Source organism: Rheinheimera pacifica (genome assembly GCF_900108485.1).
GTDB classification, from domain to species: Bacteria; Pseudomonadota; Gammaproteobacteria; order Enterobacterales; family Alteromonadaceae; genus Alishewanella; species Alishewanella pacifica.
This window is the reverse complement of record NZ_FNXF01000008.1, coordinates 10,415-68,085: the sequence shown is the minus strand read 5'-3', so window position 1 is coordinate 68,085 and position 57,671 is coordinate 10,415. Positions and strand designations below refer to the sequence as shown.

The following is a 57,671-nucleotide window of genomic DNA, read 5'->3' as shown; positions in this document are numbered from 1 at the left end:
CTATCGGCGCGGTAACCGGATAAGTGCGCAGGCTGTCATTGGATTCCACCAGCGCCAGCACCTCGTCTTTTTTCACTGTGTCGCCCACGGTAGGCCTGATCTGGGTAATCATGCCGGGAAAACGGGCTCGCACCTGTGCCTGACGGTTAGGTGGGATGACAAGCTCACCGTATAACGGAATATGGCGTTCAATGGTGCCAGCACCTGCCGTCGCCACTTCAATCCCTACCCTTTTTGCCATGTCGGCATCAATCGTTGCGGCTTCATCGTGATCATCATCATGGTCGCTGCCATGATCGTGCCCGCTATCATCATGGGCATGAGCGCTGTTTGTTTGTGCCGTTTTCGGTTTTTCATCATGGCTATGGCCCGGCCCGGCCTGAGCAGGTGCAACAGCCATACCCTGAGCGATCAGTAATGCAAGGAATAACGCGGAATATTTCATTTGGAAGATCCTGATTCAGTAGTGATAAGCTGAGTGGGTGTCTTTATCGCCAGAGGTGATGCCGCAAGCGCAACACCGGCAAGCTGTTCAATCAGTACCTGATTGCTCAGTGCGGTACTGGCAGCATTAACCAACTCAAGCTGAGCGTCCTGTAGTGCCTGACGAGCAGAAATCCACTCTGCATAGCCATAACGGCCACGGCGGTATGCGTCTTCAGTTTGTTGTAGTGCCTGCTCCAACACCGGCAGAATATCGCGCTGCATATCTTTCACAGCCATACTGCTGTAACGGTGAGTTTGCCAGGCCTGATACAAGCGGGCGCGTAAATCCAGCAAGGCAGTTTCTTTTTCAAACTGTTCCGCTTGAGACTCTGCCTGCGCCGCAGTTATCGCACCCTGATTACGCTGTTTACTAAACAAAGGCACTGACACGCCGGCAACCAAACCAAAATCCCGGCTTTCTTGTGAACGCATGGCTCCAATCTGCCAGCGTACATCACCCGCCGACTGACTTTGCGCCAGTGTCAGCTCAGCATCACGCAAGCGTTGCCGGGCTGCAAAGACCTCTACGGTGGGGGTTGCCAGCACTTGTTGATAAAGTGTTTGAAAGGAGGGGCTTTGCGCCAGCTGAAATAAATCACCACTAACCTGATTAAAATCGGCTTGTTCCGCCCCCCATAAACTGACCAGCGCCAACTTGCTGCTATCCAGCTCGGTTTGCAGTAAGCCATGCTGCAACTGTGCTTGCTTAAAAGCCACTTTCGCCCTTAGTTGCTCGGCCTCCGGTGCTGCACCACGCTGCACCCGCTGCGTCACCAGCGTTAAAGCCTGCTCAGTCATACTGACGGTTTGTGCCGCCAGCGCCGTTTTTTGCTGCAATGTCAGCACAGTTACAAAACGCTGGGTCAGCTCGCCCAGTAAATCCAGGCTCGCGGCCTGGCGCTGCGCCAGCAATAATCCCTGACTTGCACTGGACACCGCCATCCGGGCCTGGCGCTTATCGCCAAGCTCAATAACGGAAGACAACGACACCGTAACTTCGAGGCTTTTAACACCCGACATATCACCAGTGCCAAAGGCATTATCGGCCTGCACGCCGAGTTCATAGCCTGGCGTTAGCTCTGCCAATTGCTGCTGACCCGCCGCTGCTTTTAAGCGCCAATCAAATACGTGTAGCTGTGGATGTTGTTGTAACACCCGCTTTGCTGCCTGTTGCAGCGTTAACTCTGCTGTTGCAGGTTCAGCGGCATTTACTGTCAGGCTCAGCAGCACACTGCCAGCAGCCAATAAACCTAACGCTGCAAAGCGTTTGCAATTCATTTTTAAGAACATAGCAAAATCCTGTTATAGGTAATGTAAAAACCAAAAAAACAGAATCAGCTGATGGGTGGGCGGTAAATGCTTCGTTTAGGGGAAGAGGGTAGATAATTTAAGTAAGACACCAGCAATTCATTACCAATTACCGGCAAAGCCGGAGCTGGTTTAAACAAGCCAATATGTGCGGCATGGCAATGACTACAATGGTCGCAACCTGCATGAAGTGAGGCATCAGTTAATGATGATTGTTCTGCGGCTACAACCGTACTGGTGTCAGACCATGATATTTGATGATGAATATCATCAGCAGAATGTTCAACAGCGAAAGCGCTGGAAACTACGCATAACAATTGCACCACCAGCAGTAATGCCATCAACATTCTGCTTAGTGGTGTTTTAGTCAGTGCGTAGTTGCTTATCAAAATAATGACCGCCTTACTAATTTAACGAAGTTAGCTTTTAAGGTACGAGCGCAATACGCTAATAACCTGTTCTACATCCGCGTCGCGCTGTAAAGGCTCCAGGTTATCGCCTGCCAGATGATCACGAATATGGTGTTCCAGTATCTCAGTCATCAGGCCATTTATAGCACCTCGCACCGCAGCAATTTGCTGTAGTACTTTACTACAATCACCTTCGGCCAGCAGCTGTTTTTCCAGCCCTTCAACCTGACCTTTAATCCGCCGTACCCGCGTCAGTAACTTGGGTTTATTGGTAATTGAATGAGTCATACCGTACTCCGTAACTATACTCCCCTATAGTATAGTCAGTTTTAATCTTTCTCAAGTCTGTAGCTATAAAAGCTGTCTCTTATTTTATGTTGTTTGTGGCAAAAAGAGCTCTGTTACAAAACGCCCGGTTATGTCTTGTGAAAAAACTAACTTTCCGCCGTGTAAGTTAACAATTTTGCGGGTAATCGATAATCCAAGGCCAGCTCCTGCAACATCCTGATGACCATAACTCCGGAAAAAGCGCTCTCCCAATCGGGCTAGCTCAAGCGTAATATCACCATTAATTGCATTACTCACACTTATCACTACAGCGTGCTGTTCTATACGCGCCTTGATACTGACCTCACTTTGAGCAGGTGCATACTTAGCCGCATTGTCCAGTAAATTACGCAATGCAGCATGAAATAATGCAGGATCGACACGAACCTGTAGCTGCTTTGGTATATCGACCACCCAAATTACGCGATCAATTAGCGGCAAATCAACCGACGCCAAAGCATCTTCTGTTAGCCTAAGAAGCTGAATTTCCTGATATTGCAGTACAATATTATGCTCCAGTTTTTCTGTTTCCATTAACTGCTTAACCAGGTGTGCCAGACGGCGTGTACTTTTTCCAATGGCTTGTATCGCTGTACGTTGCTCTTGGCTATCGGTCGCTTTTTCCAGATTATCGGTATGCACTTGTAAAACACTAAGCGGGGTTCTTAATTCATGAGATACATCCGCAATAAACATTTTTTCTTTTTTAAGATAAGCTTTTAACTCAGCCATTAGTTTATTCACAGCGTCCTTGAATGGCTTTAACTCTCGCGGCAACGGCATCTCAATAGGTTGTAATTCAGTAGGGTTGGTTTCTGCCAGCTTTTTCGATAATTCCCGCACCGGCTTCGTGCCCCATTCCACAGCAAGCCAAACCAGTAATATTATTGGCAATATCGCTATCCCCAGCGGTAACAACTGATTCAGTGTTAAATGCCAGCTTAACTCGTCCCGAACATCTTCCCGTTGCGCAGTAAAGATCCAGGCTTTTTCATCAGGCACATATAAGCTAAAGCCAATCCACAGGTATTGATTATGCCGGATCTCGTGAAAACCTGACTGTTTGGGCAACAATGGCGTTTTGCCGACATTACCGGAACGGATTAACAGTTGACCATTTTCATGCCAGACCTGAACTGCAATTTTGCTTTCGTACTTATGCCCCTCGGAATACCGTTCTTCTGCAGAAGTACGCTCTATGCCATCGTCCAGCAAAAATGGCATTTCAATGGCGTGATCACTATCTGCAGTCAGGGGAGTATTGGGCTCTACCAGTAAATGACGAACTAACCGTGCATACTGTGCCAACTGAGCATCAAATAACTCGTCAATTTCATGATGAACATTAAACCATGTGTTCAGGCTGGTAATCAGTAACATTAACAGGATAACCGCATTAACACTGAGCAACAGCATCCGGCGAATACTGTTAATTTTCACGATGACTCACCAGCATATAACCGACTCCTCTGACCGTTTTTATCAGCGATGCTGTAGTTTTTTTACGGATATTATGAATATGCACCTCTATGGAGTTACTTTCTGTTTCGCCTGTCCAGCCCGAACTGAGTTCATCCAGATACTGTCTACTCAGAATTTTATCCGGATGTAACATAAACTCTTTCAGGATCAAAAACTCACGTGAAGTCAGTACTATATCCCGCCCCTGATAGCGGCAAAGATGCTGCTGCATATTCATTTCTACTTCCTGACAAGTCAGGATGTCCTGCTGTCGTTGCTGATAACGCCGCAGTAATACTCTTAAACGGGCTTCAATTTCTCTGCTATCGCAGGGTTTCAGCACATAATCATCAGCGCCGGCATTTAATGCCTCAACCTTGGTTTCAAGATGATCCCATGCCGTCAGCACCAGAATAGGTGTTGTAACCTTTTTAGCCCGTAAGGTTTTAATTACATGTAATGCCAACCCGTCTGGCAACCCCAGATCCAGAATAATCACATCAAACCCGCTACTGGTTGCTGCCACTATGGCTTGCGAACCGGTAATACAGTGTTCTGTCCGGTAATGCATACGTGATAATGCAGTAATTAACCCCTGCGCAAGCAGGCTATCATCTTCAACCAGTAACAATCTCATAAAGGCTTTTTCCAGCTAGCTTAGAGTAAAATACATAACCAGACGGCGGCACTGGCAACGAGCGTTATTAATACAGCTGCCGACCCAATATCTTTCGCTTTACCGCTTAGCTCGTGATATTCACTGCCAATGCGATCCACCACCACTTCAATGCCGGTATTTAATAGCTCCACGATCAGAATCAGTAATGCACTCAATAACAATAGCGCACGCTCGGCCGCAGATACATCAACCCACAAGGCTACAGGTAGCAATACCAGTAATAAGATAATTTCCTGCCGTATTGCCGCTTCTGATCTCCAGCTACTGGCCAGCCCTTGCCACGAATTGACTCCGGCCAGCATGATCCGTTTAACCCCTTTAGCCTCTGATTTCATATACCCCCCTATGATTGGAGATAACAGTATAAAAGCACAGTCTTAAGAAAGTCTTAAGCATTGTTCGTTAGCCTTGCAGCCACTCTATCTGGCAGTACGGCGAGCCTCTATGACTAAAGTTTCTGCAGTAAAATTCCCGGTATTACGACAAATAACATGCGGTCCCTACACCTACTTACTACGTATGATTCTTATCGGGTTGGTACTATTAAGTGCGGCCCGGCTTGGTCTGGTGCTATGGCTATATGACAGGGTAGCACCTACAGACCAATTGGGCATGATATTCCTGCAGGGGATTCGGGCCGACCTGATTCTACTTTGTATCTGGTCTGCAATACCCGTTCTGTTATCGCTGTGCTGGGCGCGTCCCGGATTACAGCACAGCTGGTTTCGTTTTAGCTATTGGTGGTGCCTGACGGGTTTAATCCTTATTGCATTTATCGAACTATCCACCCCTGCCTTTATTCAGCAATACGATATACGGCCAAACCGCTTGTACATTGAGTATCTGAAATACCCGAAAGAAGTTTTCTCTACCTTATGGCATGGCTTCCGATTGCCACTGGTGGCAGGAACCGTGTTAACTGTCGCAGCCGCTCTACTGCTGCACCGGGCGCTAAGGCTACCGAAGCACACATTGCAAGTATGGCCACTGCGCCAGCATTTACTACTGTGGCCCCTGGTGGTTTTTATGGTATTTGCCGGCATCCGTTCCACTACAGCACACCGCCCTGCTAACCCGGCGCTGTTTGCAATTACCTCTGATGCTATGGTGAATTCTCTCGTCATCAACTCGGGCTATTCGGTTTTATTTGCCTTGTATAACCTCAAACATGAAGCCCGTTCCAGCGAAATATACGGTAAACTGCCAGAGACACAAATGCTGAATTTAAGCCTTAACTGGCCCTGGCTGCAGCAATATGATTTTAATAATGCAGAATACCCAACCTTACACTGGCAACAAGCCGTAAAACAGCGTAATAAACCGCTGAACATAGTAATAGTGTTGATGGAAAGCCAGGGCGCCACCTTTGTTGAATCACTTGGCGGCGCACCGGTCACTCCAGAGCTGGAACAGCTGAAACAGCAAGGCATCTGGTTTGACAATCTGTATGCTACCGGTACTCGCTCAGTACGCGGTATTGAAGCGGTTGTTGCCGGCTTTATGCCGACACCGGCCCAAAGCACGGTAAAGCTGTCAAACAGTCAGCAAGGTTTTACCACTCTGGCATCCATCTTAAAAAAACAGGGCTACCACACTCAGTTTATTTATGGTGGCGAAGCACACTTTGATAATATGCGTAGCTTTTTTACCGGCAATGGTTTTCAGGAGATTGTGGATTTACCTAAAATCAGTAATCCGGTGCTGGTAGGTAGTTGGGGAGCCAGCGATGAAGACTTGTTCAGAACTGCACATCAGCAGTTATTGGCCCTGCATCAACAGCAGCAACCGTTTTTCAGCCTGATATTTTCCTCTAGCAATCATGAACCTTTCGAATTCCCGGACGGCCGGATTTCACTATACCAAGAGCCTAAAAATACGGCTTACAATGCAGTGAAATATGCAGACTGGTCAATGGGCCGCTTTTTTGAGCAAGCAATGAAAAGCCCTTATTGGCAGGATACGCTGTTTCTGGTAGTAGCAGATCATGATAACAGGGTATATGGCAGTAACCTGATCCCGGTGGAAAAGTTTCGCATTCCAGGACTAATTCTGGGCGCAGACACTCAGCCTGAAATACTCACAACCTTAAGTAGTCAGATTGATCTGGCTCCCACTCTGCTTAGCATGGCTGGGATATCGTCCTGTCACCCGATGACGGGACGTGATCTGTTGCTGGACAGTACCAGTTCTGGGCGGGCTCTGATACAGTTTGACAATCTGTTTGCCCTGATGACAGAGGATAAACTTACTATTCTGAAACCCGATGGTAAGGCGGTTAGTGCCAACTATAATCGTGAACACCAGCAATTAACGCTCTCTGAAGAAGCGGTAAGCCCCTTGCAACAACAGCAGGCTTTAGCACAGGTACAACTTCCTTCTTACCTGTATCGTGAACGTAAATACAACGATGATATCCCTTGTGAAAGCCCTTAAAGGGCTTTCTGCTATAGGTAGCAGCAATAGTTTGTTAAGGATCCACAGGAATTTAAGCATTTCTTAAGCACCGCCCCATAAGCTGCGTTGCATATCAGTAGATTATGGAAAGCTTATGTCAGACCTAACGCCCACCGCACATTTGCAAACAGTACCCCTGCCCCGGCAAACCATAGCATTTAACCATAGCTCGCCACTATGGCATCCGCTCTGGTTTGCTTTTGTCGGCGCTTTGGCAATGACCCTACTACTGAACACGCCCTTTTTCGATGCCATACAAGCCAGGGCAGCAGGCCAGTATTCATTACAACTCAGCCTTGTATCATTATTATTTTTACTGAATTTTCTGTTACTCACCTTGTTCAGCTTCCGGCCTGTACAAAAGCCGGTATTTTTATTGCTCTTTCTGCTGGGCTCAACCGCACTGTATTTTAATACCAGTTACGGTGTCGTCATTGATAAAAGTATGCTGCAAAATGCACTGGAAACCGATCCGGCTGAAGCACAAGGGTTGTTGTCTGGCGGGATGTTGTGGCAATTGACCAAGCTGATGCTGTTTCCATTGCTGGCGGTTACCGTTATCCGAACCAAAATGGTGCGCAGCAAACGCTTTTTACTGCACTGGCTGGCGGCAATACTGCTGATTATACTAACGCTGCTCAGTATTGTTACAATCAATTACTCACAGTTAGCGCCTTTTTTTCGCAACTTCCGCGAAGTACGTTATCTGGCACTGCCCGTCAGCACCCTGTCAGCCACAGTATCGTTGGCCAATAACATCCGTAAAACGGCATTTCCGGTCAGTTTTAATCAGCTTGGTCTCGATGCCAAACAGCTACCTGCGGCAACGTCCTCGACAAAACCCAAGCTGATTGTTTTGGTGGTCGGAGAAACAGCCAGGGCCGATCACTTTGGGCTAAATGGTTATGTCAGAAATACCACCCCGCTGCTCAGTGCACTGCCTGTATATAGCTTTAAACAAGCGTCATCATGCGGTACGGCTACGGCTCACTCTTTACCTTGTATGTTTTCGGCTCTGTCGCGTACCGACTATATAGAAAGCACTGCCAAAAACAGCAGTAATGTTCTGGATATACTGCAACACGCCGGTGTTGAAGTGTCTTGGCTTGATAATAACTCAGGCTGCAAAGGCGTGTGCAACCGTGTACCGTCAGAGTTTTTATTTGAGCAACAAAATCACTCCAGCTGTGACAAAGGCCAGTGTCTGGACAGTGTACTCACCGAGCGGCTACCGGTTTACCTTAGCAAGGCTAATACCGCCACAAAAGACCGCCTGATCGTGCTTCATCAACTGGGCAGTCATGGCCCGGAGTATTACCGGCGCAGTGCAATAACCGACAAAGCTTTTGTGCCGGAATGTCAAAACAAGCAACTACCGTTGTGTTCACAGCAAGATGTGATCAATGCGTATGATAACAGCATTATTGCAACCGACCAGTTGCTGGCTACCGTTATCAAGCAGTTGTCAGCGGCCAAGGACTATCAAACCGCCATGCTATATGTTTCAGATCATGGGGAATCTCTGGGCGAAAATGGCATTTACCTGCATGGGCTACCGTACTGGATGGCTCCCACAGCTCAGACACATATACCACTGCTATGGTGGATGTCCGAAAACTACATCACAGGTCAAAAGGTAAACACCTCATGTATACAGCAGCAGACAGAACAGAAAGCCAGCCACGACAACCTTTTTCATACCCTGCTGGCAATATTTAACGTACAAACCACGATGCGAGAAACACAACTTGAATTGTTTAGCCAGTGCCAGAATGATCTATCAGCGTATAAATAAAATCTGCTCAGCAATTGATCCTGCTCAAAACAGCAACTACTATACTGGGGTATAGTATAAAGGTGAGATATAAGGAGCCGATATGAGCGATAAACATAAAGATCACTCTCATTCTGAGACAGAACCCCATTCACATGCCGGTTTTTTAGGCGCCAATACAGAGCTTTTGTTCGCACTTGCCAGTGGTTTTATGCTGGCGGCTGGTTTTATTATCGGTAAAGTGTCAGCAAGTACGCCTGCCTGGCTACCTTTTATCTGTTACCTTAGCGCCTATTTTTTCGGTGGCTTTTTTACCCTGCGTGAAGCCATTGAAAACCTTCGCCATAAACGTTTTGAAATTGACACCTTGATGCTGGTTGCGGCGGCTGGTGCGGCTGCTTTGGGTGCCTGGGCTGAAGGTGCCTTGTTATTGTTCTTGTTTAGTCTGGGACATGCGCTGGAACACTACGCCATGGGCAGAGCTAAACGGGCTATCGAAGCACTGGCGGAGCTGGCCCCTAAAACAGCGATGGTTCGCCGTAATGAGCAACTGCTGGAAATTCCGGTAGAAACATTGGAAGTGGGCGATATTGTGGTCGTTCGCCCCAACGAACGCCTGCCTGCAGACGGTTTTCTGATTAAAGGCACCAGCAGCATTAACCAGGCGCCGGTTACCGGGGAAAGTATTCCGGTTGATAAACACCCGGTTGATGATCCGGAGTTTGCCCGCAAGCGCCCGGATTCTATAGAAGCTGCCAGCAAAGTGTTCGCCGGAACCATAAATGGTGGCGGAGCCATTGAGATAGAAGTGACCAGCCGCTCCAGCGATTCCGCTCTGGCCCGTGCGGTCAAGATGGTGAGCGAAGCAGAGATACGCAAGTCCCCTACTCAACGCTTTACCGATAAATTCGAGCGTATTTTTGTGCCCGCCGTACTGGGACTGGTCGTGATATTGCTGTTTGCCTGGGTCGTTATTGACGAGCCTTTCCGCGATAGTTTTTACCGTGCCATGGCGGTACTGGTTGCCGCCAGCCCCTGTGCACTGGCCATTGCCACCCCCAGTGCCGTATTATCCGGTATTGCCAGAGCTGCCCGTGGCGGCGTATTAATTAAAGGCGGCGCACCATTGGAAGAGCTGGGCGCACTAACCGCCATGGCGTTTGATAAAACCGGCACGCTGACTGAAGGCCGCCCGCATATTACCGATATTGTTGTGGCACAAGGTGTATCAGAAGAAGAACTGCTGCGTGTAGCCGTTGCAGTAGAAGCACTGAGTGACCACCCGCTGGCCGCAGCAATCACCCGTGATGGCCGCAAACGGCTGGCCGGTAAAGAACCAGCCCAGGCAGAAAACCTGCAAAGCTATGCCGGTTTGGGAGTAAGTGCACAACTGGATGGAAAAACGGTCTGGATTGGCAAAGCCAAGATGTTTGGTAATGAAGAAACCGGTCAAGCTATCGCGCCACTAAACCCGCAGACAACAGAAGCCATCAATGATTTGCGCAACAGTGGCCGTACTGTTATGGCAATACGCCACGGAGAGCGCGATTTAGGCGCTATTGGCCTGATGGATACCCCCCGCCCTGCCGCTAAAGCTGCGTTAGCGACCTTACGGCAGCTGGGTATCTCAAGAATGATTATGATCTCCGGTGATAACCAGCAGGTTGCAGAAGCTGTGGCAAAAGAAGTTGGCCTGGATGAAGCCTGGGGCGATTTAATGCCACAGGATAAAGTCACTGCTATCCGTAAATTACGCGAAACAACCCAGGTTGCGATGGTGGGTGATGGTGTTAATGATGCACCGGCCATGGCGAATGCCAGTGTCGGCATTGCCATGGGCGCCGCCGGCTCTGATGTTGCACTGGAAACCGCAGATGTTGCCCTGATGGCAGACGACCTGCACAATCTGCCTTTTGCGGTAGATTTAAGCCGTCGTACCCGCCGCATTATTCTGCAGAATGTATTTGTCAGCCTTGGTGTCGTAGCATTACTGGTGCCAGCAACCATAATGGGGCTGGGCATCGGTGCTGCGGTGGCTGTACATGAAGGTTCAACACTGATTGTGGTATTTAACGCCCTGCGTCTGCTGGCTTATACTCCAGCCAAAAACATAGCGCCAGAAGCATAAATATCATCCCCAAAAAATAATTACAGGCGGCATAATAACGGTAATCATACCAAACGGGCAGTTACTGCCCGTTCTGTACAAGTTGGCACACAACAAGCAGCATTAATATTTTGCCATGGCAGCGCTATATTTTTGGGTGCCGCCATTGCGAAAATAGCAGCAGCCCCCCAAATCTGGGTTTGTATTTGTTTTATTACCCCGGAGGACAGACTATGTTTTACGATATTACCGTAGTGCAATTTAGCAAAATGCTGCAAAATTTAAGCGCCATCCTTGATAAAGGTGCCACCTTTGCTGAAAGTAAAAAAATTGATGTCGCGGTTTTACTGAATTCGCGTTTAGCGCCGGATCAATTTCATCTGATCCGCCAGGTACAAATTGCCTGTGATACTGCCAAATTAGGCGTAGCACGTATCACCGGCAAAACAGATAGCGCCCCCAAGCATGCCGATGATGAAACGACCTTAGCAGATTTACAGCAGCGTATCAGCGATACTGTGGCCTATCTGGCCAGCTTTACCGAGGCTGATTTCAGCCATGCCGCCACGCAAAAAATCACGCAGCCACGCTGGGAAGGTAAATACCTGAGCGGTTATGAGTTTTTAATCCAGCATGTAATACCCAACCTGTATTTCCATATCACTACCACCTACGCTATTTTGCGTCACAATGGTGTCGATGTGGGTAAAAAAGATTATCTGGGTGCGATGCCGTATAAAGTTTAACGCCTAGTGTAAAACGCCGGGCATTAACCCGGCGTTTTCGTCTTTGAAGCTTAGCGCTCCAGTACAATCCGATAGCGGGCTTTACCGCTTTTTAAATGTGCCAGCGCCTCATTTATTTGCTCAAACTTAAACATTTCCACTACCGGTTTAATATTGTGTTGCACGGCAAACTCCAGCATCTTAGCAATAGTTGCCGGGCTGCCTACCGGCGAGCCAGACACAGAACGCTGGGCCATAATCAGGCCAAATACGCCGATATTCAGCGGCTCCAATGTAGCGCCAACAAAGTGCAGCCGGCCTTTTGGCTTTAATGTCGACAGGTATAAATTCCAGTCCAGCGCCACATTCACGGTAGAGATAATTAAATCAAAGCGCCCTGCTGCCTGCTCTATGTCCGCATTATTGCGTGAATTAATACATTGATGCGCACCCAGCGTTTTGGCTTCCTCTGTTTTACTGTCACTGGAGGTGAAAGCTGTTACTTCACAGCCCCAGGCCCGTAAAAACTGCAGCGCGATATGCCCCAGCCCGCCAATACCAATTACGGCCACTTTATCGGTAGGTTTGATATCAAACTGCACCAATGGGTTAAATACGGTAATACCACCACAAAATAGCGGGCCGGCCGTTTTCGCATCCATGCCCTGGGGCAGAGGCACCACGCTGGCAGCATTAGCACGCACTTTATCGGCAAAACCGCCATGGCGGCCCACTATGGTGCCTTGCGCCTGGTTGCAAAGGTTATGATCGCCGCTACCGCAGCTGCTGCACACTTTGCAATAATCTGAATGCCAGCCCAGCCCCACAGCTTGCCCGGTTTTAAGATGGCTAACCGCTTCACCCACAGCACTGATGCGGCCCACTACTTCATGGCCGGCAACCAGCGGGTAAGCTGACATGCCCCATTCATTATTTAACATCGACACATCTGAATGGCAGATCCCACAATAATCCACCTCTATTTCTACATCATCGCGGCCCAGTGTACCCGGTTCATATTGCCAGGGTACCAGTGTACTGTTGGCCTCCAGTGCGGCGTAAGCGTTAATCATATTCTCTCCTGCAAGGTTGCGGTTTAGGTTAGCAATACAACTAACAGTATTAACCAGATCCGCCAAGTTGCGGTGAATTTGGTAAAAAAGACGACCAGGATGCGATACCGTAGAAAATTTAAGCTAAAAAAACCTGCTTTGTGACTATTGGTAACTAACTGTAAAAGCTCTACTTTATCCGTTTTAACCACTGATACACTAGCCGCTTCGCAGTAAGTTGGCTGGTGGTATATATGCAATCGCAGGTTTTGTTGTCTCTTATTGTACCGTTTTACAACGCTGCTGATTATTTTGCTCAGTTGTTGGCGTCGGTTGAAACACAGCTGACAGATGCGGTACAGGTAGTGTTAGTGTGTGACGGCGCAACAGACAACAGCCTGGAGTTAGCACAACAACATATTGCCACATCGGCTAAGCCCGGCAGCTATCTGCTGCTGGAGCAACCCAATAGCGGCGTGAGTGTGGCCAGAAATCTGGGTATTGCCCACAGTACGGGCTGCTATATCGGCTTTCTTGATGCTGATGATGTGATCTTACCCGGCTATATGGCTCAGTTACTGCACGTTATCACACAGCATCAGCCTGATCTGATTGAAATAGGCTATAAACGTTTTAGCGATATATCGGCCCTGCCAACTGCCAGGCCACACTACATGCGCCACAAAGCCGGCAAGCACAAGGTTAGCGCTGTTGCTACTGCTGTATTCCAGTCAAACCGCTGGTTTCCCTGGCTAAGAATATACCGTAAAGCGATAGCGCCAGATTTTAATTTCCCCTCTGGTATCGCATTTTGCGAAGACGTTATGGCAGTACCCACCTTGTACCAGCAAGCGTTTCAGCTGTTTCATTTACGTTTACCGCTTTATGGCTACCGTGAACACAGCTCAAGCGCATCATTTAATGTTAAACCAGAGCAGCAACAGCAACTGCAGCAGTTTATTACCGGCTTGCAGCAAGGCACCTTTTACCCGGCAATACCCGCACGCTGGCGCAATATTTTATTGTTAAATCTGGCTTATTTGTTTTACAGCTTACAACTCAACAACCCGGCAGTTAAAGCACTGCCAGTAGCCTTTGAGCAGCAGTTCAGAACACTGCTGAAACAACTTTGGCTAACACCGGGTTTCTCGCTGCGAAAAAAACTAACACTGGCATTTGCTTCACACTTTTTCCATAAGAATCGGTTGCGGCAGAGCTGAGCAAGCCTGCTCACAGTATTTGCCAGGTATACAAGGCCAGCGTCAATACAATCTGATGATTAAAACACCGGCATTGGTAGCGGCTACGACTATATCTGTTTGTTTTTTGCACAACCTGCTCTGTATCTTTAGCCGGATTCAGGTATAATCCGCCGACTTTTTTCCGGCTACGCCAACTTTAAGAGACACTATGACAGTACAAACCTTTGACCCGACGCAAACCACCACTTTGGATACCGCAACCAAAGCCTTAGCCGAGCAAGCTAAAGCCGGTGCCGGCAAAGGTAATACTATAGGTTTCGTTTCACTGGGCTGCCCGAAAAACCTGGTCGATTCTGAGCGCATTCTTACCCAGCTAAAAAGCGAGGGCTATAACATAGTGCCAAGCTATGACGATGCCCAGTTGGTTATCGTTAACACCTGCGGCTTTATCGACTCGGCCGTGCAGGAATCGTTAGATACCATTGGCGAAGCCTTAGCAGAAAACGGCAAAGTTATTGTTACCGGTTGCCTGGGTGCGCGCGAAGATGAAATCCGCCAGGTACACCCAAATGTACTGGGCATTACCGGCCCGCACTCGTATGAAAACGTGTTAAAGCAGGTGCATGAGTTTGTGCCTAAGCCTAAATATGACCCGTTCACCATGCTGGTGCCGGACCATGGCGTGAAATTAACGCCCAAGCATTATGCCTATTTAAAAATTTCTGAAGGCTGTAACCATCGTTGTACCTTCTGCATTATTCCATCAATGCGTGGTGATTTAGTCAGCCGTCCGGTTGGCGAAGTGCTGGATGAAGCGCAGCGGCTGAAGAATGCCGGTGTAAAAGAGCTGCTGATTATTTCACAAGACACCAGCGCTTATGGCGTAGATGTCAAACACCGCACCGGCTTCTGGAACGGCTCACCGGTTAAAACCTCGATGCAGTCACTGTGTGAAGCACTTGGTGATATGGGTATCTGGGTACGCTTGCACTATGTTTACCCCTACCCGCATGTAGATGACATTATCCCGCTGATGGCACAGGGTAAAGTACTGCCGTATTTGGATATTCCGTTTCAGCATGCCAGCCCGCGCATATTAAAACTGATGAAACGCCCCGGCCAGGCTGATCGCGTATTAGAGCGGATTAAAAAATGGCGTGAGATATGCCCTGAGCTAACCATCCGCTCCACCTTTATTGTTGGCTTCCCCGGTGAAACTGAAGAAGACTTCCAGATGCTGCTCAACTGGTTACAGGAAGCGCAGTTAGATCGCGTCGGTTGCTTTAAATACAGCCCGGTAGAGGGAGCCAAAGCCAACGACTTGCCAGATCCGGTAGCAGAAGAAGTAATGGAAGACCGTTACCACCGCTTTATGCAAACCCAGCAAGCTATCAGCAGTGCCCGCTTGCAAGCTAAGATTGGCAAAACCATTAAAGTGCTGATTGATGAAGTAGACGAAGAAGGCGCTATTGGCCGAAGCTACGCCGACGCGCCGGAAATTGACGGCGCAGTGTACTTAAACGGTTTAACCAGCGTTAAACCAGGTGATGTGATTGATGCCGTGGTTGACGAAGCCGATGAGTATGACTTATGGGCATCCTTGGCAGAATAAATCTTTTTAAGTAAATAGCTAGCAATTCAAACAGGCAGCCGGGGCTGCCTGTTTTCATTTTTACTATGCTGCATTACCATTTTTGCTGTGCTGCTACCGCACTACCCCATAAATACTGCAACTGAGTGTTAAAACTATCAATATTGCCGCTGGTATAAAATATGTCTGTGGCTTTGCCTGCACCGTTGTTTTTGGTGTTTAGTAAATCAGCCTCAGTCAACCGCCGTTGCAGCTCCTTAGCGACTGCCATTTCAGTGCGGATAATGCTGACGTCAGGCCCTGCAATTTCTGCAATGCTGTCTGCAACAAAATTATAATGCGTGCAGCCCAGCACCAGCGTATCAGCGCCTTGTGCCAGCAAGGGCTGAATATAGCTTTTTAGCAAGGCGCGAATGTTGTCGCTGTTAAAAGCCAGCGCTTCTATCAGGGGCACCAGTTGCGGGCAAGGCTGTAATATCACTTTGGCCTGGCCGGCATAACGCTGCGTTAACGTGGCAAAGGCTGGCGTTAATAAGGTGCGTGGCGTGGCCAGCACCCCCACTACGCCGCTTTTGCTGGCCAGTACTGCCGGTTTTACGCCAGGCTCTACTCCGATAATGGGCAGCGGGTATTGCGCCCTCAGTTTGGCAATAGCTGCGGTGGTAGCGGTATTGCAGGCTACCACTATAGCTTTAACCCCACTAGCCGTTAAATGTTGGGTAATATGGTCCATACGCTGGTAAATATAATCGTCGGTTTTTTCACCATAGGGCGCATGGCCGCTATCGGCGACATAAATCAGGCTTTCGTTGGGTAGAAGTTCACGTACCGCACGGGCAACAGAGAGGCCACCAATACCGGAGTCGAAAATACCTATTGCAGCAGAATTAGCCATCAAATGCCCACTTGTAATTTAAGGCAGCAAAATTAGCATATTTTCAGGCTTTTTTTTCGGGATATCGGCATAAAACTGCAATACCGACCAGAGCGGCGGCCAATACAGCGAACAACAGCCAGGCTTCAGTTGCCTGCAGTACCCATAACGTCAGGCCTGACAGCAGCAGCCAGAGCATGGGAATACAAGCGACCAGCCACAAACGCCAGCCCCGCAGCAGCATAAGCGCCAGGCCAAGCGTGCTGATAGCGGTTGGATCGGCATGTATGCCAAACACCTGAGCCTGCCACCAACCGCCGCCGCTAAGCGTTGCCATAAGCGGCAAGGCAAGCAGGCCGGTAAGCGCAATGCCAAGCCCAATCGCAACAGCTGCCGGGCGGCTGTTAGCTACAGCAGACGTATTAGCGGCAGATACCTTGCTGCGGCTAAAACCGGCTAATGCCAGCAATAACAACAATATGGCCTGGGCCAAAAAAGCGTAGCCAACATAATGACCGGCCCAGTTAAGCTGGGCATAGTACTGCATAAAAAACACCACGGCTACAAAAGCCCAAACCGGCGCGATTAGAAGCCAAACCAGCCGCTCACGTTTTTTTAATGCCAGTACCAGCGCTGTAGCACCCAGTGCCAGGCCAAGTAAATGCAGTGGCCACCATGTCTCGTTTATGCGTTCCAGCAGGCGAAAGTACACATCAGCGCTAAAGGGGATAAAATCCTGCAGCTGGTAGCTGACGTAATTATTCATAAGTCATAGTGCGCCTGTGTTAGTCATAGCGAGTCAAAAAAGCGCACCATCTGTTTGCGGTTTTCAGCAGATGGCATCGGGTTAAGGCCGGCGCGCATATTTTCCTGCAAATGCTCAAGCCGGGTAGTGGCGGGAATAGCGCAGCTAATGGCCGGGTGGCTAACAATAAACTTCAGCAAAAACTCAGCCCAGCTAGTGCAACCACACTCTGCCGCCCAGCCGGGCAAGCGCTCGCCACGGCGCTTCAGGTTATTAATCAAACTGCCGCCGTTATAAGGCCGGTTGGCAATTACCGCTATGCCCTTCTCTTTGGCCAACGGCAGCAGCCGGTTTTCTGCTTCGCGCTCGCTAATGTTGTAAGTCAGTTGCACAAAGTCGATGTTTTCAGAGGCCATAATCTGCTCAACCTCGCTGTGCCGGCGGCCATGTGAGGTAGTAATACCGATATAACCCACCTTGCCTGCGGCTTTTAGCTCACGCAGCACCGCCAGGTGTTCGCGCCAGTCACTCAGGTTATGTACCTGCAATAAATCAAACTGCGGTATCTTCCAGCGCTTTTGCAAATCAGCTACCTGCTCACGCGCCGAACCGCCGGCCGGGCTCCAGACTTTCTCGGCGGCAAATAAGCTGTCGGCCATATCTAACTGCGATAAGGCATGGCCCATTACATCGGGGGCCGAGCCATACATGGGGGAAGAGTCAATCATGCCGCCGCCCAGTTCGAAAAAGGCTTTTACCAGTTCAGTGCGTGCCGCAAGCAACCTGGCATCGTTACCCACATTAAAAGTACGCCAGGTGCCCATACCAATTACCGGCAGGGTTTTATTGCTAGCACCAATGGCTTTTTGCCAGCGCCCGCTACTAGCAGCAAAACCGGGCCATGCCGGCAATAAGCTGGCAGCCATAGCCGCCGCAAGTAATTTAATGCTGTGTCTGCGGGTTAAGCGGTTGCTACCAGTGAAACTATTGCTCATGCTAAGCGCCCCTTCAGCTTATTCTGGCCCGGCACTTGTGGTGCCCGGCAGCAAAATAAAGCATACCAGCCCAGCCCCCCAATGCCAAACCAGCACCAGCAACGGAGTATTTCCGCTAACAATTCACGCTATAACACCGGAGACATTAAGTTAGCGGCTTGCGACGCGGCTCTTTTATACCAGGGCCGGCTCTGTACCTCATCTAGTGTCATTTGCCGGGACTGCGAAAAATCGAGCAGAAACTGCTGCTGTAATTGCTGATTAAGTTCAGCATCCGCCAGCAGTGCGGTAATTTCAAAATTCAGCCGAAAAGAGCGATTGTCTAAATTTACCGTACCCACTGCAATAATCTGCTCATCCAGCACAAAACTTTTGGCATGCAAAAAGCCCTGCTGATAACGGTAAATTTTAATACCTGCATCCAGTAGCGGCCCGACAAAAGCATAGGCGGCTAAGCTAACCAACAGGTTGTCTGTACGTTCGGGGATCAATATCCGCACATCAACGCCGCGTAAAGCTGCCAGTTTTAACGCTGCCACTGTGCCTTCATCCGGCACAAAATACGGGCTGGCGATCCAAATCTGTTTAGTGGCACTATTTAACGCATGTTGCATCATCAGGCTGGCCGTTTCAAAACGATCTGCCGGGCCAGAAGGTATGATTAATACCGGAACGTCACTGCCATTTGCCGGTTGGGCCTGCCAGTTTAAATTCGGTAGTTGCTCGCTACTCCAGTACCAGTCTTCGACAAACGATAATTGCAAGCCTAATACCGCCGGGCCACTTAGCTTTAAATGGGTATCGCGCCACTGGCCAAAACGCGGGTCATCACCAAGATATTCATCGCCAACATTAAGGCCGCCCAACCAGCCATGATGGCCATCTGTGACCACAATTTTACGATGATTACGAAAATTCAGCTGAAAGCGATTACCCGGCCCTTTGGTAGAATGAAAAGGCCGTACAAATACACCGGCATCGGCTAATTCCTGGGTATAACGTTTAGGTAAACGGTAACTGCCTATTTCATCAAACAAAAAATAAACTGCCACACCGCTGCGGGCTTTTTCAATCAGCAATTGCTGTAACTGGCGGCCTATCTGGTCGTCGCGCACTATATAAAACTGCACCAGCACATACTGCTCTGCCTGGCGAATGCCGGCAAAAATGCTGTCAAAGGTTTGTTGGCCATCTATCAGCAGTTGGGCGTTATTACCGGTTAAAAATGGCATTTTCGCCAGTGTTTCAACCGCTTCAATGCTGCCACGGATCCGGTTAGACGCCATAACATAAGGCTCAACACCGGCGGTTTTTAACTGATGCTTAGCAAACAACTCATGGTCGGTTTCTTTACGCGAGATCACATATCCCTGAAACCGGCTGCGGCCAAATACCCAATAGGCAGGCACTGCGGCATAGGGGAAGGTATTTAAAGACACTATCCAGGCAATACTGCCCTGTGACGTGCGCGATGACATTAACGCATCAAGCGAGGATAAAGCACCCAGCGTATGAAATAATGCTAACAGCAGAAAAAACACCCGGCGCCGTTTACTGGTTTTTTTGGCTGGACGCCCAGCAGTCGCAGTGTGCGAAGCAAAAGCTTGTTTTAATGCCGAGCTAATTCTAAACATTGGGTGCCTATCAGGCTGTATTTATGGGCAATTTTAGCACGCCCCAACCAACTATGCAGTTGGCTATTTGGCCTGCCTCACTTTACTTTTATTAGCGCAGTTCCAGTTTCCACGCGCGCGAATTGAGCATGCCTGGCGCCTTGTTATATGCCCTTGCGCCGTTGATATGTGTACAACCCCGAGAGCGCATTGTAGAGTCCTGCGGCCATCGTAAAATCATGGCCAACAGCATCGAATTGATTTAACCTTAAGTCCAACTCAGTTGAGCGGTTTCTCATAATCATTTTTGCAAATGAGTCATACACATTTCGCAGCTCACCATTTTCGCTTCCAATATTCATGTACAAATAGCTCCCTACGCTTTCGTTTGAGACAATGTAGTTTTGAGCCGATGTTACGGTTTCTCTCGCCCCCCACCATACAGCTGGGCTAAACGCCAAATAGGCCTGGAAGAGTTTGGGCCGAGAATGAAAAGTATGGATAACAAATAAACCTGCGATGGAGTGACCTGCAATAACATTAAATTTTGTCGTTCGATATTGTTTATTGATGTGAGGAATAAGCTCTGACTCCAGAAAGTCCAAAAACTTATCTCCTCCACCGCCTTCACCAACGGGACCTCTGGGATCTTTGTTCACAGTAGGAGCAAAATCTCTCAGGCGATTACTGCTGGTGAGACCGACAATAATATGCTCGTTTGAGCCATTAGATAGATGCAACCTGTGGAGCATACCGTTTACCAGCTCACCATTAAGTTCGCCATCCAGAACAAATAAAACTGGGTAGGCTTTTGCTATATCTGATTTGTAAGATGACGGTAGTGCAACGGTTATATTCGGTGTTTCCGCGATAATTTTTGACTGCGGTATTTTAAGGCTTACGAAATTCGACGCGTTAACGCCAGTTGAAATAAAAGCAATAATTACCAAAATAACAATTTTCAAAATCGAGAACTCCTTTTCTGTGAAAAAATACTCAAAGGCTTAACTCCCCGTTAACGGGCAGACGTAGTTTGCAAGTCCGTGCCAGTACGGTTTGCGGGTACATGCTTTAAACGGCTGGTTAGACGACTAATTACAACCCATGGTGGCGTCTTATATATTTTATTTTGCCCATGTCGTTGAACTCTAAAGACATGATATTAATGGCAGTATACTCAATAGGTTTATCCATGTAACCAGGTTGCCCTTTGGCGTGTTCTTTAAATTTTACAAAGGTAACGTTGCGGCCGGTCATCATTTCCAGAATATCTATGTTGCTGAAAAATACTTTGTATTACGATCACGAGCAGGCGCAGATTATCTTTTACTATTCCGATTTCTTTTCCAACCTGCAACATGTAGTCCTGATCCAAACTTGCCCCGTATTGCTAACGCCGCCAGCACGCGCGGCTTTGTAGTGAAGGCGAAGCCGCAACGGAAAAGACGTCGCCGTGCCTGGCTTTGTTAGCCACTCAAACTCTGCGGCCAGAGTATTGATGTTGACCAACTTTCTGAATATCAAAGAACAAGTAAATCCGTTCCACATACTCCGACATTTCCACATTCAGGCAGTCCTTTCTTGCCCTAATCAATGTGGTGTCAATGTAATCCCGAACCCAGTTTAAATCTGGGAACCGCTCATCTTTATATATTTCATAGCTAAAAATTCCGTCATTGGTCGTAACATCAAGATGAACGATTTCAATTAGATCGCCAGTGTGCTCACTTGTTACTTTTTTAATGACAACGGCATGGCTAATTATTGAGCATCCATTGACTTTAAGCTTTTTCTTTCTAGGCATGATGTCTCCATATTTGGCTAACGCTTATTCGGCGGGTTGACCCGCACTTAAACACAGGTTAACCTAGATTTGTAAATTTAATATACAGAAAACTACACCGCTTCTTTAAAACTTACAATAACTTATCGGTACAGCTTATATTTGTGCTGGCGACAAATACGGGTTGCCCCGCCTAACAAAGTCCGTGTGGCCTTAGCACCGAATTGGATATAAATACAGCGATGTGAGTGCAAGGAGGTATACCAGATGGTATTTCTGCTTATGGCACATAGCTACCGCTCAAAGCGACTCACCCTGCAGGATAAAACCAAGCATTTATTATTAAGCCATTTTGCATTTCATACACCACTACTACTTCATACGGCTGTTCAGCCATGCCGTATACTCTTTCATGGTCGATAACCTTATTACCCACTACCATGCGTTGCAGCACTTCTGCTCGCAGTGCGGCTATGCTAAAGCGCTCGGTTTTATAAAACGCTTCCAGTGCAGCTCGGCCTTTTAAGGAAGGTGCTGCTGCCGGCATGCGGTAAATGGCAATGTCCTGGTGGTAACAAGCGATAAAAGCAGCGAGATCTTTAGCGTTGTAGGCATCCAACTGGCGTTGTATCGGCAGTGCCGTTTGTTCGTTATTCATAGAGTGGCTGCCTTATTCCAGCGTTTTGGTCATAAACATACTATTCGGGTCGTCCGGGTAATCGGCGAAGCGGCCGCAGTAGTTAAAACCGGCGCTTTGATACAAGGTGCGGGCTGGCAGGAAAAAGTCCATCGAGCCGGTTTCCAGGTAAAGCTGCTTAATACCGCTTTGGCTGGCCTCTGTTAGCAAAAACTGCAGTAAAGCGCGGCCTATGCCCTGCCCCCGTGCTTCGGGTGCCGTGCGCATAGATTTTATCTCAGCCATATCGCTGCTGTGCTGCTTAAGTGCTACGCAACCCAGTAACACATCGCCTCGCCAGGCGCCCCAAAAGCGGATGCCGGGTGCTTGTAATTTACTGATATCCAGCGCATGCACACTCTCTGGCGGCGAGGTGGCATACATATCGTCTAAATGGCCTTGTAATAACTGTATAACCGCTGGCGAATCCAGCCTGCCGGGAATAATTTTCATCGTTGCATTTATTGCCATTGTCATCGTCAATTCCACCGCCACTAATTATCATCTGCTATGCCATTGATAACGCAGCACAACTGTATTGCGTATCAACTTAATCTGTTTTCATTTTGCTGACAACGCTAAGTTAGCCGCTGCTGATAAATAATTCTGCACGGCGGTTAGCAAAGGTCAATTTTGTGCAATACAGCGCTGCTGTTGCCAGCGATAGTAGCGGCCCTGTTGCCTTAATGCGGAATACCCTACATGACTTTTTCACTGATCACGTCGATGGCGCTGTTTGCTTTAGCTGCTTCACTTTCTCCGGGGCCGGTTAATCTGGTTTCTGTTAGCCATGGTGCCCGATATGGAGTAGCTGCCGGGCTGGGCTTTATCAGCGGAGCCACACTGGGTTTTGTCGGGTTATTTCTGCTTATTGGCTTAGGCTTGCAGCAAATTATCGTCGCATTGCCCTGGATCACGGTGACAATACAGTGGCTGGGCGTTAGCTTTTTATTGTATCTGAGTTACCGTTTATTTATTGATAATGGCGAGCCAAACAACCAATCTGCAGCCAAAGCACCAAATTTTATTACCGGTGCCCTGATGCAATGGTTAAATCCCAAAGCCTGGCTTGCGTCTGTCGCCGGTATTGTCGCTTATATTCCTGATGCTAATGCCGAGCTGGTTTTAGTATTTGCCGCGCTGTATTTGCCGGTTTGCTGGCTGTCGTTAGCCGCTTGGCTGTGGGCTGGCATTATACTTGGGCATTACGTGCAAAACCCCGCCCGCATGCGTTGGTTAAATAAAACTCTGGCGGTATTGCTGGCACTTAGTTGTACCTTACTCTTGCTGTAGATCGTGCTGTAACTCTTGCTGCAATAGCGCGCTTCTATACTGAGCAGGCGTTGCCGCCACGCGTTGCTTAAATGCCCGCTGAAAATGAGCCTGATCGCTAAAGCCTGTATCATGTGCCACAGTCGCAATTGTCTCGCCCTGCTTCAATGCCCGCTGAGCAATTTGCACCCGCCGGTTTAACCGGTAAGCATGCGGTGTCATATTAAAATGGCGTTTAAAGGCACGTACCAGATAACCGGTGCTGAAACCGAAAGTGGCGCTAATAACATTAATAGCGGTGTCTTCTGCACAGTGCTGTGCCAGATAATGCGCAACCTGGTGCAGCTTATGCGGCACCACCGGGGTATCGACGATACCGTCGTGATTGCCCAGGCGTAAAAATAATACTTTCAGGTAAGCCCGCAAAGCGGTGTCTTTCTCTGCGACAACACAATGCGGCGACAGAAGAGCCTGTGCCATAGTAACAAAACCGGTAAATAACGCCGGGCAACTCAACATATCTGCCCGCGTATCGCACCAACTATGTTGCGCTGTTATACCTTCTGCATACAAAAAAGCGGCCAACCAGCTTTTATCCAAATGCATCATATAATACGCCCACGGCGAGTTTTGCTGCGGGTTACACGCATGCACCTCATCAGGGTTCATTATAACCAGTGCCCCGCTTTGCACATAATACAAGCGGTCGCCGCAGACAAACTCACTCTGTCCAGCCAGAATAGCGCCAACAGACCATTGTTGATGTGTGTGAGGCGCATAGCTAACCAGGCGGCCGTCCAGTACCTGGCGCAGCTCAACATACGGCATAGCCACATTACGCCAGAACAACGGCTGAGTTGAAGGGGGCATTCATTACTCCTGTAAATAAACAATACACTGTAGCGGCGCAGCAATGCCATAACCGGATAACCCAACGCTTTACCGCACCTAAGTTTATGCTGTCAGCCTGCTTTGACAGCATGGAGAAAAAATTAGCCGCCGGGCACATTTTTTTTCCTGCAAAACGTTTTGAAATCCTGTATATTACCGCACTATTTTCAAACCCTAGCTTATTGAGATTACTATGTCAGCAGATTTATCCTTATATAGAAACATTGGTATCTTCGCCCACGTTGATGCCGGCAAAACCACTACTACCGAGCGTATCCTGAAACTGACCGGTAAAATCCATAAGTTAGGTGAAGTTCACGAAGGTGAATCTACTACCGACTTTATGGAACAGGAAGCCGAGCGCGGTATTACTATCCAGTCAGCAGCAGTAAGCTGTTTCTGGAAAGGCTACCGTTTCAACGTTATCGATACACCAGGCCACGTTGACTTCACCGTTGAAGTTTACCGTTCTCTGAAAGTATTAGACGGCGGTATCGGTGTATTCTGTGGTTCAGGTGGTGTTGAGCCGCAATCAGAAACCAACTGGCGCTATGCTAACGACGCTGAAGTATCACGTCTGATCTTCGTTAACAAACTGGACCGTATCGGTGCTGACTTTATCCGCGTTACTGAGCAGGTGAAGAAAGTTCTGGGCGCAAACCCACTGATCATGGTGTTACCAATCGGCCGTGAAGACACTTTCAAAGGTGTGGTTGACCTGTTAACGCAAAAAGCGTACATCTGGGACGAAACTGGCTTACCAGAAAACTACTCGATCACTGACGTACCAGCCGATATGGCCGATGACGTGGAAATGTACCGTCAACAGCTGATCGAAACAGCATTAGAGCAAGACGACGACCTGCTGATGGCTTACATGGAAGGTGAAGAGCCTTCAATCGAAGATATCAAGCGTTGTATCCGTAAAGGTACACGTGACCTGGCATTCTTCCCCACTTACTGTGGTTCTGCCTTTAAAAACAAAGGTATGCAGTTAGTTCTGGACGCCGTTGTTGATTATCTGCCAAGCCCGACTGAAGTTGTACCACAGCCGCTGACTGACGAAGAAGGTAACGAAACCGGCCAGAGCGCTATTGTTTCTGCTGACGAGCCATTCCGCGCTTTAGCGTTCAAAATCATGGATGACCGTTTCGGCGCCCTGACTTTCGTGCGTATTTACTCTGGTGTACTGAACAAGGGTGACACCATCCTGAACTCTTTCACCGGTAAAACTGAGCGTATCGGCCGTATGGTTGAAATGCAGGCTAATGACCGTACCGATCTGACTACTGCTCAGGCCGGTGACATCATTGCTTTAGTAGGTATGAAAAATAACACCCAGACTGGCCACACTCTGTGTGATCCTAAGCACCCTTGTACACTTGAGCCAATGGTATTCCCAGAGCCGGTAATCTCTATCTCTGTTACGCCAAAAGACAAAGGTTCAGTGGAAAAAATGGGTATCGCTATCGGTAAGATGGTTGCTGAAGATCCAACTTTCCGTGTTGAAACTGATATCGACTCAGGTGAAACCATCCTTAAAGGTATGGGTGAACTGCACTTAGATATCAAAGTAGACATCTTAAAGCGTACTTACGGTGTTGAATTAGTTGTAGGCCAGCCGCAGGTTGCTTACCGCGAAACTATCACCCGTGAAGTTGAAGACAGCTACACGCACAAGAAGCAATCTGGTGGTTCTGGTCAGTACGGTAAAATCGACTACCGCATTCGTCCGGGCGAGCAAAACTCTGGCTTCACATTCAAATCAACGGTAGTTGGTGGTAGCGTACCAAAAGAGTTTATGCCTGCTATCGAGAAAGGTTTCGAGTCTATGATGTCAACCGGTACTCTGGCTGGATTCCCGGTATTAGACGTTGAAGTTGAAGTATTCGACGGTGGTTTCCACGCAGTTGACTCATCAGCTATCGCGTTCGAAATCGCTGCTAAAGGCGCTTTCCGTCAAACTATGCCGAAAGCTGGCGCGCAACTGCTTGAGCCAATCATGAAAGTTGACGTGTTTACACCAGAAGATCACGTAGGTGATGTTATCGGTGACTTAAACCGTCGTCGCGGCATGATCTCTGGTCAGGAAGCTGGTGTAACTGGCGTACGTATTAAAGCTGACGTACCACTGTCAGAAATGTTCGGTTATATCAGTACTCTGCGTACTATGACTTCTGGCCGTGGCCAGTTCTCTATGGAGTTCTCGCACTATTCACCGTGCCCGACTAACGTAGCTGACGCTGTTATCGCCAAAGAAAAAGAAAAGAAAGCTGCCGCTGCTAAAAACTAAGCAGTAAGCTGGTTGGAAAAAGCCCCGCGGTGTAAACCAGCGGGGCTTTTTTATTGGCGCTATCGCGCCGGGCTCAGAGCTTCAGCTTGGTTTTCAAAGCTTCGCTCAGAGCTTTCTCAGCCAGATATTACGAAAACTTACGTTATCACCATGGTCTTGTAATTTCAGCGGCAGGCAACCGTGGGCTTTTACCTGCGGCTGGCCTATCCATTCAGTGGTACCGCTAATTTCAGTATGGTTTTGCACTAACACACCATTGTGCAGCACGGTAACATAGCCCGGCGATACACGTTTTTCACCATCAAACCGTGGCGCGGTGTAAATAATATCGTAATGTTGCCATTCGCCTGTCGGGCGGGTGGCATTAACCAGCGGTATGCTTTGTTTATATACGGCAGCGGCCTGACCATTCGGGTAGGTTTTATTCTGGTATGAATCTAAAATCTGAATTTCATACATTTCCTGCAAAAAAATGCCGCTGTTATTGCGCAACTGGCCTTCTTTATCCATCCTGTCGTTGCCAGCCCGCCATTCCAGATGCAACTGAATATCACAGAACGATGCTTTACTGCGGATATCGCCTGTACCCGGCTTTACCGTTAATACGCCATCGGCCATAGTCCACTGCGCTTTAGCGCCGGTATTAACCGATTGCCACTGCGATAAAGTGTTGTCCAATAGTTGGATTGCATCTGACGGCGCCTGGCCTTCGGCTGCGGTAACCACCGGCGGCACCGGCGCCCAGACTTCCGTTTTAGCCGCCAAGGCATGGCGCTGTGCATCAGTCAGTTTGCTGATATCCGTATCTGCAATAGCAGCTGTGGTAAAAGACAACGCTGCGCCAATCAGTAAATAATTCATCATTAACACCTTAAAAAAGGCGGCCGCAGCCGCCTGTAAACACACCAACCCCGGCTCAGGTTGCCCAGGCACGATCGCCTTTTTTATACGGCAGATTGCCATCATAGCGGCCCGGAATAGCAACATAACGCAGCACTTCAGTCGCACCCACTTTGGAGGTGAAAAACACCATCAGCGTAAGCTGTTTAATCAGGGTAAAGTAATGCGGTAACGGGTTGTTTATACTCTGTTTTGCCTGCTGATCCAGCGTATTCAGCAACTGGTGTTTTTGCGCGGCGCTCAGTTGCATAAAGTCTTTGCCAAACTGTTGTTTTGCTAAGGCTTTTATTGTTTTTAAGCCGTCAAAAAATACCGTCTGGTATTTCAGCTCATAACAGTCGGCTACCATTACTGCCATCATAGCGCCACAGGCGGCATCTTTCGCTCCTGGCGTAGTGGTTTTTGGCAAAATGGTTTCGGCAATTTCGTCCATAAAAGCAGTATCAGAGGGTGTAAACAGCGTTGTACCGGCATCGGCTGATTTGAGCCCCGCAGCCCATAAATCGCCGCCTACCAGCGCCATACCGGTAGCTGCTGCAATCATTTTTAACAGATCACGTCTGTCCATATTACAGCTCTCCTTTTTTCAGCGCGTCTACCGCATAGGCCGCAGCACGGGCCGTTAGCGCCATATAGGTTAACGACGGATTGACACAGGAAGCTGACGTCATACAGGCGCCATCAGTGATAAACACGTTAGGCGCATCCCATACCTGGTTAAAACCATTTAATACCGAGGTTTTGGGGTCCCGCCCCATACGGGCGGTGCCCATTTCATGGATCCCTTTACCCGGATGGCATTCGCCGTTAAAGCCGCGGACGTTTTTAGCCCCGCCCGCTTCAAGAATATCGATACCATCCTGCATCATATCTTTACGCATTTTAATTTCGTTGGCTTTAAGCTCGGCGTCCATCGCTAAAACGGGTAAGCCCCATTTATCTTTAACTGTGCGGTCTAACGAAATTTTATTGCTGTGGTCCGGTAAAATTTCACCGAAGCCACTCATACCAATAGTCCAGGGGCCCGGCTCTGCCAGCGCATTTTTTAAATCGGCACCAATGCCTACCTCAGCCACGTTGCGTTGCCAGCCCTGACGGCTTGCCGCGCCCTGATAACCAAAACCACGTAAATAATCACGTTTATCGCCGCCCCAGTTACGAAAACGCGGAATATAAAAACCGGTAGGGCGACGGCCAAAATAGTATTTGTCGTCAAAGCCTTCAACTTCACCAAAGGCACCGGCGTTTAAATGGTGGTCCATCACATTGTGACCCAGCTCACCGCTGCTGCTGCCCAAACCATCCTGCCAGATATCGGTGGCGGAATTCATCAGCACCCAGGTGGAGTTAAAGGCAGAAGCGTTCAAAAACACAATTTTGCTGGTAAATTCATAAGTCTGGTTGGTTTCACTGTCCAGCACTTCAACGCCACGGGCGCGTTTTTTATCTTTGTCGTACAGCACCTGGGTAACAATAGAAAACGGCCGTACAGTTAAATTGCCGGTTTTCAGCGCCACAGGCAACGTAGCTGACTGAGTACTGAAATAAGCGCCAAAAGGACAACCCAACCAGCATTTATTGCGGTACTGGCAGTTAACCCGGTTTTGTTCGGGTTTGGGCTGCGAAATATTAGCGGTGCGGCCACAGATCAAATGCCGGCTGCCACCAAAGGCTTTTTTCAGGCGTGCGGCTACTGCCTGCTCTACCACGTTTAATTCAAAGGCTGGCAGGTACTGGCCGTCCGGTAATACATCCAGGCCGTCGCGGTTGCCGGAAATACCGGCGAAACGTTCAACGTAGTCGTACCAGGGCGCTATATCGGCGTAGCGAATTGGCCAGTCTACCGCTATACCTTCGCGTAAGTTGGCCTCAAAATCAACTTCATTTAAACGGTAACTCTGGCGCCCCCACAACAATGAACGGCCGCCCATCTGGTAACCACGGAACCAGTCAAAACGTTTTTTCTCCACATAGGGCGAATCCTGATCGCTGGCCCACATGCCATAGGTGCTTTCATTTAGCGGGTAATCCCGCTGCAGCACCGGATGCAGTGCTTTCATTTTTTCGGTTGGTCTGTCGCGGTGCGGAAAGTCCCACGCTTCTTTATGCGCATTGGTGTAACCTTTGATATGTTCAATATCGCGGCCACGTTCTAACAATAATACTTTCAGGCCTTTTTCAGTCAGCTCTTTGGCAGCCCAGCCGCCGCTGATGCCGGAACCGACCACTATGGCGTCGTAATGATTTTGCGCAACTGTCATGCTGTTGCTCCCCGTTGAAACCTTATGCCTTGCTAAACTTCAGCTGTAAGGTTCTATTTTCATTATAATTAGCAAAACGGTCTGGCCGCTTTGTCCCGGTTTAAACGTCACAAATACTAATGGCCTGCGCCAGCGACTGCACTCTGCCGGCTTTGGTTTTGGCAGTGGGTATAAATTCCTGCGCCAGATAGCCGGTAAAGCCGGTGTCACGAATGGCTTTGGCTATGGCGCCATAGTTCAGCTCCTGCGTATCATCAATTTCATGGCGGCCCGGCACGCCGGCGGTGTGATAGTGGCCGAAATACTGATGGTTATTTTTAATAGTGCGGATAATGTCACCTTCCATAATCTGCATATGGTAGATGTCGTACAACAGCTTAAAATTGTCTGAGTTCAGCCGTTTACACAGTTCAATAGCCCAGGCTGAACTATCTGCCAGATAATCAGGGTGATCAACTTTGCTGTTAAATAGCTCCATTTGCAGCACTACCCCGCGTTTTTCCGCCTGTGGCAGTATTTGTTTTAGCCCCTGTACGGCGTTTTGCAGCGCGGTTTCTCTATCCATGCCACGGGCATTGCCACTAAAACAGATCAGGTTTTTATAGCCGGCCTCTGCCACCAAATCTATATGCGTTAAGTAGCGTTGTATCAGCTGCGGATGAAACTTCGGATCCGACCAGCCATCTTCCAGATTAAGCTCAGCGCCGTTACACATCGAGCTATCAACACCATGCTGTTTTAATACCGGCCAATCTTGTGGCCCAACCAAATCTATCGCAGTAAAGCCTAAAGATTTAACCAGCAGACACAGCTCTTCGATGGCTAAATCACCGTACGTCCAGCGGCTGACAGAATGGCGGATATTACCTTTGAGCGCGCTGTTAACCGGCACAGCCTGCACTGCACTACTTAACAACAAACCTGGCCCCAACACCGAAGCGCCGAGTGCGCCGGTAGCCAGTTGTTTTAACAGTTCACGGCGGGGTAATTGCTGCTTCATGCCACTTATCCTCTGCTTAACGCGGCTTGGATGACTTTTTTGCAGGCGGTGATCAGAATCAGCCCCTGGTGCAAAATTAAAGCACAAGCAAAATGTAACGGATTACATTTTGTTTCGTCAACACAAAATCCGCTATTTGCCGCAAATATTGCACTTTATTTGCGCAACATCGCAAAACACCCACCAAAAAAGAGCAAAAGCACTAAAAGAGTTTGCTATATTTTTGCCGCTATTGCCTTCACTTTTATAACAAATTGCCTTATAAATGTTATCGGTTACATCAATGTCATCTGGCAGGCGTTTTCAAAGGCATAGGTGCACATAGTTGAATATCCAGATAAAATCCGGGATACATTAATAAGATGAAAATTATCCATGTCCAATATTCGTGATGTAGCACAATTGGCTGGAGTATCGGTGGCCACTGTGTCCCGTGCTTTGCAGCAACCTGATTTAGTGTCATTAAAAACCCGCACTAAAGTACTGTCTGCCGTAAAGCAGCTTGGTTACAGACCTAACCTGATGGCGGTACGATTTCGCTCCGGTAAAACCCGTAACCTGGTGGTACTGGTGCCTACTGTTGCCAACGTGTTTTTTGCCAGGGTGATCAGTGGCATGCAACAAGCCGCACATGACAAAGGCTATTCATTGCTGTTATGCAACACGCTGGCGGACGAAGCCATGGAGCAAAGTTACGCCCGTATGGTACATACCTCACAGGCCGACGGTTTAATTCAGTTGCGGGCGCATAACCCTTTTGCTCAGTTGGAAATGAAAACCGGCAGCGTATTGCCTATGGTAAACGCCTGTGAAGTACTCGACCGTATTGCCTGCCCTACAGTGCTGTTAGATAACCGGGCTGCAGCCTGTGCAATGACTGAACATTTGCTGCAACTTGGCCACAAACGTATTGCGATGATTAAAGGCCCGGCGCGCAGCCCGCTTACCCGTGACCGGGTAGCAGGATATCGTGATGCATTAGACGCCGCCGGCGTCGCTTTTGATGAAAGCTTGTTGTATCCGGGCGATTTTACTTTGCAATCCGGCCATAAAGCCGCTACCGAGTTATTGGCGTTAGCTACGCCTCCTACCGCGTTATTTTGTGAAAACGATGAAATGGCGATAGGCGCGATACAGGGCATCAAACAAGCAGGTTTAAGCGTGCCCGGCGATGTTTCGGTGGCAGGTTTTGATGATATTTCTTTTGCTGCCTTTAGCGATCCCCCTCTGACAACCATAGCCCAGCCGGCTGAGGAGTTTGGCAGTACAGCGGTAAGCTTATTAATAGATTTACTTGACGGTCGTTTAGGTAAAGCACCTAAAGTTATTTTACCTTTTGATCTTATTCAACGCGCCAGTACAGGCCCTGCTCCGGCAGTATCAGGCTGACGTAAACCAGAGCAGGAGTATCTGATGGCATACGACAATTCAACCTTTAGGCAACAGCCGCAACTGCCGGATAAGCAAAAGCGACAATTTTTGCAACTCGGCGCCCTGGGTTTAGGTATGGCAGGTTTAGGTTTAACGTCGTTGCCGTTAGCCGCAACCACCACAACCGCTAAAGTTGTACCGGGTTTGCAGCTGTATACACTGCGCGATCTGATGGCACAAAGTGTCGCCGATACACTAAAACTGGTGGCTGGCGTGGGTTACACCCAGGTAGAATTTGCCGGTTATTTTGACCAGACTGCCAGGCAGTTAAAAAGCATTATCGACAGTGAAGGCCTGAGCGCACCGTCATGCCATCAGCCGTTAGAAGCGCTGCAACAAAATCTGGATGGCGTGATTGAACAAGCTCTGATGATGGGCCACCAGTACCTGGTTTTACCTTACCTGTATGAAGCCCAACGTCAGACGTTGGATCAATACAAAGCCCTGGCAGGGTTTATGAATCAGGCGGGCGAACGCATCAAAGCGGCGGGCCTGCAGCTGACTTATCACAATCATGAGTTTGAATTTATTCAGTTGTCCGGCGCCATGCCTTACGATGTGCTGCTTAATGAAACCGACAGCAATCTGGTACAAATGGAGCTGGATTTATACTGGGTGATCAAAGCCGGCCTGAATCCGCTGGATTATATCGCCAAACACCCAGGCCGCTTCCCGCTGTGGCATGTCAAAGATATGGATAGCAACGGTGATTTTGCTGATGTAGGCAAAGGCGTTATTGATTTTAAATCTATTTTCGCTAAAGCCAGCCAGGCGGGTTTAAAGCATGCCTATGTTGAGCGCGATCACACAGACAACAAAATTGAAACCATACGCCAGGGTTTTAGCAGTTTAAGTTCGTTATTGGCCTAAACCTTTACTTTACAGAGCGTAATCCGCTCCCCAGAGTACTGCAACTTAACATACCATCAGCCCCGCCCGTGCAAACCTGCGGGGCTTTTTTATCTGCGTTTTTTACCTGCACTTTTTATCTAGATCATGCAGTGGCACAACCTTTGCTCTGTATCCGTTATGAACAGCATTCTGTCTGCTGTGCGGTGCAAGGAGTTGCTGATGAGTGTAAAAAGCTTTACCCGCGGTGGTTATCCGTTAACCGAAAACTGTTTTGATGAACTGGTTAGCAGTGACGGCAGTGTAAGACCAGTAGCAGCGGCGATTGCCCGCTTTATTGATAAACATGGCGCCACTGAACTATGCCAGCGACAAGAGCAGTTAAATCAAACCATTAGCGATATGGGCGTGTGCTTTACACTATACAGCGACGGCAATAATATCGACCGGGCCTGGCCGCTGGATGTCATGCCGCGCACTATCCCCAGCACTGAATGGCAAAGTACCAGCGCCGGCTTAAAGCAGCGTTTAACCGCGCTGAACCTGTTTATTGATGACTTGTACAACAAGCAAAGTATTCTTAAAGACGGCGTGGTACCGGCAGATTTAGTGTTGCAGTCACGCAACTACCTTGCACCATGTCAGGGCATTTCGCCCCGTTTTGGCGTGTGGGCTAATATTTGCGGCACTGATTTGGTTCGTGATGAAGACGGCCGCTTTCTGGTACTGGAAGATAACCTGCGGGTGCCATCTGGTGTCTCTTACATGCTGGAAAACCGTACCGTAATGAAACGCGTCTTTCCGGAGCTGTTTGCTGAATCAACCATTTACCCGGTAGACGATTACCCACATCAGTTGTGGCGTATGCTGGCATCACTCTCCCCCCGCCACAGCGATGTGCCCTGCATAGTGCTGCTCACCCCCGGCATTTATAATTCGGCTTATTTTGAACACAGCTTTCTGGCGCAGCAAACCGGTATAGAGCTGGCCGAAAACACCGATTTATTTGTTGAAGATGACATTGTCTACTTAAAAAAACTACACGGTAAACAGCGGGTTGATGTGATTTACCGCCGCGTCGATGATGTTTTTATCGACCCACTGGCATTTCGGCCCGACTCGGTGCTGGGCATAGCCGGCCTGATTAAAGCCTGGGCCAAAGGCAATGTGTCTATAGCCAATGCGCCGGGCTCCGGTGTGGCAGATGACAAAGTGATTTACGCCTATGTACCGCAGATTATTCAGTATTATCTGGGCGAAAAACCGCTGATTGATAATGTTGAAACCTTTTTATGTCTGGACCCAAAGCAAAAAAACTATGTGCTGGCCAACCTGGATAAACTGGTGGTAAAACCAGCTAATGAATCAGGCGGTTACGGCATTTTAATTGGCCCGCGTTCAACCCTGGCAGAGCAGCAACAAATGGCCGAGGCTATTAAAGCCAACCCGCGTAATTTTATTGCCCAGCCTACGCTTAACCTGTCTACCGCACCTACGCTGTGCGACGGCGCACTGGAGCCACGCCATCTGGATTTACGGCCGTTTATTTTGCAGGGAAAAGAGCTGTACTGCACAACCGGTGGTTTAAGCCGGGTGGCACTGAAGCGCGGCTCACTGGTGGTAAATTCGTCACAAGGTGGCGGCAGTAAAGACACCTGGATTATCAACGATGAGGTATAAACTATGCTACTGAAATCTGTAGATAATATTTTCTGGCTTGGCCGCTATCTGGAACGGCTGGATGACACCGCCCGGCTGGTTAATGCCACCAGCCATCTGTTAATTGACAGCCACAAAGATACCCAGTTTAGCTGGCCGGTATTGCTGGATGTGATGGGGCTGGACAGCAAAACCGCACTGGCAAACTATCAGTTACCGCCAGATGCCACGCCCGAGCAAGCCAGTATAGAATATGCCGTGATGGCACATTTGATCAGTAACAGTGCCAGCACAGTATCAATACGGCATACCTGCAGCCAGCTTAAATACAACGCCCGCTCTATCCGCCAGCTTATTCCGCGTGATATGTGGGAAGAGCTGAATAAACTGGACATATTTTTACAACAGCACTGCCAGCAACCGGGCGGCCGGCAACAGCGCTATAACCTGATGACTGAAGTCAGCCGCCGCTGCCAGATGGTAGTGGGCGTGCTGGACGGCGTAATGCTGCGCAGCGATGCCTTTGACTTATTTAATATTGGCCGCCATTTAGAGCGCGCCGATATGACTACCCGCATTATGGATGTAATGGTGCTACAACAGCTGCAACCTACGCAGATTAAACGGCCCAAGTTTCGCTGGACCTCTATTCTTAACGCCCTTGGCGGTATAGAGTCGTACCATTATTATCTGGCGCACCAAAGCGGTGATGTCGATGCCATTGATTACCTGCTGACGTATGCAGATTTTCCGCGCTCTATCGCCTATTGTTTAAACCGTGTTGCCGCGTCGGCTAAAGGCTTGCCGCACAGCATCAGCATCTTGCAACAGGTGCATCAGCTACAGGCTCTGCTTAAAACAGAGCCGCTGACCGAGTTGTCGACAGAGCAGTTGCACCAGCTGATTGATCATATTCAGGCCGGTATTATTAACCTGCACAAAGTGATTGCCACACCGGCAGAAAATCTTAGCAGAGCCCAGCTTTCTGCCTGATTAACCCGCACAGGAGCAGTATGTCAGTGAGCGTTACGCCACAGCCTATCCACGAGCAGCAACACTGGCAGGACTTGCCGCAATGGCGCCAGTTACTGTATTGGTGGCAGCGCCAACCGGCACAGCGCCTGCAACAGCTGTATAGCGAATTGCAGCACCAGTTGCGGGAAAACGGCACCACCTTTGATCCCTGGCATCAGCAACAACGCCAGCTGGATTTAATGCCGTGGCTGATTAGTGAAACCCAGTGGCAGCAACTTGAAGCCGGCATTGCCCAGCGCCATCAGCTGTTAAATGCGATTCTGCACGATTTATACGGCCCGCAGCAGCTATTACAGCAACAGGTTATTCCGCCAGAAGTAATTTTTTTAAATAAAGACTACCTGCTGCCCTGCGCCAACTTAATTGATACCGCATCCTGGCTGCCTATGCTGGCCACCGACATTGGCCGTAACAGCGATGGCCAGTTTTGTGCCTATAGCGATAACACCCAGCTGCCTGCCGGTTTAGGCTATGTGCTGGAGCACCGGCTGGCGTTTAACAACACCACAACCGAGCTGAACTCCAGCGTTAAAAAAAGCCAGCTGGCGGGGTTTTTCCGCCAACTGCAACAGTTGCTGCAACAAGGCTGCCAAAGCGATAACGAGCATAAACTGGCCGGCTTACTTACCCACCATAAGCGTGACGCAGCCTATTTTGAGCATGCCTTTTTAGCCAATTACCTTGATATCGCGCTGGTACACGGTGCGGATCTGATGTTTAAAGACAGCAAGCTGTGGTTAAAAACCCTCAGCGGCCTGCAGCCATTGCAAAGCCTGCTGCGCTATCTGCCAGACAGCAGCTGTGATCCGCTGGAGCTGGATCCCGGTAGCAGTGGTAGTGCCGGCTTATTACAAAGCATCCGGCAAAACCAGTTGTTATGTGTTAACCCGCCCGGCAGTGCCCTGCTCGACTCAGGTGCACTATTGCCTTTTTTATCCCGCTGCTGCGAATTTTTGCTGCAACAGCCCTTGCTACTGCCCACCGTACCGGCACTGTGGTGCGGTAACGCCAGTCAGTTAGCACAAGCCCAAACCAACAGTAGCGATTATTGCCTGCAGCATCTGTTAAGCGCCCAGCAATGGCAACTGGCCGATCTGCCACCGGCTGAACTGACAGCGCTGTGGCAACAGGTAGAGCAACAACCCGCGGCCTATATTGCCCGCCAATTGCTGCCGCTAAGCCAATTGCCCTGTTGCGATAAAAAAGGCGAATTACACCCCCAGGCCGGTGTGCTGCGTATTTTCAGCTTACTGACTGATCGCGACGTCGGCCAGGCCGACGTCGCGGTTATGCCTGGCGCGCTCGGCCGGGTAAGTACACATAGCAACACACTGCAACGTTCTGACCGGGCCGGTTTTAGCGCCGGCTTTACCGCCAAAGACGTTTGGGTGCTGGCCAATAAAGCCCAGGCCGTCAGCTTACTGCAAAGCGCTAAACATCAGGTTACGCTGTCGCGTCAATCCGGTTTGTTACCCAGCCGGGTGGCCGACCATTTATTCTGGCTTGGCCGTTATAACGAACGCCTTAACCTGATTTGCCGTGCACTGAGGGCTGCGCTGACACTACTCAATAACAGTGACAATAGCGACACGGGACAGCAGGATGCACGACATCTGCTGAGTTTTTGTTTACGCGCCAACAGCAGCATGGATGACGGCACAGAACAATCGTTACCGGGCTTACAACCTGCACTGGACAAATTATTCAGTGCCGATAATGCTACCGGCGTGGTGGCGATACTGAAAAACCTGCTGTATAACGCCCAGTCGGTACGCGAATATTTCGGTGAAGATACCTGGTATGTGCTGGATAAACTGCAAAGCGCTATTTACCAGTGGCCTGCGCGGCCACAGTGGCAGCAACCGGCAGCCCTGCTACGTACGCTGGATGAAATAGTACTGTTGCAAACCGCCATTTACGGCCTGAACAACGAAACCATGAGCCGCACCCAAACGCTGCGTTTTATGGATCTTGGCCAGCATTTAGAACGGGCCCAGCAAAGCTGCAGCCTGCTGCAGGCGGTGTTTGCCAATACCCCGCCAACCGACGCCCTGATGGAAGCCCTGCTGCGCCTGGCCGATACATTAATGACCTACCGGCGGCGTTACCACACCGAATTGCACCCGTTAGCGATTATGGATTTGTTGTTGCTGGACGACAGCACACCACGCTCTGTCAGTTATCAGTGTGCCCGCTTACTACGTCAGACCGAAAAACTGCCAGCGTTGCATAATGATGCCAGCATAACACTAAGCCGCGAGCAGCGCCTGGCCATGGAACTGGTCGCCATACTGCAACAAATTGACCTGCAACAGCTGTTTGACGCTCAGCAGCACGCCCTGCCCGGCCTGAGTTTGCTGTTGCACCAATTGCAACAAACGCTGCGCCAGCTATCCGACAGCGTAACCTTGTCTTACTTTAATCATGCTGATTTAAGCAGCCAGTGGCAGAGTTTTTAATGAAATATCAGCTGATCCACCAAACCGAATATCGTTACGCCCAAACCGTGGCAAACAGCTATAACCTGGCCTGGCTCACACCACGCCAGTTGCCGTATCAGCAGGTAGAACACAGCAGTTTAAGCGTAAACCCGGCCCCGTCGTTGATACAACAACGCTGCGACAGCTTTGGCAATACCCAGCACTTTATTCATGTACAGCCGCCACACAAACAACTCTGTGTCACCTCACGCAGCACACTGCAGGTTATGCCGCGGCATAATATTTTAAAAATACGTGATGCCACCGACAGCAACGGGCTCTTTGCCCATTTACGCCAGCATACCGATGCAACAACCTTAGACGCCTTATTGTGCCAGCATGCCAGCCGGATGATCCCGCTACTGCCTGCCGCTAAAGCGTTAATCACGCCCTTAATGCAACCCGGCCAGAATATACTGCAGCTGGCACAGGCATTAAACCAGCTGATATTTACCGAATTTCAGTACGACCCTGAATTCAGTACCGTAGTCACGCCTTTATCTGAAGTGTTAGCGCATAAAAGAGGCGTATGTCAGGATTTCGCCCAACTTGCGATCAGCTGCCTGCGCTGTGTCGGTATACCGGCGCGCTATGTTAGTGGTTATCTGGAAACCCGGCCGCCAGAGGGGCAACCGCGCCTGGTTGGCGCCGATGCCTCGCATGCCTGGTTCGCCGTATTTGAGCCCACGCTGGGCTGGATAGATTTTGACCCGACCAATAATATTCTGGCCGACGAGCAGCACCTGACACTGGCCTGGGGCCGAGATTACGCCGATGTAGTGCCGCTAAAAGGCATACTACACGGCAACGGTGAGCATCAGCTTAGTGTAGCGGTAGATGTGGTACCGCTGGCTGACTAATATCAGCCCGCATCATTATTTGCTGCCACACTGCGCAGCCAGCGATAACCCAGCCAGGCCGCAGCCAGTATATAAGGCAGTGCGCCGGGCACCCACATCAGCAAACCGGCCAGTTGCTGATCGCTGAGCTGATGTGTCGGGTAATACAATAAACTGTCGGCAAAGGTCAGAATTGCACCGAGAAAGCCGGTATGCATCAGCGTAAACAACAGCGCCAGCAACGCCCAGGAGCGGTTTCGCTCGTTGCACTGCAACACCGCCCACCACAACATTGCCGCGGTGAACATAAAGCAAATATGCTCAACCAGATGCCACCACGGATGCTCCAGCGCCAGCACATAAAAATACGGCGTATGCCAAAACCAAACGACTGCAGCATGCAAATAAGCCAGGCTAAGTGGATAATGGCTCAGCTTTAGCAAAGGCTGCCAGGCTAGCCGGCCCCAACTGCCGGTAATAGCAGCAAACTGCGCTAACGGCTGGCTTAACGCCCATAGCGGTGCTATTACCACCATAAACAGCATATGCTGCACCATATGAGCGCTGGCGCTGATTTCTGCCCAGTCGTCCAGCGGGCCCGTCACGGCAAAAGCACACAAAATACAGCCAACATGAAACAGCAATGCCTGCCACAGTGCTGGCCGGCGCTTTACACTGCCAAGCAGATACAACAGCCAGAATACTGCTAATAACAGTATCGCAATCAGCGCAGCCCAGAATGATTCGCCGTCATGTTGCAGCACACTGTGTGCCTGTAACGGCAAGCTCAGGCTGCTAAGCGCCAACAACCACACTAAACGCCAGCAATGTAAGCGCAGGTTTAGATACATGGCGGTAATACCAGCACCGGTAAAGCACCGGCCAGTGTCGCCAGTGCAGCCATTAAATATAAAACGGTGCTAACATAACCAACAAAACGTTGCGGGCGGTTGTCGTGCTGCACGCTTTGACAATAGCGCCAACCCCGCCAGGCCAGCAGCAACAACAGTGTTATAACAATCAATGTTAAGCCGAAAAGTGCATAATTCAGCCAGTTGGCAGCGCCATCTTGCGGCGCAGGTGCTACAAACTGACACACCACAGATAACCCGGCATACATAGCAATAAACCAGATCCCCCAGATACTCAACCCCAACACCAGCTGGGCCGGGTGGCCCGGTTTACACCAGCGCCGCCAGCTCATAACACCGGCCCCCAGCCAAGCGGTAAAATAAAAAATAGCGCAATGCTAAGCCAGTAAACAGCCAGATAATAAAACCAAAAGGGTTTTACCACCTGAGGCTCGTAAGGCCGTTGCTTACTAACATAACCCCGTGCCACCCTTAACGCCTGTAACATTGTTAATATTACAGCCAGGCCGGCATGGCCGAGCAAATACAGTAAAATAACCATAATCACTGCATCATGTGCGCTGCTGGTATAGGCCAGCGGCGCCATCATAAATAAGCTCAGTAATAGTATAAAATGCGCGCTGCCGGTTAAAACACAAAGCCATAACTGCCTGTGTAAATGGCTGTCCTGGCCATCAGCCAGTTGCACACTCAACCGGTTAAACTGCCATACCGCAACACTTGCCAGCGCACCACACAGCAGCAACAGGGTTACCGGCAGCGGCCCATCCGCAGGCGCCGACCATTGCGGTGCCGCTGTCCACAGGTAAAACCAGCCAAACAGCAATGCCATAAACAGTGCGCCATTTGCCAATAAGGTTACTACCATGCCCCAGCGGCCAGGCCCGTCTGTACTTTGGCTCTCTAACGGCAAAGCCAGCTTAGCATCGGCTGGCGATGCTGCGGGTTGCAGGTTGGCACCGTTATGCCAGCTCCAGCACAGCAGTAATACCAATGCGCCGGCGGCGGCAAGCAATGCCAGCGGATACCAGCGGCAGAGCAAGCTGATACAAACAGCCGCCAGCGCCAGCGCACTGCACAGCGGCCACCACGAGTTGCCGGGCAGGTGCAGGTTTTGCTGTACGCGGGCGCTAACGGCCGACGTGCCCCAGTTTTCCCGGCGGCCGCTGGTGGTGTTGGTCATACCACCTTCTCCGGCGGCAATACGTTGTGGTAACGTCGGGTCATGCCACAGTGGCTGACGGCTGGTAACTACCGGCAAAGAGGCAAAATTATACTGTGCCGGTGGCATATCCAGTGCCCACTCCAGCGTGTCGGCATGCCAGGGGTTAGCACTGGCGCGCTTGCCAAACCAAAAATGCAGCAGTAAATCCAGCAGCACCATCGCCACGCCAATTGCCATAATAAAGCTGCCGACCGACGACAGCAGATTAAGCCAGTCCCAGCCCAGGCCGGCTTCATAGGTATAAACCCGCCGCGGCATACCCAGCAGGCCGGTCAGATGCATCAGCAAAAATGTCAGATTAAAACCGGTGAAGGTCAGCCAGAACCCGCAGCGGCCAATCTTCTCAGACGGCATACGGCCAGACACCAATGGCAGCCAGTAATACAAGCCGGCAATCAACGGGAAAAACATACCGCCCACCAGCACATAGTGCATATGCGCCACCACAAAGTGCGTGTCATGTACCTGCCAGTTAAATGGTACCAGTGCCAGCATAACGCCGGTCAGGCCGCCACAAACAAAAATCAGCAGAAAACCACAGATCCACAGCATCGGCAAACGAAACACCACCTTGCCGTACCACAGCGTTGCCAGCCAGGCAAATACCTGAATAGCAGTAGGCACCGCCACCAGCATACTGGCAACAGAAAAAAATGCCTGTGCCAGCTGCGGAATGCCCACCGTGAACATATGGTGCACCCACAGTCCGAAACTGATAAAGCCGGTTAAAATAATGCCGATTACCACCCAGCGATAACCCACTATCGGCCGGCCGCTGAATACCGGGATCAGGGTTGAGACAATACCGGCCGCCGGCAGAAAAATGATGTACACCTCAGGGTGGCCAAACAACCAGAACAAGTGCTGCCACAACAGCGGATCGCCACCTGCCGCCACAGTAAAGAATGGCATACCGGCAGCACGCTCCAGCTCAAGCAGAATACTGGCAAGAATAAGCGGCGGAAAACCAAATACGATCATCAGCGCCATCACCAGAATATACCAGCAAAACAACGGCATCCGGTTTAGTGTCATACCTTTGGCCCGGCTGCATAAAATAGACACTGTCAGTTCAATACCAGCTGCCATGGCAGAAATTTCGACAAAAGTAATACCCAGCAACCAGAAATCTGAGCCCGGCCCCGGCGAAAACTCGCTACTGCTAAGGGGCGTATACATAAACCAGCCGGATGCCGGCGCAATGCCCAGCACCAGGCTAAACATAATAATGATGCCGCCAAACAGGTAGCAGTAGTACCCCAGCGCGCTGATACGCGGGAACAATAAATCCCGGCTGCCGGTCATCTTCGGGATCAGATATATGGCTAACCCTTCCAGTACCGGTATAGCAAACAAAAACATCATTACACTGCCATGCATGCTAAACAGCTGGCCGTAAACATCAGCACTAATGATACTTTGTTCCGGTAACGCTAACTGCGTGCGGATCAACATCGCCAGCACACCGCCAATCAGAAAAAACACCATGCCGGTAACCATAAAGCGCAAGCCAATCGTGCTGTGGTTTACCGCCGCCAGGCTGCCCCAACCAGGTAAGTTAGCCCAGATCTGCGCCAGCTTATTAATATCGGCCGCTGACGCTGTCGCTTTTTTCATATCAGTCATCAGCGCTATGCTCCTTTAACCAGCCGGCAAATGTCGCTTGCTCGTGCGCAATAACGCTAAACTGCATATGCGCATGGCCCAAACCACAGTATTCAGCGCACTGGCCGCGGTAAATGCCGGCCTCAGAGGCTTGCAGCCGCAGTACGTTTGTGCGCCCCGGCAGCATATCCAGCTTTACCCCCAGCCTGGGCACCCAAAAAGAGTGGATCACATCGGCGCTGGTCAGCTGCAGGTACACCGGCGTATTAACCGGAATGTGTAACTCGTCGGTTAATTCAATAGCATGGCCGGGATAATGCACCTGCCAATACCACTGATGGCCGGTTACTTCGATTTTTAGTGCGTTGTCGTCGGCCAGCGGTAACATACGCTGGCCAACCGGAATACCGATAAGCAGCAGTACCGTAATGCTGAGCAGCGGCAAGGCCAGCCCGCCCCAGCACAACCAGGCATTTGGCCGAATGGTCTGGCTATCATCGCTGCGGCGCTTTATCGCGTAAAACCACAGTGCCGCCACCAGCAGCAATATCAGCGTGGCAACACCGAACATCCCCCACCATAACAGCGCCACTTCAACAGCCGCCGGGCCTTTAGGATCCAAGCTGGAAAAGGCGCCAGAGCAGCCTGTCAGGCTTAACAACAGGCCAGTTGAACAAACAGCTGCTAGACTGGGTTGGTAACGCTTTTGTTTATTAATCTTTAACTTCAGCTGAGATGTATTATGTCGATGCAGCCCATTACCAGCCAGATTATGATATTTGGCCACCCTCTGCACCCTGGTCTTATTCACTTTCCGGTAGCCGCCCTGATCGGGCTGATTGCCACAGATCTGGCCTTTTTGTACAGTGGTGATCTGTTCTGGGCCAGAGCCAGCCTTTGGTTGGCAGGGGTTGGCGCTATTGGTGGCTGGATTGCCGGTTTGGCCGGGTTGATGGACATACTGCTGGTAAGCCAGATCAGACGGCTCATAACCGCCTGGTGCCATGCCATACTGGCAGTGATGTTGCTGTCGCTGGCCACGCTGAACTGGCTGTTGCGCCTGCCGGACCCGGCCAGCGTAATTCTGCCACAGGGGCTTTATTTGTCGGTACTCAGTGGTTTGCTGATCACCGTAACCGGCTATCTCGGTGGCAGATTGGTGTATGAATACGCCGTTGGTGTCAATATCGATGACATGTTGCAGCAAGACGCTAACCCCTGAGCCTGCAGGCTGATATGTCACAGAAACCATAACAAGCTGTCCTGGGTGGGTTTAACCAGCACTAACACAATAATACCCAGCAGCAACAGTAGAATAGCTGCAAACAGGATGCTACATTTTGCGCCGATAGCTGTGGCGTGTTCTCGCTTTCGATACAGGATTAGTAAGCCAGCCAGCACATGGCAAACTACCAGAGCGGTAACCAGCGTTAGCTTTACCAGCAACCAGCTGTCAAAGTTACGGCTGACGGCAAAAATAGCCGTGCCTGACACTATAGCCAGTAACGCTACCGGGCTGGCCAGACGGGTAAACCATAGACGGTCTACCGCATCGCCTTTACCGGCAGCCTCAGCCAACTGTGTTTGTGAATGATGGATCAGCAACGGTAAGATCAGTAATGCAGCAGCCCAGATCACCAGGGCGCAAATATGCATAAACAACAACCAAACCATCAACAGGTACCCACAACATCAGGTCTGACAAAAAAAATCATAAGCAAATTGTTAACTACGTAGTTTGGGGAAACAACGTTAACCCTAGCAGATTATTGCAGTTCTGCCGCTTATTAATTGATTTTGTCGGTATACGTAAAATTTACACCCGGTACTGAGACAAAATAGTCACCAGCGTTTCGCATTGCTGCATTAATGCCGTACTGGTTTGTTGCGCTATTTCAGACTGCTGTGCGCTGTCTTGCGCCAACTGCCTAATTTGCCGGGTTTTCTGGTTAATATTTTCTGCCACTGTGCTTTGCTGCTCGGCCGCACTGGCAATACCGGCATTCTGGCTTTTTATCTGATCCACCGCCGATTGCACCGCATGCAGCGCATTGCGCGCACCTTCGGCAAATTTAACGTTGTCGGCCACGGTCAGCTTATAACGGCTGTTAATTTGCTCAACAGAGGCAACGCCGCTTTCTAAACCCGAGATCATCTGTTTTATTTCACCGGTAGAGGCCTGCGTTCTGCCGGCTAATGATCTGACTTCGTCGGCTACCACGCTAAAACCGCGGCCCTGCTCACCGGCTCTGGCCGCTTCAATGGCAGCATTAAGTGCCAACAAGTTAGTTTGCTCAGCAATACTGTTAATCACTTCCAGCACCTTGGCAATATCCTGGCTGGCTTTGGTCAGCGAATTGATTGCCTGTTCAGATTCAGCCATCGCACGCATCTGCTGTTGCGAGTTGGTTACGGTATTTTCAATAACCGTCATCACCTGCTCTGCCCGCGTTGCCACTTCCTGCGCGGCGGTTTCTGCATCCAATGCGCCTGTTGCTACGGCATGTGAAGTGGTGGTCATTTCTTCTATCGCATTAGCAATCGCTGCGGTGTCGTGGGTTTGCTGGGTAATTTTCTGCAATACCTGCTTAGCAGCGTGATCCATAGTAACTGCAGAGTGTTTCAGGCCGCCGGATACCTGCTGCACATCAACAATAGTGCGCCGCACTCTGTCCAGCAACGCATCAAAACCGCTGGCCATAGTGCCTATTTCATCTTTGCGGTTAAAGTTAAGCCGGGCAGTTAAATCACCCTCGCCTTCAACAATATTGGCTAACGAGGCATTTACTTTATTCAGTGGCTGAATAACCACGTAACGGGTAAGAAAAAACACCATCGCAATCAGCAAAATGCCAAATACCACCACTAAAGCAATCAGCGAGCGCAAGGTCTGCCACACCAGGCTATTTCTTTCAGTTTCGGAATACACCAGGTGCACTTTGTAGCCCCACGGAGCAAACTCCAGCGTTTGTTGCTGCCAGCCATCGTTTTGCCCGGCCAGAATTTGCTGTACCGCATCAGCGGCGATGTTGTCAGAGTTTACCCGTACCTTGCCGCTGCGATCTTCAATAGCCACAAAGCCCTGTGACAACAAGCGGCTTTGCATCACTATGCGGTTTAACGCTTCTAAATCAGCGCGATAACCCACATAGCTGATACCAATAACATTGTTGCTGCTATCGGTTACCGGTTCATACCCGGTAACAAAAGGGTTGCCCAGAATATCAACCACGCCATAAAACGCCGTGCCCCGGCGGATGGCGGCAATAGCCAGGCCGTTAGGGTCCAGTACTGTGCCAATGGCTCTGTTATTATTGGTAATCACATTGGTAGAAATACGCACAAAGTCGTTGTTATCACGGCTGAATAAGGTAGCGGTACCGCCCATAATATCGGTAACGGCATCGACCAGTTCAAAACGGTTAGCCTGGCCGGTACCATTAAACACTAAATCGTTTACCCTGCGCCCCGCCACTTCTACCGGCTGGCCAACACTTACAGCACCACTTTGGGCGATACGTTGGTTCAGCAAGCGCATACTGCTTTTTACCTGCGCCTGCATCAGGTTATCGGTCAGCGTCAGCAGTGCCACTATCTCGCCACCCAGTTGCTGGCGTTCGCGCTCAAGCTGCTGGGTTAACTTACTGGCCTCACGCCCGGAGATAAGTGCAATGACAATTACAGCCATAACAACCACTAAGCTGGTAAGCCATACAATAAAGGTTTTTTGTAAGGTCATAATTTATCTCATTCAGTACTGTAACGTGTTGTCAGGGTTGTATCAGCACCGGATATTTCAGGTACTGGTTGTCGTAAAACGGCATTTGCCGGTAAAACCAGTTATAGCGCTCGCGCGGGTTACTGCGCAGTGCTTCATCTTTTGCCAGTGCCTGCTCAAACTGCTGTTGCAGTTCGGGTTGCTGCGCCAGCATCCGCTCAATCAATGGCTCTATGGCGTAGGGTTCAAAATACTCGGTGCGTTCGAACATGCCGGGGAAAAAGCCCCAGCTAAAAAATGAATCCGGTGCAGTTGGCTCCAGTAAAGCGACCACCAGGCGGCCTAACTGTTGGTCGGTGTCTACTTTTACCCAGCCTGCACCGAGCGTGCGGCTGATGTTACTGCGGCTAAAACTGGCGTCCTGTAGCATAAATCGGCCCTCAAAAGGCTTTGCAGCAAAGGTGTGCGCCGTAACACTAAGCTGTTGCAGTGTAACTTTTTGCGCTTTATCCAGTACCGTTACCTCAATACCATGCAGCTTTAACCGCTCTATCACTGTATGCTGCTCAGGTGGCAGCCAATAGGCTTTGGGTATGATAATTTCGTTTTGGGCTACTTTGTCCCAGTAAACCGGCAGTTTTTCATACAGTTTAGGTTGGCCAGTCCAGGCAACATAGTTATCACCACTGATAGCAGATTGCTTTAGCTGATAACTGATACCTTTAAAATCGATATAGTCTGGCTGCTCACTGGCAGTATAGCTTAGCGCCATACGTCGTGGCCTGGCCTGCAAATCGGCCTGACGGGCCAGAATAAGTGCCTTACCCTGTTCATTTAACAGTTTCAGGCTTTGCTCCAGCAATATGTAGGTGCCCAACACCCGCTGGCGGTAAGGTTTTAAGCTGTGGTTTTCTACCAGCACTGTTGGTAAATGGCGCGCATCACCATAGCCGTTGGAATAACGCGGGCTGGCGGTCCAGCCGCTTATACCTTTGCTGAAGTCTTTGCTGTCGATACCAAACACCAGCGGGCCGGGAATATGCCCGGCTTGCTCCAGCGCGGCGTTCACTGCCGGGCGATATAACCTGGCCAACCAGCTGGCACCGTTCGGGCTTAAGGCGGCAAAAGGCTCGTTAAAACCGTAGGTAATGTCGTACTGGTAATCTTCGCCGTCTGTTACATGAACATCGATATATAAATCGGGCTGGTAGCGGTTTATTACCCCCAGCAATGCCTGCATTTCCGGCGCATCGGCTTTGGCGTAATCACGGTTTAAATTCAGGTTTTGCGCCGTAGAGCGCCAGCCTTGCTGCAACGGACCGCGCTGGTTCATCCGGTTGTAAAGCGAGCGGCGTTCATGGCCATCAGCTGACAATACCGGAATAAATAGCAAGTCAGCATCCGCCAGTAAATAGGCTTTATCGCCCTGCGCAATATCGCGCAGTAACATTAAACCGGCATCTTTGCCGTCAATCTCACCACTGTGAATACCGGCCTGCACCAATAGCAAAGGCCGGGCCGGGTTTTGCGCTATTTTATGCAGTGCTTTACTGGCTTTAACCAGATACAGGGGCCGCCCTTGGGCGCTTACGCCAAATTGCTCCAGTTCCAGCAGCTCTGAGCTGTCTACCAGTTTACGCAGGTAAGACAGTGTGGCGTTATAGTCGGGGCTGTCTGTCAGGCCGGTAAGTTCGGCCGGGGTTACCCAGGGGGCATTCTTGGCTTTTATTAAACTTTCGCTTGCGCCACTCCAGGCGGGTAATGGCGGCAACCAATCTGCCGCCGGTAACTGAAATGGCAGTACAACACCGCCGGCAAATACTAAGGCTAAAAACCTGTTCATATTATTCCTGTATCGTTTTTATTTTAAATACGCTGCAGTACAGCACAGGTAAAAACAGCAATGTCAGTATGGTGGCAAAACCCAGGCCAAACATAATCACTACTGCCAGACTGGCAAAAAAATCATCACCCAACAGCGGCAACATGCCCAAAATAGTGGTAATAGCCGCCATTGACACCGGCCGCACCCGGCTTACCGCGCTGTCAAATACCGCGTTAAACGCCGCTTTGCCTTCCTCCAGCTCCAGCTTTATCTGCTCTACCAGCACAATACAGTTTTTGATCAGCATGCCGGATAAGCTTAAAAACCCAAGCAGCGCAATAAAACCAAAAGGCGCGCCCAGCAGCAGTAAGCCAAAACTCACACCGATAATAGCCAGTGGCACACAAGCCCAGATCACCAATGCACTGCGCAGTGAATTAAACAGCAGTACGGTAATAATAAACATCATCAGATAACCCAGCGGCAATGAGCTAAACAGTGCCTTTTGCGCTTTTTGCTGGGCTTCATATTCGCCACCCCAACTGAGGAAATAGCCGGTTGGCAAGTCAATCGCTTCAATGCCAGCTTTTACCCGTGCCAGCAATGCTGAAGCGGTATCATCAGATAAGTTGTCATGATCGGCCATTACCGTGACCGTGCGTTTACGGTCACGGCGCTGAATTTGCGCTTCTTCCCATACCAGCTCAAAACCGGTAACAACCTGGGTTATCGGCACATAGCGCTGCAGTTTATTGCTGTAAACCTGCAAGTCATACAAGGCGTCGAGGTTATCCCGTTCAGCCAGCGGAGAGCGGGCCACTATCGGCAGCAAATGGGTACCGTCCCGGTAAATGCCGACAGTGCGACCCGACATACTGCTTAGCAACACATCATCAATATCCTGTTTGCTGATACCGGCGCGGCGCGCCATGGCTTCATTAAAGCGCGGCCGGATCACTTTGGTGCGCTCACGCCAGTTGTCACGCACACTAACGGCGCGGCCATCGGCCAGCAGAATGCTTTGCGCTTGTGCCGCCAGTTGGCGCAGCACATCAGGGTCGGCACCGCTAAAGCGGGCTTCTATTTTCGCCGGTGTCGAGGGCCCCACTTCAAGCCGCAGTAACTTGTACTGCAACCGTGGTAACTGCTCGGTAATATAATTGCGGGTTTGCTGCATTAGTGCCGGTAACTGCTCACGATCTTCGGCTCTGACAATAAGCTGGCTGTAGGCAGCAAAGCTCTTTTCCGGCTGATAGGTCAGCATAAAGCGATCGGCCCCGCGGCCACTGGTGCTGGTAACATGGCTAACCCCTTCAAGGCTGGTGATATAATTCATCAGCGCCACGGCATCTTGTGCAGAATGACGAATATCAGTGCCTTCGGGTTGCCATAAATCCACCAGGAAAATAGGCGTATTCGACGGCGGGAAAAACACCTGTTTTACCTTACCAAAACCAATAACCGCTACCACCAGTAAGCTTAGTGTCAATGCATAGGTTGCCAGCCGGTAACGCAAAGCTATATGCAATACCTTACGGTACAGCGTAAAAATAACCCCCTGATACAGCTCTGTTGGCTCGCTGCTTTGTTGCAGTTTGTCTTTAAACAGCATACTGGCAAAAAATGGCGTCAGGGTAATTGCCGTTACCCAGCTTAATAACAACGACACCAATAACACCCAAAATAAACTGCCGGCAAATTCGCCGGTGGCATCACTGGACAGCCCTATCGGCGCAAAAGCAGCAATGGCAATAACGGTGGCGCCCAGCAACGGCCACTGCGTTTGTTTCACAATTAAACTGGCCGCATCAGCCAGTTTTAAGCGCCGCTGCATACCAATTAAAATGCCTTCGGTAATAACAATGGCGTTATCGACCAGCATCCCCAGCGCAATAACCAAAGCGCCCAGCGAAACACGTTGTAGCTCAATATTCATCTGGCGCATAAAAATAAAGGTGCCAAGCACTGTAAGCAGCAAAATCAGACCAATTAAAATACCGCTGCGCAGCCCCATAAATACCAGCAGCACCACAATAACAATGGCAACAGCTTCTGCCAGGTTAATAATAAAACTGCTGACCGAGCCGGCCACTTCGTCTGGCTGGTTATAAATGGTATGCAGCTCTATGCCCACCGGTTTGTTGTACTCCAGCTGGGCCAGGCGTTGCTGAATTTGCTCTCCGGCATCCACGACGTTAACCCCGCCAGAAAACGACACGCCCAGCGTCAGGGCATTTTTGCCACCAAAACGGATCAACTGGCTGGGTACTTCAGCATTTTCACGATACACGCGGGCAACATCACCTAAATAAATCAGCTCCTTTGAATCCGGGCTGCTGATAATCAGGTTTTCCAGCTCGGCCACCGACTGAAACTCGCCGGTAGGGTAAATACGCAGCCGATCCGGCCCTACTTTAATTGAACCGGCATTGGCCACCATATTCTGGCTTTGCAGCAAGGCTGATAAGGTTTGCGGTGCTATGCCAAGCGCTGTTAAGCGCGGGCGGGAAATTTCAACAATAACCTGCTCCTGCTGTACACCGCCTACCGCCACTTTGCCTACACTGGGTACCAGTACCAACTCACGGCGCAAAAAATCAACGTAGTCGCGCAGTTCATCTTCGCCATAACCGTCACCGGTAATGGCAAATAAAATACCGTACACATCACCAAAATCATCTTTTACCTGTGGTGTTTGCACGCCAGGTGGCAATTGCGGCTGTAAATCATTGACTTTGTGGCGCAGCTCATCCCAGATTTGTTTCAGTTCTTTAGCGCGGTAGGTGTCTTTCATTTCTACCATCAGCTGCGATAAGCCTGCGGTAGACACTGAAGTAACATGATTTACATAGGGTAATTGCTGAATGGCATTTTCCAGCGGGTACGTCACCTCTTCTTCTACCTGTAACGGCGAAGCACCGGGGTACGAGGTAATAATTAACGCCTGCTTCAAGGTAAATTGCGGGTCTTCCAGCCGCCCCAACCCAAGGTACGACACTATACCGCCAAACAATAAAATGGCAGCAAACAGCCAGGATGATGTGCGGTAGTGAATAAAATAACGCGCCAGATCCATGCTTACAGCCCCCGCTCACGCACCCAGGGCCTGACCTGCTGGCCTTCAGTTAACTGTTGCACACCAGCGCTCACCACCTGCTCACCCACTGCCAGGCCAGACGTTATCGCCGCACCGGCACTGGTTAAGCTGCTAACGGTAACGGCACGCTTGCTAACAGTGCCGCTGTCGTTGTCATAAACCCAGACATAGCTTTGCTGTGATGCCAGCGGATCGCTGCCGGGCATAAAAATAGCACTGGCCGGAATAAACAAGGCGTCAATATACACATTGCTGATTTTACTGACCTCAGCAATAACATTCGCTGTCATACCCGACAGCACATTAAAGTCTGTTGGCGTGGGCATACTAAACACCACCTTAAAGCTGTTGGTAGCCGGATCTGCCTGGGTGTCCCATTCACGAATACGGGCGCGGTAACGGTATAGCGGGTGCGAGTCGAACACCACCTCGGGCTGGTAGTCGAAGTCTTTACGCACGTTAGATATCACATCTTCCGGCACCTGGATCACCACATCTACCTGATCGCGCACCTGCAGCTCCATAATTGCCTGCTGTGCCGCAACATTCTCGTGGTTCTCAACCAGTAGACGGGAAATATTACCGGCAAAAGGCGCTTCCAGCCGGGTGTAACTCAGAGCCGTTTCAGCCGTGGATAAATCGGCCTGCGCTACCTGTAGCTGGGCTTTGGCTTCATCATATACGGCTTGTGACACCAGCTTCTGGCTTATTAACTGCTCAGAGCGGGTAAACTGGGTTTGCGATAGCTCAAAGCGGGCACGGGCCTGATCCAGCTTTAGTTTAAAATCGGTATCATCCAGCCTGGCCAGCAACTGGCCTTTTTCAACCGCCTGCCCCGGCCTAGCCACCAGCTGTACCAGTTTACCGCTGACACGAAAGGTTAAACTGGCACGTTCTGTCGGGGCTACCACCGCCGGAAACTGCCGTACGGCGCCGCTGGCATCTGCACTTATCTGATGCAGCTTTACCGGCCGTACCAGTTGCGGCGTTAATTCGGGTTCAGGTTTTGAACAAGCGTTAAGCAGAAATACAGCGGATATTGACAGAAAAACAAGCGGCCGAAAGTGCAGCATAGGTATCATCCTGAAACAGTAATAAAACAAAGGTGCTGTTAAAGCGTAGCCAAGTCTGGGCGGAACGCTGTATTTAACATTAAAATCAGCCTGTTCACAGCATATTTTGTGCTTGGGCCATGAAAAAACCCGCCACCAGGGCGGGTTAGCTTCAGCCAGGCTGATGTTAATCAGAAACGGTAGCTGGCGCCCAGCATGTATACGTCATCAGCTGTCGCCAGATCGTCAAAAATTACCGCAGCATGTAAAGCCAGATTCGGCTGTAAATACCAACTGCCACGTACAGTGATGCTGTCTTTATCAGCACTGACTACGTCATCTGACAACCAGTTATACGCCAGACCTACAGAAATATTGCGGCCAAAATAATAATCGGCGGCAACACCAAACTCAGATTCATCCAGTTTTTTCTGATCCATGTAGCTGGCTTCGATATTAATAAAATTACCGTTTTCCAGTTTCAGTAATTTTTTCGTGCTCACGCCATATTCAGTATAGCTGCCCTCACCGTCTGGCCGACTTTGGCGTGCATCGAGTTTTACCAGCCAGTCGCCGCTGACAAAATAACCCAGGCTGGCTTCAATTATGCGATCATCAGAACCGTTAAATTCATTAACATTAATTGCCGCATAGAAGTTATGCGCCATATCCTGATACACACCACCCACTTCCCAGCCGCTGATGCTATCGTCAGGCTCACCCGGGAAATCTATATTGCTGTAGCTGTAACCTGCATGTACGCTGGCATTACGGCTGATAAACGCCGCTTCAGCATAAGGTACTGTGCCGTAACTTACCGGCGTTAAATAAAATTCATGCCGTAACGACCAGTTTTGTATTTCGCCGTTGCCGACGTCACCCCAGCCAAAACCGGCATCGGACTGGTGCTGATATGTGTTTGCCATCGCAGAAACAGAGAAAGCGGCGATAAAAGAAGCTAATAAAGTACGTTTCATAATTGTCCTTCCTGATTGAATGCACAGGGGTTGCGTGTCAGGCACCAACCCGCGCGCATACTATGCAGTTATCACTGAACAATCAATGAACCTTAGTGGCTTTAAGGCCGCTGTTTTGCAACAGAATATTGCCGGTGTACAAATTAGCGGCAAAGCGGTTAAATCTCCAGCAACGCTTGTTTTAACATATGCACTTTATCGCGTAGCTGGGCAGCCTGTTCAAACTCAAGATCACGGGCATGCTGCAGCATTTTTTGCTCCAGTTGCTTAATCTCAGCTTCTACCTGATAAGAAGTTTTACCTTTAATCATTCTGACTCTTTCCGCCACCATCGGTAGTGCCGGGCTGGCATCCTGACCTAAGTCCATAACATCGGCAATTTTCTTCTTAATAGCAGTAGGTGAAATACCATGCTCAAGGTTAAATTGCTGCTGCTTGGCGCGACGCCGGTCAGTTTCGTCTATCGCCCGTTGCATAGAGCCGGTAATGCGATCGGCATAAAGTATGGCCCGGCCTTCGAGGTTACGTGCTGCACGGCCGATAGTTTGAATAAGCGAGCGCTCAGAGCGTAAAAAGCCTTCTTTGTCTGCATCCAGTATCGCCACCAGCGACACTTCGGGAATATCTAAGCCTTCACGCAGCAGGTTAATACCGACCAGCACGTCGAATACGCCTAAGCGTAAATCGCGGATAATCTCCATCCGTTCAACGGTATCAATATCCGAGTGCAGGTAACGCACTCTGACACCATGCTCATTCAGATAATCGGTTAAATCCTCGGCCATTTTTTTTGTTAGCGTGGTAACCAGCACGCGCTCTTTACGCTCAGCCCGGATAAAAGCTTCCGACAGCAAATCATCTACCTGGGTTGCCACCGGGCGGATCTCAATCAGCGGATCAACCAGGCCGGTGGGCCGCACTACCTGCTCGACCACTTCACCGGCCGATTGCTCCAGCTCATACACGGCCGGTGTTGCCGACACATAAATACGCTGCGGCGCTATAGCTTCAAACTCATCAAATTTCAGCGGCCGGTTATCCAGCGCCGATGGCAGGCGAAAGCCATAATTAACCAGGTTTTCTTTACGTGAGCGGTCACCTTTATACATAGCGCCAATTTGCGACACCGTAACGTGCGACTCATCAATAAACATCAGGCCGTCGGCCGGAAAGTAATCCAGTAAGGTTGGCGGCGGCTCGCCGTTGGCGCGGCCGGATAAATAGCGCGAGTAGTTTTCGATGCCCGAGCAGTAACCCAGTTCTACCATCATTTCGATATCAAATAAGGTACGCTGGCTTAAACGTTGCTCTTCTACCAGCTTATTGTTAGCCAATAGCTCATCACGGCGCTGTTTCAGCTCAACTTTAATTTCATCTACCGCAGCAAGTATTTTTTCGCGCGGCGTAACATAGTGCGTTTTCGGATAAACGGTATAGCGGGTTACTACTTTTTCTACCGAGCCGGTTAACGGGTCAAAAATACTGATGCGCTCAATTTCTTCGTCAAACAGCTCTACCCTGACAGCAATGTCGTCTGACTCGGCCGGGAAAATATCAATCACATCACCACGCACCCGGTAAGTGGCGCGCTGAAACTCGATGTCGTTGCGGCTGTATTGCAACTCGGCCAGGCGGCGTAAAATAAAGCGCTGATCAACAATGTCGCCTACTTTTAAATGCAGCAGCATTTTCATATAGGATTCCGGATCGCCAAGGCCGTAAATAGCCGACACTGAAGCAATAATCACAACATCACGCCGCTCCATCAGTGCCTTGGTTGCCGATAAGCGCATTTGCTCGATGTGCTCGTTAATAGAGGCATCTTTTTCAATAAAGGTATCGGTAGAGGGCACGTAGGCTTCGGGCTGGTAGTAGTCGTAGTACGACACAAAGTATTCCACGGCATTATTCGGGAAGAACTCTTTCATCTCACCATAAAGCTGTGCCGCCAGCGTTTTATTATGCGCCATGATCAGTGTTGGCCGGTCTACCCGCGCGATAACATTGGCCATAGTAAAGGTTTTACCTGAGCCGGTAACGCCGAGCAACGTCTGGTGTGCCAGACCGGCTTCTAAGCCTTCTACCAGTTTATTAATGGCTTCGGGCTGATCACCGGCGGGTTGGTAATGTGATACCAGCTCAAATGCACGTGTCATGTTGTGATCTCCTGCTGTGAACGCTGTATAGCCCGGTTAAACCAACTCCAGGCCAGGGCTGCAGTAAATATATTTGCGACTACGCAGCCAATAAACAAGCCGGTAACCCCATAGAGTTTGCCACCAAGCCAGGCCAGCGGCACATAAAACACAAATAAGCGGATCAAACTTAACAACAGCGCACTGCCTGGCTGGTGTAACGCATTAAAAGAGGAATTGGTTAAAATGGTAATGCCCTGCAGGCCATATGCCAGCGGCACTATCCAGAGAAACTGGCAGATAATACGCACTACTTCTGCTTCACTGCTAAACAGTCTGGCCAGCGGCACCGCCAGTACTGCCAGCAACAGGTAAATAGCCAACTGCCATAACAGCACAAAACGGCCACATAAACGGTAGGCTTGCTGCACCCGGCCTAATAAACCGGCACCATAGTTCTGGCTGACAAAAGGCGGTAATGTCATCGACAGTGCCAGTACCACCAGACAGGCAATACTTTCAATCCGGGCGCCAACGCCAAATGCCGCTACTGCCGAGGCACCGTAATTGGCCAGTATTGCCGTTAGCACAGCCATCGCCAATGGCGTTAACATATTGGCGCCGGCGGCCGGTAAGCCGATACGCAAAATTTTACGACACACCAGATTTAACTGGGTGGCGTTGATCCAACTGGTGCTGATCAGATCGCGCTTAACCAGTAAGTAAATAATTAATACCGAGCCAAATACCCACGAAACCAGCGTGGCTATCGCCGCGCCCTGCATGCCAAGCGCCGGTATCGGCCCCAGGCCAAAAATCAGCAGCGGGTCAAGCACCGCATTTACCAGCCCCGAGCACGCCATAATAATGCTGGGTGTTTTGGTGTCGCCAGCGGCACGCAACACAGCATTGCCTACCATTGGCAACGCCAGCAGCACGGCACCGGCAAACCAGACATCCATATACTGGCGGATATACACTAAAATCGTGTCACTGGCCCCCAGCAGGCCGAACAAGGTATCGCTAAACAAATAGCCCGGTATCGCCAGCAGTGCCACCAAAATACCGGATAACCACAAAGCCACCTGGCCATCGGTACGTGCTTCGGTTAAACGCCCGGCGCCCAGTGCTTTGGCAATAACCGCAGAAGTACCAATACTCAGGCCTATCACCAGGCTGATCAGGGCAAACGAAATGGGAAAAGTAAAACTGATCGCCGCCAGTTGCTCAGTACCGAGCATACTGATAAAAAATGTATCAACCAGGCTGAATGTCATTAATGTGATCATCCCCACCAGCATGGGTAATGTCATCGCCACCAGCGTCGACTTAATATCATCATGAATTAATGAAGGTTTAATACGGGAAGAGGTAGTCATAATTACAGCTTTTAACCGGCATGGCGCTATTGTAGAGAAAAGCCACCGCTACGGCCACGTTAATTTCCCGGCTTTTGCTGCTAACGCAGGCTTATTTTGCTGAAATTATCTGCTAAACGGCAAAATAGTTCACAATTCCGCCGTGCTTATTTCGTGCCAGTTATTTATTTTCCGGCAGATCATCAATTTGCAACAATAATATATATGCCATTGTTTTTATTACATTAAAAAATTCATCGCAACTTGCTTGACCTGCTTGCATCTCAACAGAATCAAGCCTTCGCCGAAGAAACCACCGTACAACTCACAGACTTATCCACAGCTTCTGTGGGTAAGTGTGGCCAGCACCCGACAACACTGGTGTAGCAATAGCCAGCCTGCCCCCCGTTTATGACTAAAGTATTGCGCTGTTACTGCAGCTAAAAGCAGCGCTTTGTTTAAACATTATGCAAGTGATACAAGATGGCGAAAATCCCTGTGGCAAAGTGTTGACAGAGGGTATAGCTGGCATTAGTATTGCGCCCCGTTGAATGCTGTTCCCTAGTAGCTCAGTTGGTTAGAGCGGCGGACTGTTAATCCGTAGGTCACTGGTTCGAGTCCAGTCTGGGGAGCCA

49 protein-coding genes and 1 tRNA gene (1 of these 50 cut by a window edge) are annotated in these 57,671 nt (G+C 49.8%); 17 read left to right on the top strand and 33 right to left on the bottom strand.

Going from position 1 to position 57,671, the window contains the following annotated elements:
- From BLW68_RS11630 to BLW68_RS11600, 7 genes are all read right to left on the bottom strand, one after another.
- Positions 1–445: the beginning of an efflux RND transporter periplasmic adaptor subunit gene (locus BLW68_RS11630; RefSeq protein ID WP_092793448.1), read on the bottom strand. It extends 536 nt beyond the left edge of the window; the window shows 445 of its 981 coding nt (coding positions 1–445); its start codon is at positions 443–445; its stop codon lies off the left edge, out of view.
- The gene (locus BLW68_RS11625; RefSeq protein ID WP_008984037.1) at positions 442–1,776 is read right to left on the bottom strand and encodes a TolC family protein; all 1,335 of its coding nucleotides are present in this window, start codon (positions 1,774–1,776) and stop codon (positions 442–444) included. Before BLW68_RS11625 ends, BLW68_RS11630 begins: the two co-directional genes overlap by 4 nt.
- Before the next feature lie 44 nt (positions 1,777–1,820).
- Positions 1,821–2,135: a hypothetical protein gene (locus BLW68_RS11620; RefSeq protein ID WP_008984038.1), complete on the bottom strand. Its 315-nt coding sequence runs from the start codon at positions 2,133–2,135 to the stop codon at positions 1,821–1,823.
- Positions 2,136–2,213: 78 nt separating this feature from the next.
- Positions 2,214–2,492 (bottom strand): metal/formaldehyde-sensitive transcriptional repressor, encoded by a 279-nt coding sequence (locus BLW68_RS11615; RefSeq protein WP_008984039.1) that lies wholly within the window; start codon positions 2,490–2,492, stop codon positions 2,214–2,216.
- An 84-nt stretch (positions 2,493–2,576) separates the two neighbouring features.
- Entirely contained in the window at positions 2,577–3,971 is a 1,395-nt protein-coding gene (locus BLW68_RS11610) for an ATP-binding protein (protein ID WP_008984040.1), read from the bottom strand.
- Entirely contained in the window at positions 3,961–4,629 is a 669-nt protein-coding gene (locus BLW68_RS11605) for a response regulator (RefSeq protein ID WP_008984041.1), read from the bottom strand. The genes BLW68_RS11610 and BLW68_RS11605 overlap by 11 nt, the downstream gene beginning before the upstream one ends.
- 20 nt (positions 4,630–4,649) lie before the next feature.
- On the bottom strand, positions 4,650–5,006 hold the full coding sequence (locus BLW68_RS11600; RefSeq protein WP_008223741.1) for a diacylglycerol kinase: 357 nt from the start codon (positions 5,004–5,006) through the stop codon (positions 4,650–4,652).
- Between the two features lie 109 nt (positions 5,007–5,115).
- Between BLW68_RS11600 and BLW68_RS11595 the strand changes: the two genes are divergently transcribed.
- The 4 genes from BLW68_RS11595 (at position 5,116) to BLW68_RS11580 (ending at position 11,752) form a co-directional block, all read left to right on the top strand.
- On the top strand, positions 5,116–7,104 hold the full coding sequence (locus BLW68_RS11595) for an LTA synthase family protein (RefSeq protein WP_050979281.1): 1,989 nt from the start codon (positions 5,116–5,118) through the stop codon (positions 7,102–7,104).
- Between the two features lie 115 nt (positions 7,105–7,219).
- The gene (locus BLW68_RS11590; protein WP_008984043.1) at positions 7,220–8,920 is read left to right on the top strand and encodes a phosphoethanolamine transferase; all 1,701 of its coding nucleotides are present in this window, start codon (positions 7,220–7,222) and stop codon (positions 8,918–8,920) included.
- Between the two features lie 82 nt (positions 8,921–9,002).
- A complete protein-coding gene (locus tag BLW68_RS11585; RefSeq protein ID WP_092793446.1) occupies positions 9,003–11,027 on the top strand; it encodes a heavy metal translocating P-type ATPase in 2,025 nt (674 codons plus the stop codon).
- A gap of 212 nt (positions 11,028–11,239) precedes the next feature.
- Positions 11,240–11,752 carry a DUF1993 domain-containing protein gene (locus tag BLW68_RS11580; protein WP_092793444.1) on the top strand — a complete coding sequence of 171 codons (513 nt, stop codon included), beginning with the start codon at positions 11,240–11,242 and terminating at the stop codon, positions 11,750–11,752.
- Between the two features lie 50 nt (positions 11,753–11,802).
- On the opposite strand, the gene ahr is transcribed toward BLW68_RS11580, so the two are convergent.
- On the bottom strand, positions 11,803–12,804 hold the full coding sequence (gene ahr, locus BLW68_RS11575; RefSeq protein WP_092793443.1) for an NADPH-dependent aldehyde reductase Ahr: 1,002 nt from the start codon (positions 12,802–12,804) through the stop codon (positions 11,803–11,805).
- A gap of 233 nt (positions 12,805–13,037) precedes the next feature.
- Between ahr and BLW68_RS11570 the strand changes: the two genes are divergently transcribed.
- The gene (locus tag BLW68_RS11570) at positions 13,038–14,003 is read left to right on the top strand and encodes a glycosyltransferase family 2 protein (RefSeq protein WP_092793442.1); all 966 of its coding nucleotides are present in this window, start codon (positions 13,038–13,040) and stop codon (positions 14,001–14,003) included.
- 190 nt (positions 14,004–14,193) lie between these two features.
- Complete coding sequence (gene rimO / locus BLW68_RS11565) at positions 14,194–15,597, top strand: 30S ribosomal protein S12 methylthiotransferase RimO (RefSeq protein WP_092793440.1); 1,404 nt, start codon at positions 14,194–14,196, stop codon at positions 15,595–15,597.
- 73 nt (positions 15,598–15,670) lie between these two features.
- Here the strand turns inward: rimO and murI are convergent, their stop codons facing one another.
- From murI to BLW68_RS11525, 8 genes are all read right to left on the bottom strand, one after another.
- Complete coding sequence (gene murI / locus BLW68_RS11560; protein WP_092793437.1) at positions 15,671–16,471, bottom strand: glutamate racemase; 801 nt, start codon at positions 16,469–16,471, stop codon at positions 15,671–15,673.
- Positions 16,472–16,514: 43 nt separating this feature from the next.
- Positions 16,515–17,216 carry a DUF6064 family protein gene (locus BLW68_RS11555; protein ID WP_092793433.1) on the bottom strand — a complete coding sequence of 234 codons (702 nt, stop codon included), beginning with the start codon at positions 17,214–17,216 and terminating at the stop codon, positions 16,515–16,517.
- A gap of 23 nt (positions 17,217–17,239) precedes the next feature.
- On the bottom strand, positions 17,240–18,121 hold the full coding sequence (locus tag BLW68_RS11550; protein WP_092793621.1) for an aldo/keto reductase: 882 nt from the start codon (positions 18,119–18,121) through the stop codon (positions 17,240–17,242).
- A 197-nt stretch (positions 18,122–18,318) separates the two neighbouring features.
- Positions 18,319–19,824, bottom strand: a complete 1,506-nt coding sequence (gene cls / locus BLW68_RS11545; RefSeq protein WP_092793431.1) for a cardiolipin synthase — start codon at positions 19,822–19,824, stop codon at positions 18,319–18,321.
- A gap of 143 nt (positions 19,825–19,967) precedes the next feature.
- Positions 19,968–20,768: an alpha/beta hydrolase gene (locus BLW68_RS11540; RefSeq protein ID WP_218141357.1), complete on the bottom strand. Its 801-nt coding sequence runs from the start codon at positions 20,766–20,768 to the stop codon at positions 19,968–19,970.
- 509 nt (positions 20,769–21,277) lie between these two features.
- On the bottom strand, positions 21,278–21,607 hold the full coding sequence (locus BLW68_RS21130) for a hypothetical protein (protein ID WP_092793429.1): 330 nt from the start codon (positions 21,605–21,607) through the stop codon (positions 21,278–21,280).
- Between the two features lie 289 nt (positions 21,608–21,896).
- A complete protein-coding gene (locus BLW68_RS11530; RefSeq protein ID WP_092793428.1) occupies positions 21,897–22,244 on the bottom strand; it encodes a nuclear transport factor 2 family protein in 348 nt (115 codons plus the stop codon).
- 12 nt (positions 22,245–22,256) lie between these two features.
- Complete coding sequence (locus tag BLW68_RS11525) at positions 22,257–22,739, bottom strand: GNAT family N-acetyltransferase (RefSeq protein ID WP_245728323.1); 483 nt, start codon at positions 22,737–22,739, stop codon at positions 22,257–22,259.
- A 225-nt stretch (positions 22,740–22,964) separates the two neighbouring features.
- Between BLW68_RS11525 and BLW68_RS11520 the strand changes: the two genes are divergently transcribed.
- Positions 22,965–23,555, top strand: a complete 591-nt coding sequence (locus tag BLW68_RS11520) for a LysE family translocator (protein ID WP_092793424.1) — start codon at positions 22,965–22,967, stop codon at positions 23,553–23,555.
- On the opposite strand, the gene BLW68_RS11515 is transcribed toward BLW68_RS11520, so the two are convergent.
- Positions 23,541–24,404 (bottom strand): AraC family transcriptional regulator, encoded by an 864-nt coding sequence (locus BLW68_RS11515; protein WP_092793423.1) that lies wholly within the window; start codon positions 24,402–24,404, stop codon positions 23,541–23,543. The genes BLW68_RS11520 and BLW68_RS11515 overlap by 15 nt on opposite strands.
- A gap of 208 nt (positions 24,405–24,612) precedes the next feature.
- Between BLW68_RS11515 and fusA the strand changes: the two genes are divergently transcribed.
- On the top strand, positions 24,613–26,718 hold the full coding sequence (gene fusA / locus BLW68_RS11510) for an elongation factor G (RefSeq protein WP_414708947.1): 2,106 nt from the start codon (positions 24,613–24,615) through the stop codon (positions 26,716–26,718).
- 105 nt (positions 26,719–26,823) lie between these two features.
- Here the strand turns inward: fusA and BLW68_RS11505 are convergent, their stop codons facing one another.
- The 4 genes from BLW68_RS11505 to BLW68_RS11490 all read right to left on the bottom strand — a co-directional run bounded on the left by BLW68_RS11505 (position 26,824) and on the right by BLW68_RS11490 (position 30,879).
- Positions 26,824–27,579, bottom strand: a complete 756-nt coding sequence (locus BLW68_RS11505) for a 3-keto-disaccharide hydrolase (protein WP_092793617.1) — start codon at positions 27,577–27,579, stop codon at positions 26,824–26,826.
- Between the two features lie 55 nt (positions 27,580–27,634).
- Positions 27,635–28,186, bottom strand: a complete 552-nt coding sequence (locus BLW68_RS11500) for a gluconate 2-dehydrogenase subunit 3 family protein (RefSeq protein ID WP_092793419.1) — start codon at positions 28,184–28,186, stop codon at positions 27,635–27,637.
- Position 28,187: 1 nt separating this feature from the next.
- Entirely contained in the window at positions 28,188–29,879 is a 1,692-nt protein-coding gene (locus tag BLW68_RS11495) for a GMC oxidoreductase (protein WP_092793417.1), read from the bottom strand.
- A gap of 100 nt (positions 29,880–29,979) precedes the next feature.
- A complete protein-coding gene (locus tag BLW68_RS11490) occupies positions 29,980–30,879 on the bottom strand; it encodes a hydroxypyruvate isomerase family protein (RefSeq protein WP_092793416.1) in 900 nt (299 codons plus the stop codon).
- Between BLW68_RS11490 and BLW68_RS11485 the strand changes: the two genes are divergently transcribed.
- The 7 genes from BLW68_RS11485 (at position 30,868) to BLW68_RS11455 (ending at position 39,193) form a co-directional block, all read left to right on the top strand.
- Positions 30,868–31,194, top strand: a complete 327-nt coding sequence (locus BLW68_RS11485) for a hypothetical protein (RefSeq protein WP_143039954.1) — start codon at positions 30,868–30,870, stop codon at positions 31,192–31,194. The genes BLW68_RS11490 and BLW68_RS11485 overlap by 12 nt on opposite strands.
- A 60-nt stretch (positions 31,195–31,254) precedes the next feature.
- Positions 31,255–32,268 (top strand): LacI family DNA-binding transcriptional regulator, encoded by a 1,014-nt coding sequence (locus tag BLW68_RS11480; protein ID WP_092793413.1) that lies wholly within the window; start codon positions 31,255–31,257, stop codon positions 32,266–32,268.
- Positions 32,269–32,292: 24 nt separating this feature from the next.
- The gene (locus BLW68_RS11475; RefSeq protein WP_092793411.1) at positions 32,293–33,180 is read left to right on the top strand and encodes a sugar phosphate isomerase/epimerase family protein; all 888 of its coding nucleotides are present in this window, start codon (positions 32,293–32,295) and stop codon (positions 33,178–33,180) included.
- A 201-nt stretch (positions 33,181–33,381) separates the two neighbouring features.
- Positions 33,382–34,839, top strand: coding sequence for a circularly permuted type 2 ATP-grasp protein (locus BLW68_RS11470; RefSeq protein WP_092793409.1), 1,458 nt, complete (start codon positions 33,382–33,384; stop codon positions 34,837–34,839).
- A 3-nt stretch (positions 34,840–34,842) separates the two neighbouring features.
- Entirely contained in the window at positions 34,843–35,811 is a 969-nt protein-coding gene (locus BLW68_RS11465; protein WP_068230935.1) for an alpha-E domain-containing protein, read from the top strand.
- A gap of 20 nt (positions 35,812–35,831) precedes the next feature.
- On the top strand, positions 35,832–38,312 hold the full coding sequence (locus BLW68_RS11460; RefSeq protein ID WP_092793406.1) for a circularly permuted type 2 ATP-grasp protein: 2,481 nt from the start codon (positions 35,832–35,834) through the stop codon (positions 38,310–38,312).
- The gene (locus BLW68_RS11455) at positions 38,312–39,193 is read left to right on the top strand and encodes a transglutaminase family protein (protein WP_092793402.1); all 882 of its coding nucleotides are present in this window, start codon (positions 38,312–38,314) and stop codon (positions 39,191–39,193) included. The genes BLW68_RS11460 and BLW68_RS11455 overlap by 1 nt, the downstream gene beginning before the upstream one ends.
- 2 nt (positions 39,194–39,195) lie before the next feature.
- On the opposite strand, the gene BLW68_RS11450 is transcribed toward BLW68_RS11455, so the two are convergent.
- Genes BLW68_RS11450 through coxB form a run of 4 tightly spaced genes read right to left on the bottom strand, consistent with a single transcriptional unit; the run spans position 39,196 to position 43,535 of the window.
- Positions 39,196–40,023, bottom strand: a complete 828-nt coding sequence (locus BLW68_RS11450) for a cytochrome c oxidase assembly protein (RefSeq protein ID WP_092793399.1) — start codon at positions 40,021–40,023, stop codon at positions 39,196–39,198.
- Positions 40,014–40,376, bottom strand: a complete 363-nt coding sequence (locus tag BLW68_RS11445) for a hypothetical protein (protein ID WP_092793398.1) — start codon at positions 40,374–40,376, stop codon at positions 40,014–40,016. Before BLW68_RS11445 ends, BLW68_RS11450 begins: the two co-directional genes overlap by 10 nt.
- Positions 40,373–42,895, bottom strand: a complete 2,523-nt coding sequence (gene ctaD, locus BLW68_RS11440; protein WP_092793396.1) for a cytochrome c oxidase subunit I — start codon at positions 42,893–42,895, stop codon at positions 40,373–40,375. The genes BLW68_RS11445 and ctaD overlap by 4 nt, the downstream gene beginning before the upstream one ends.
- Positions 42,888–43,535: a cytochrome c oxidase subunit II gene (coxB, locus tag BLW68_RS11435; protein WP_245728322.1), complete on the bottom strand. Its 648-nt coding sequence runs from the start codon at positions 43,533–43,535 to the stop codon at positions 42,888–42,890. Before coxB ends, ctaD begins: the two co-directional genes overlap by 8 nt.
- A gap of 81 nt (positions 43,536–43,616) precedes the next feature.
- Between coxB and BLW68_RS11430 the strand changes: the two genes are divergently transcribed.
- The gene (locus BLW68_RS11430) at positions 43,617–44,096 is read left to right on the top strand and encodes a DUF2231 domain-containing protein (RefSeq protein ID WP_092793395.1); all 480 of its coding nucleotides are present in this window, start codon (positions 43,617–43,619) and stop codon (positions 44,094–44,096) included.
- Between the two features lie 17 nt (positions 44,097–44,113).
- Here the strand turns inward: BLW68_RS11430 and BLW68_RS11425 are convergent, their stop codons facing one another.
- The 8 genes from BLW68_RS11425 to BLW68_RS11390 form a co-directional block, all read right to left on the bottom strand.
- Entirely contained in the window at positions 44,114–44,548 is a 435-nt protein-coding gene (locus BLW68_RS11425; protein WP_092793392.1) for a CopD family protein, read from the bottom strand.
- A 142-nt stretch (positions 44,549–44,690) separates the two neighbouring features.
- A complete protein-coding gene (locus BLW68_RS11420; protein ID WP_092793390.1) occupies positions 44,691–46,613 on the bottom strand; it encodes a methyl-accepting chemotaxis protein in 1,923 nt (640 codons plus the stop codon).
- A gap of 31 nt (positions 46,614–46,644) precedes the next feature.
- Positions 46,645–48,435 carry a M14 family metallopeptidase gene (locus BLW68_RS11415; protein ID WP_092793388.1) on the bottom strand — a complete coding sequence of 597 codons (1,791 nt, stop codon included), beginning with the start codon at positions 48,433–48,435 and terminating at the stop codon, positions 46,645–46,647.
- 1 nt (position 48,436) lies between these two features.
- Entirely contained in the window at positions 48,437–51,493 is a 3,057-nt protein-coding gene (locus tag BLW68_RS11410) for an efflux RND transporter permease subunit (protein WP_092793387.1), read from the bottom strand.
- A 2-nt stretch (positions 51,494–51,495) separates the two neighbouring features.
- Positions 51,496–52,587 carry an efflux RND transporter periplasmic adaptor subunit gene (locus BLW68_RS11405; protein WP_092793385.1) on the bottom strand — a complete coding sequence of 364 codons (1,092 nt, stop codon included), beginning with the start codon at positions 52,585–52,587 and terminating at the stop codon, positions 51,496–51,498.
- 170 nt (positions 52,588–52,757) lie between these two features.
- The gene (locus tag BLW68_RS11400; RefSeq protein ID WP_092793383.1) at positions 52,758–53,543 is read right to left on the bottom strand and encodes a putative porin; all 786 of its coding nucleotides are present in this window, start codon (positions 53,541–53,543) and stop codon (positions 52,758–52,760) included.
- A 158-nt stretch (positions 53,544–53,701) separates the two neighbouring features.
- Entirely contained in the window at positions 53,702–55,699 is a 1,998-nt protein-coding gene (uvrB, locus tag BLW68_RS11395) for an excinuclease ABC subunit UvrB (RefSeq protein WP_092793381.1), read from the bottom strand.
- Positions 55,696–57,057, bottom strand: coding sequence for an MATE family efflux transporter (locus BLW68_RS11390; protein WP_092793380.1), 1,362 nt, complete (start codon positions 57,055–57,057; stop codon positions 55,696–55,698). The genes uvrB and BLW68_RS11390 overlap by 4 nt, the downstream gene beginning before the upstream one ends.
- Before the next feature lie 537 nt (positions 57,058–57,594).
- Here BLW68_RS11390 and BLW68_RS11385 point away from each other — a divergent pair.
- Positions 57,595–57,671: transfer RNA gene (locus tag BLW68_RS11385), tRNA-Asn, on the top strand.

Coding starts and splice junctions, on each gene's coding strand:
- BLW68_RS11400 (WP_092793383.1), bottom strand. CDS start 53,543: ATGAAACGTACTTTATTAGCTTCTTTTATCGCCGCTTTCTCTGTTTCT.
- BLW68_RS11460 (WP_092793406.1), top strand. CDS start 35,832: ATGTCAGTGAGCGTTACGCCACAGCCTATCCACGAGCAGCAACACTGG.
- BLW68_RS11585 (WP_092793446.1), top strand. CDS start 9,003: ATGAGCGATAAACATAAAGATCACTCTCATTCTGAGACAGAACCCCAT.
- BLW68_RS11605 (WP_008984041.1), bottom strand. CDS start 4,629: ATGAGATTGTTACTGGTTGAAGATGATAGCCTGCTTGCGCAGGGGTTA.
- BLW68_RS11425 (WP_092793392.1), bottom strand. CDS start 44,548: ATGGTTTGGTTGTTGTTTATGCATATTTGCGCCCTGGTGATCTGGGCT.
- BLW68_RS11555 (WP_092793433.1), bottom strand. CDS start 17,216: ATGAATAATTACGTCAGCTACCAGCTGCAGGATTTTATCCCCTTTAGC.
- BLW68_RS11530 (WP_092793428.1), bottom strand. CDS start 22,244: ATGAATAACGAACAAACGGCACTGCCGATACAACGCCAGTTGGATGCC.
- BLW68_RS11455 (WP_092793402.1), top strand. CDS start 38,312: ATGAAATATCAGCTGATCCACCAAACCGAATATCGTTACGCCCAAACC.
- BLW68_RS11515 (WP_092793423.1), bottom strand. CDS start 24,404: ATGCCCCCTTCAACTCAGCCGTTGTTCTGGCGTAATGTGGCTATGCCG.
- BLW68_RS11500 (WP_092793419.1), bottom strand. CDS start 28,186: ATGGACAGACGTGATCTGTTAAAAATGATTGCAGCAGCTACCGGTATG.
- BLW68_RS11550 (WP_092793621.1), bottom strand. CDS start 18,121: ATGGCTGCCAGCTTATTGCCGGCATGGCCCGGTTTTGCTGCTAGTAGC.
- BLW68_RS11580 (WP_092793444.1), top strand. CDS start 11,240: ATGTTTTACGATATTACCGTAGTGCAATTTAGCAAAATGCTGCAAAAT.
- BLW68_RS11480 (WP_092793413.1), top strand. CDS start 31,255: ATGTCCAATATTCGTGATGTAGCACAATTGGCTGGAGTATCGGTGGCC.
- BLW68_RS11505 (WP_092793617.1), bottom strand. CDS start 27,579: ATGAATTATTTACTGATTGGCGCAGCGTTGTCTTTTACCACAGCTGCT.
- cls (WP_092793431.1), bottom strand. CDS start 19,824: ATGTTTAGAATTAGCTCGGCATTAAAACAAGCTTTTGCTTCGCACACT.
- BLW68_RS11420 (WP_092793390.1), bottom strand. CDS start 46,613: ATGACCTTACAAAAAACCTTTATTGTATGGCTTACCAGCTTAGTGGTT.
- rimO (WP_092793440.1), top strand. CDS start 14,194: ATGACAGTACAAACCTTTGACCCGACGCAAACCACCACTTTGGATACC.
- BLW68_RS11465 (WP_068230935.1), top strand. CDS start 34,843: ATGCTACTGAAATCTGTAGATAATATTTTCTGGCTTGGCCGCTATCTG.
- BLW68_RS11410 (WP_092793387.1), bottom strand. CDS start 51,493: ATGGATCTGGCGCGTTATTTTATTCACTACCGCACATCATCCTGGCTG.
- BLW68_RS11615 (WP_008984039.1), bottom strand. CDS start 2,492: ATGACTCATTCAATTACCAATAAACCCAAGTTACTGACGCGGGTACGG.
- BLW68_RS11620 (WP_008984038.1), bottom strand. CDS start 2,135: ATGGCATTACTGCTGGTGGTGCAATTGTTATGCGTAGTTTCCAGCGCT.
- BLW68_RS11590 (WP_008984043.1), top strand. CDS start 7,220: ATGTCAGACCTAACGCCCACCGCACATTTGCAAACAGTACCCCTGCCC.
- BLW68_RS11430 (WP_092793395.1), top strand. CDS start 43,617: ATGTCGATGCAGCCCATTACCAGCCAGATTATGATATTTGGCCACCCT.
- BLW68_RS11470 (WP_092793409.1), top strand. CDS start 33,382: ATGAGTGTAAAAAGCTTTACCCGCGGTGGTTATCCGTTAACCGAAAAC.
- BLW68_RS11520 (WP_092793424.1), top strand. CDS start 22,965: ATGACTTTTTCACTGATCACGTCGATGGCGCTGTTTGCTTTAGCTGCT.
- BLW68_RS11525 (WP_245728323.1), bottom strand. CDS start 22,739: ATGACAATGGCAATAAATGCAACGATGAAAATTATTCCCGGCAGGCTG.
- murI (WP_092793437.1), bottom strand. CDS start 16,471: ATGGCTAATTCTGCTGCAATAGGTATTTTCGACTCCGGTATTGGTGGC.
- BLW68_RS11490 (WP_092793416.1), bottom strand. CDS start 30,879: ATGAAGCAGCAATTACCCCGCCGTGAACTGTTAAAACAACTGGCTACC.
- BLW68_RS11405 (WP_092793385.1), bottom strand. CDS start 52,587: ATGCTGCACTTTCGGCCGCTTGTTTTTCTGTCAATATCCGCTGTATTT.
- BLW68_RS21130 (WP_092793429.1), bottom strand. CDS start 21,607: ATGCCTAGAAAGAAAAAGCTTAAAGTCAATGGATGCTCAATAATTAGC.
- ctaD (WP_092793396.1), bottom strand. CDS start 42,895: ATGACTGATATGAAAAAAGCGACAGCGTCAGCGGCCGATATTAATAAG.
- BLW68_RS11595 (WP_050979281.1), top strand. CDS start 5,116: ATGACTAAAGTTTCTGCAGTAAAATTCCCGGTATTACGACAAATAACA.
- uvrB (WP_092793381.1), bottom strand. CDS start 55,699: ATGACACGTGCATTTGAGCTGGTATCACATTACCAACCCGCCGGTGAT.
- BLW68_RS11495 (WP_092793417.1), bottom strand. CDS start 29,879: ATGACAGTTGCGCAAAATCATTACGACGCCATAGTGGTCGGTTCCGGC.
- BLW68_RS11450 (WP_092793399.1), bottom strand. CDS start 40,023: ATGTATCTAAACCTGCGCTTACATTGCTGGCGTTTAGTGTGGTTGTTG.
- ahr (WP_092793443.1), bottom strand. CDS start 12,804: ATGATTAACGCTTACGCCGCACTGGAGGCCAACAGTACACTGGTACCC.
- BLW68_RS11625 (WP_008984037.1), bottom strand. CDS start 1,776: ATGTTCTTAAAAATGAATTGCAAACGCTTTGCAGCGTTAGGTTTATTG.
- BLW68_RS11475 (WP_092793411.1), top strand. CDS start 32,293: ATGGCATACGACAATTCAACCTTTAGGCAACAGCCGCAACTGCCGGAT.
- BLW68_RS11445 (WP_092793398.1), bottom strand. CDS start 40,376: ATGAGCTGGCGGCGCTGGTGTAAACCGGGCCACCCGGCCCAGCTGGTG.
- BLW68_RS11390 (WP_092793380.1), bottom strand. CDS start 57,057: ATGACTACCTCTTCCCGTATTAAACCTTCATTAATTCATGATGATATT.
- BLW68_RS11570 (WP_092793442.1), top strand. CDS start 13,038: ATGCAATCGCAGGTTTTGTTGTCTCTTATTGTACCGTTTTACAACGCT.
- BLW68_RS11600 (WP_008223741.1), bottom strand. CDS start 5,006: ATGAAATCAGAGGCTAAAGGGGTTAAACGGATCATGCTGGCCGGAGTC.
- BLW68_RS11415 (WP_092793388.1), bottom strand. CDS start 48,435: ATGAACAGGTTTTTAGCCTTAGTATTTGCCGGCGGTGTTGTACTGCCA.